This window comes from Microbacterium sp. STRO-2N (assembly GCF_057747775.1).
Window position 1 is genome coordinate 2940710 of the sequence record NZ_CM173223.1, and the last position, 57671, is coordinate 2998380.

The window sequence follows — 57671 nt, forward strand, 5'->3', positions numbered from 1 at the left end:
TCGCGCGCCGACCGCGCACGAGGTTGTCGAGCACGTCGATGTGGGAGACCCCCGCATCGAGCAACTGGTCTACGAGCGTGGAGCCGATCGTGCCGGCGCCGCCGGTGACGAGCACACGGGCGTCCTGGAGCTGACTCATACGACGAGGTCCTCACTGAGTTGAAGGGAAGCTGTAGATTGCGGGGCGCCGGCGTGCTGCAGACTGACGGCGGATGCCTCGAGCACGGAGAGTACGCGCAGTCCCGACTCTCCGCTGGTCCGTGCTGGTCGGCCCTCACGGATCGAGTCCGCGAATTCGCTCGCGACATTGGCGAGGGCCTCGCGCTCGGGCAGCGCCGGCGCCCACGTGTCGCCCAGTCGGTAGGAGATCGTCGCGGCGCGTGTGTCGGCCGTCTCGAGCGACTGCGTTTCGAGGTCGACGCCACGGTCGTACACGCTGACGCGCTGCTGCGGGTTCAGGTCGTCCCACACCAGCGTGCGGCGCGTGCCGCCGATGACCATCTGACGGATCTTGGTAGGGCTCAGCCAGTTCACGTGGACATGCGCCATCGCGCCGCCCGCGAGCGGCATCGCGAGATAGCCGACACAGGACTTCCCCGTCCGCAACGGGTCGGCGCCGTGGGCCGAGACGCTCTCGACGTCGAGGCCGCCGGGAAGGATGAAGTCCATGATGGACAGGTCGTGGGGAGCGAGGTCCCAGAAGACGTCGACGTCGGGCTGGATCAGGCCGAGGTTGATGCGGACGCTGTCGACGAAGAGGATGTCGCCGAGGAAGCCGTCGTCGATGAGCTCGCGGATCTTCAGCACGGCCGGCGTGTAGCAGTACGTGTGGTCGGCCATCAGGGTGAGGCCGCGCTCCCGCGCCTCGCGTACCATCTCGGCGCCGCGATCGCGCGAGTCCGCGAGGGGCTTCTCGACGATCACGTGCTTGCCCGCCCGCAACGCCGCCATCACGATCGGGTGGTGGGTCCGCGCGGGCGTGGCGACCGCCACGGCGTCGATCGTCGAGTCAGTCAGCACCTCGTCGAGGTCGGGTGTGACAGCGACGCCGCCCACTCCGTCGGCGACCCGCTGCGCGCGCTCGATGTCGAGGTCGCAGATCGCAGCGAGCTCCCAGTCCGGACTGGCCCGGAAGTTCCGCGCGAGGTTCGGGCCCCAGTAGCCGGCCCCGATCACGGCGATGCGAAGTCTTTCAGTCACGATTCCCCCATTACGTGAACGTCGATTTTGAGCATGCGGTTGAGATGCTATAGGTTGCCCGCGTCACGAGCGCAGACGTGCGGTTCAGCCGGCGGGTGTGAACAGGACGTCGACCCAGTAGTTGTGAGACGACCACCGCACCGGATACTCCCGCGAGTACGCGTATGCGCTTCCCTCGGCCGGGACCGTGAACGGACCGGAGCTGAGCCCGTTCTGGAACCCGTTGATGTCGACGGCGTATCGCCCGGTCGAGCTGAAGAGACCGACGCGGTACTCGTGGCCCGGCTCGAGAAGGACCGGCGTGGAGAAGTGCGCCGTCTGCCAACCGTCCTCCGTCTCGTCGACGAAGGCGACCTCCGCGAGCTTCGCGCCGTAGTCGCGCCACAGGTATCCCGTGTGCTCACCGGTGTTCGCGCTGCCCTTGTAGAAGCGGATGGCCGTCGCCTGTCCCTCGACGTTCACGGAGAAGCGGGTTGCCACCTGGATCGCGTCGGGATCGTCCCACGCGCCGTTCTGCGGAAGCGCATCGCCCAGGATCGAGACGGCGTCGACGACCGGCGGCTCGGTTCCGGTCGTGAACGTCCATTCGCCGCCGGTGACCTGCTTCCCGGGCACCGTCACGACGGCGCTGTAGCTCGACGACCAGGCCAGCGGTTCGTGGGGGGTGAATGCGACGGTCCGCGTCGCGGCGTCGTAGGCGACCGCGCCGGCGATCGGGCCCGTCGGTCCGCTGAGCGTGACCGCCGCGTCCGGCTCATCCGTGGCGAGCGTCGCCGAGACGATGGTCGTCGGCACGACGTCGCCGGCGCCGGCCGCCGGCCCGGTCGACTCCACCGCCACGGCGGTGGGCGTCGGTGTCGGCGTCGGAGTCGGCGTCGGAGTCGGAGTCGGAGTCGGAGTCGGAGTCGGAGCGGGAGTCGCCCCCGGCGTGGAGGCTTCCGGGAACACGACCTCCGCGTCGACGTAGTACGCGGACGAGCTGTAGCTGCTCGTCGGGAAGCCGCCCCCGGCTCCGTAGAGGAACCGGCCGTTCGCTCCCGACGGCGCCGTGATGCGTCCGCTCACCTTCGGCGTGGCGAAGTAGTTCTCCGCGATCGCGAACCGGCCGTTCGGGGCGAGGTACGACACGATGTAGGTCTCCCCCGGCTGCACCTCCACCGGGTCTTCGAGTTCGACGCGCTGCCATCCGGATGCGGTCTCGCCGGTGAAGATCGCACGGCCCATCACCTCGCCGCTCGAGGACCACAGCGTTCCCCGGTGCTCGCCGGTGTTGGCCGTGCCCTTGTAGAAGCGGATCGCCGTCACCGTTCCCGGATCGGACACGGTGAAGGCCGTCCCGACCTCGACCGGCTCGTTGTCGACCGACATCGCGATCGTCGGCACTTCCGAGCCGAACAGCGTTTCGACGGTGCCGATCACCGGCGTGCGCTCGGTGCGGAACGTCCACGAGTCCAGCGGTGCCCCGTCGAGGGTCACGGTGGCGGTGTACGTCGTGTAGTGCTCGAGCGACGAAGCCGGCTGGAAGGCGGCCAGGCCGGTCGACCGATCGAACGACGATGAGCCTGCGACGGTCCCCGCCGGACCGGTGACCGTCAGCCCGACGGTCGCGTCCGAAGGAGCCCGCTCGACGCGGGCCGACACCGAGGTCCCGACGTCGACGTTCGTGGCTCCTCGCGCGGGCGTCACAGTGCCCACCTCGGGCGGAGCACCCTCACCGCTCTGCTGCGTGACGAACTCGACGTCGACGAAGTAGTTCGTCGAGTTCCAGGTCTCGATCGGCATGACGCCCCCGCTGCCGTAGCGGTACCGGCCGTTCGCCGGCGCCTCCGTGGTCAGCGGGCCGCTCGTCACGGGCGACGCGAGCGCCGCGCTGGTGTACGAGTAGTTGCCCCGCGGTGCCAGGTACGACACCGTGTAGACCTCGCCCGGCACGATGGCGACCGGCGTCGACAGCAGTGCGCGCTGCCATCCGGACGTGGTCTCGTTCTCGAACTGGACCTGTGCGATGCGCTCGCCGTTCGCATCCCACAGCGAGCCCGTGTGGGTGCCTGTGTTGCCGGGTCCCTTGTAGAACCGGATGGCGCGGACCTCACCGGCCACGGCGCTGGTGAACGCCAGGCCGAGCTCCACCGACGCCGTGTCGGTCGTCTCGGCGGCGACCTGCGGGGTCGCATTGCCGAAGATCGTCGTCACCGCCTGCTGGCCGTCGGGGAGGACCGAGAAGGCCCACGAGACGGGCTGACCCGCCACACCGTTCGTACCCACGATGCCCGTGATGGACACGCTCACGGTGGCCCCCGAGGGCAACGGCGCAGCCGGAGTGAACCGCACAGTCTTGCCGTCCGACGTGAGGACCCACGAACCGTCCACCGCGGAGTCGCGCACCGTCACCGTCCCCGTGTACCCGTTGACGATCGGCTCACTGAAAGTCGCCGAGATCGTCGAGCCCGGGGCGACGTCGGACGCGCCGGCGGCCGGGCTCAGCGACGTCGCGACAGGGGCCGGAGTTGCGCCGCCCGAGCGCTCGAAGACCACATCCACGAAGTAGTTCGTCGTCGACGACTGGTTCGGGAAGCCGTTCGCGTACGTGAAGGCACCGCCGTTCGCAGGCACCGACAGCGGGCCTCGGCCGTAGCCCGCTGCACCGAATTGGCCCAGCGTGACCGAGTAGGCGCCTTGGGGTGCCAGATACGACGCCACGTAGGTCTCGCCCGGCACCACCTGGATGGGCTGATCGAGCACGATGGTCTGCCAGCCGTGCGACGACTCCGTCGTGACGGCCTTGCTCGCGAGAGGCGAGCCGTCCGCACGCCACAGGTTCACCGTCCGCGGCCCGACGTTGCGGTCGCCCTTGAAGAACTTCAGCGCGGTGACGGTCCCGGGTGCGTCCACGGTGAACCGCACGCCGAGAGTCACCAGGTCGTCATCGACGTCCGCGTCGATCGTCGGGCGCGAGCTCTCGGGGAACAGCGAGCACGGGCACGTGCCTTCGGGCAGGTCCGTGGCCTGCGTCGTGAACTTCCACGCGGAATCCGCCGCGAGACCCACACCTGCGGTGTCGGTGCCGGACGGGGTGACGGTGTAGGTGGTGGACGCGGTCCACGGGGACGACGGTGCGAACCGGGCGGTCCGGGTCGCGGCGTCGTAGGACAGGGTTCCCGCGACGTCGGTACCCGCAGCATCTTCGATGACGACGCCCACCGTCGCGGGATCGGCGTCACGTGTGAACGAGAACGTGACCGGCGCGTCGAGCGGGACGCTCGAGGAGTCGGCCTGCGGCGAGCGCGACGCGATGCGCAGCGGCGAGGTGTCCGACTTGTCGAAGACGACATCGACGTAGTAGTTGGACTCCTGCCACGTCTCCGTCGGTCGCGTCCCCGCGTTCCCGAACACGCCGGCGGCGTCGGCTCCGACCGCGTCCGAGACGACGAGGGGCGACGTGGTCCGCGAGAGGTACGGCCAGTAAGCACTGGTCATGGCGTAACCGCCCTGCGGTGCGGTGTACGACACCGTGTACTGCGTGCCCGCGAGCACCTGGACCGGAGACGTGAAGAGGGCCGTCTGCCAGCCCGAGCCTGTCTCGTCGGCGAAATTGACCGTCGCCAGGCGCGCGCCGTCGGGACCCCACAGCGTGCCGGTGTGCGTGCCGGTGTTGGCGGGACCCTTGTAGAAGCGGACGCCCAGGATGAACCCGTCGGCCTCGGACGTGAACCTCAGGCCGAGCTCGACCGACCCGGAATCGTTCGCCGAGGCGATCTCGGGAGTCTCGTTGCCGAAGACCGAGTATGGCCCCGTGACCGTGATGTCACGGCTGACCCCCGCGCGAGCGAAGTTCGCCGAGTCGTCGATGGCACGCGCGAGGATCTTCTGTGCACCGCTGCCCTGCTGTACGTAGGTGTAGCTCCAGTTCGTCGTGCCGGTGGCCGGATGCCACGACTCGCCGCCGTCGGTGGACACCTCGACGCCCGCCACGCGGCCGCCAGAGTCCGAAGCGGTCCCGGTCACCGTCACGTTCGTGCCGTGCGCGACCTCGGCGCCGGCGGCCGGCGACGTGATGGTCGTGCTGGGCGGGGTGCTATCGCTGCTGGCGGATGCCCTGTCCAGCCCGCTCATGAGCGTCTGCGGCTGCGCGCCCATGTCGGCGAGCAGGTTCACCTGCGCCTGCTGCATGCGCGGGTCCGCGGGCACCTGCACGCCGTCGTGCTCGCTGTCGAGCCCCCAGCTCCACTGCACGCTGCCCGCCGAGAACACCAGCGCACCGCTGGCCGCCCGGTACAGCGTGACGTGGTGCTCGGTCGTGCCCGGCACGACGACGTTGCCGTAGTCGGTGAGGTACTCGGGCGTGGGCCCCACCGTGGTGGAGAGCCGGATCAGGCCTTCGGGGCGGAAGCCGTTGTCGATGTCCTCATTGGACTCGTAGCCGACCGTCTGGTCGGCGAGTTCGACCGACGTTCCGCTGGAAAGCGAGTCGAGCGGCGTATGACGCCACAGCCGGGTCTTGCCCTCTTCGGAGTTGACCGTCACCGGCAGGTACACGTTGTTGACCATGTACATCGTCCCGGTGAGAGCGTTCTCGGGCGAATGGCCGCCTTGCGACGCATCCGCGAACCGCGGATCGCGCCACGTCCCCGTCCACTCCGGGCTGGACGTGTCGATCTTCGCACCGCCACGGTTGGCGGCGTTGCCCCACGTCTCCTTGTACGACACCAGGGTGCGATAGGGCGTGCTCGAGCCCTCGGTCGAGGGCTCGTAGCGTGTGCGCCAATACCCCTCGTTGCCGGTGAGGAACTGCAGGTTCACGCCGGCGTCGCGCGCGGCCTCGATGTTCGCCCGCTGCGCGCCCGACCAGTACTCGTCGTGGCCTACCGACATGAACACCCTGTGGTTCAGCAGCTCATGTCCTCGGCGGTCGGTGTCGACGCCCGCGATATAACTCACGTCGTAGCCGTTGCGTTCGAGGAAGCGCACCGTGGCGTACTCGGAGCTGAAGTAGAAATCGCGCTTCTCGACGCCCTGGCGCGTGGCGAAGGGGCGGTTGTAGCTGACCTTGTAGGCGCGTCCGTTGGCCGCCCCCTGATAGAAGTCCGAGCCTCCATACGTGTTGTACGCGTGCCACGTGGGGTCGGAGGTCTGGAAGAGCACGTCCGAACTGTTTCCGTCGTTACGGACGATGAAGATGATGTGGCTGTCGCCGCCGTCGTCCTCGCGGATGAGTCGCGCGATGTAGACGCCCGAGACGGCGTCGGCCGGTACGTTCCACGACGCCGAGACGTCCCACGTTCCGCAGTCGTAGAGCTCGGTCACCTCGTCGTCGCGGCACTCGGGCTGGTCTTGGGGCAGCGGCACCGAGGGGTTCACCGTCGTGATGTAGCGCGCACCGAGGCCCTGATACCAGCCGGTGCGGTAGATGCGGATGCTGTACGCCGAGGCATCCGTGTCGATCTTGAAGTCGATCTTCTGGCCGGCGTTCACCGAGATGTCGGTCGCGAAGCCCTGGATGGACGGATCGCCGGCCCCGTCGATGTCCCACTCGTCCGGCGATGTTCCCGGCTTCTGGTTCTCGCACGCGATCGCGTTGACGTCTGGTCCGCACGGGCTCGCGGCGGCAGCCCGCACCGGCGCGTCGAAGGCGATGAAGGCGGTGATGATGAGCGCAGCGATCGCGACCAGTGCCGCCCAGCGCACGGCACGGCGCGACGGTTCGCGCGTTCCCCAGATGACGTTCGTCATGATTCCCCAATTCCCGCCGCATGCAGCGGGTCAGCGTCGGCCGTGAACCCCTCCACGGCCGGAGCTGCGCCTCGCATCGATTCCCCACGACGCAGGACGCAGTGATCCCCGCCCCCGAGTCTAGCGACGCCGGACCGCAGAAGGGAAGCCGAGTTCCTCAGGAATACGCAAGCCGGGATCCCGCCGGCATGCGCGATCGCGTCAGAGCCGCTCGAGAAGGTGCTCGGCGATGGCGATCGACGACGTGGCCGCGGGCGACGGTGCGTTGCGCAGCACCGTCACCGAGTCCACCGTGTCGACCGCGAAGTCATCGAGCAGGGACCCGTCCCGGCCCCATGCCTGGGCCCTGACTCCGGCGGCCGTCTTGCGTGTGAGGTCCCGCAGCTCCAGCTCCGGCACGAAGCGTCGCGCGCGGCGGTAGTACGCCGACTTCGACAGCGATCCCCACGTCTCGGAGACGCCCATGCGCCAGTGCTTCCGCGCGAGCGGCCACGCGCCCGGCCACGTGAGCGAGCCCCAGGTGTCGCGGACCGACACGTCGCGCCATCGGTAGCCCTCACGCGCGAGGGCGGGGACGGCATTGGGCCCCACGTGTACGTGATCGTCGAAGCCTCGCGTGAAGTGCACGCCCAGAAACGGGAACCGCGGGTCGGGAACGGGATAGATCATGCCCCTCACGAGGTCCGCGCGAGCAGGGTCGAGCTCCCAGTACTCCCCACGGAACGGCAGAATCCGCGGGGATGCGTCGGCTCCGATCATCGCCGCGACGACGTCGGACTGCAGGCCGGCGCAGACGACGAGCCGATCCACCCTCCGCTCCCCCGCGGCGGTCTCGACGATCACGCCGCCCGGCTCGCGACGGATGCCTGTCACCTCGGCGTTCAGCAGCACGTCGCCCCCGGCATCCCGTATGTCGTCGGCCATCGCCTCCGCGATCGCGATGTAGTCCACGACCGCGGTATGCGGCGAGTGGAGAGCGCCGACACCGGTCGCGGCCGGCTCGATCTCGCGGATGCGGCCGGCGTCGATCCGCGTGAGCCCGGGAACGCCGTTCGCGGTGGCGCGTTCCTCGAGGGCTGCGAGCGCCGGCCGTTCGGACTCCTCGACCGCGACGACGAGCTTTCCGAGCTCGCGATACGGCAGACCGTGCTCGAGGCAGAATTCGCGGATGGCGATGCGACCGCGCGCGCACAGCCGCGCCTTGAGAGAGCCTGGCGCGTAGTAGATCCCGGCGTGGACGACACCCGAGTTGTGCCCGGTCTGGTGGGCCGCGACACGGTCCTCCTTGTCGAACACGACCACGCCGTCGCCGCGCTGCGCGAGAGCCCGCGCGACGGCGAGTCCCACGATGCCGGCCCCCACAACGCCATACTGAGTCACGTCCCGCGACCTCCCGCAGTCATCATAGAGACACGACCCCGCGGCGCCGCTCGCCCGTTCTTCGAAACCTCGAGGAGGCCACCCATGTCCGACGCCCCCGCCGTCCAGCCCAGCGCAGACGTCGCCGAGTCCGCTGAGCTCGGAGCCCGCACGCGTGTGTGGCACCTCGCGCAAGTGCGCGAGGGAGCGCGGCTCGGCGCAGACTGCAATATCGGCCGCGGCGCTTACATCGGTCCCGATGTCGTGCTCGGCGATGCGTGCAAGGTCCAGAACTACGCGCTGGTGTACGAGCCCGCCAGGCTCGGCGACGGCGTCTTCATCGGACCGGCCGCCGTGCTCACGAACGACGAGTTCCCGCGCGCGGCCAATCCTGATGGCACGCCGAAGGGCGCCGACGACTGGCACGCCGTCGGGGTCACCGTCGGACGTGGCGCATCGATCGGCGCGCGGGCGGTCTGCGTCGCGCCTGTCACGATCGGCGAATGGGCGCTCGTCGCCGCCGGCGCCGTTGTGACCAAGGATGTCCCGCCGTATGCGCTCGTCGTGGGCGTTCCCGCCCGTCGGGTCGGCTGGGTGGGACGGGTCGGCAGACCGCTCACCCACGAGGGCGACGGTGTCTGGGTGTGCCCCGAGTCCGGCGAGCGCTACGTCGAGACCGACGGCGCCCTGCTCCTCGAGACGGCTTGACGCGCGGGCCACGCCCCCGGCACCAGTACGATGAGCGCGGACTCGATGAGTCTGCGCCGGCCTCGGGGAGCCGGCACGAGCAAGGGGGAGCAAGCATGCGGGTCTCTGTGATCGGCTGCGGTTATCTGGGGGCCGTGCACGCAGCGGCGATGGCCGAACTGGGCCACGACGTCATCGGCATCGATGTCGACGCGGACAAGATCGCGGCGCTGACGCGCGGTGAGGCGCCGTTCTTCGAGCCGGGGCTGCCGGAGCTGCTTGAGAGACACGTCGCCTCAGGTCGACTGCGCTTCTCGACCGACATGACGGATGCCGCGGGCAGCAGCGTGCATTTCCTTGCGGTCGGCACGCCACAGGTCCACGGCGGCACCGCCGCGGACCTGAGGTTCGTCGATGCAGCGATCGCCGCCGTGCTGCCCCACACGAGACCCGCCGACGTGATCGTGGGCAAATCGACGGTGCCCGTCGGCACCGCCGCGCGCTTGGCACGCACGATCGCGGCGGCCGGCACCGGCGCGATCCTCGCGTGGAACCCTGAGTTCCTGCGTGAGGGGTGGGCTGTGAAGGACTCGTTGACTCCCGATCGCCTCGTGTTCGGTCTGCCGCCGGAACCCGACGACGCCGCGGTCGCCGAGTCGGCGCTGCACACCGCCTACGCCTCGGTGATCGCGATGGACACGCCGGTGATCACCACGGATTTCGCCACTGCTGAGCTCGTGAAGGTGGCCGCGAACGCCTTCCTCGCCACGAAGATCTCGTTCATCAACGCGATGGCCGAGATCGCCGAGGTCACCGGTGCCGATGTCGTGCAGCTCGCCGACGCGATCGGCCACGACGACCGCATCGGCAGGCGGTTCCTGGGCGCCGGAGTCGGCTTCGGAGGCGGCTGTCTGCCCAAAGACATCCGCGCCTTCACCGCGCGCGCCGAGGAACTGGGCCGCGCCGATTCGGTCGCCTTCCTCAAGGAGGTCGACGCGATCAATCTGCGGCGCCGGCAGAAGGTCGTCGATCACGTGGTCGACGCACTCGGCGGTCATCCCGTGGGAAGAGTCGTCGCCGTGCTGGGCCTGGCCTTCAAGCCGCACTCCGATGACGTCCGCGACTCACCGGCCCTCGACGTCGCCGTACGCCTGAAAGGTCTTGGCGCCGACGTGCGCGTCACCGACCCCGCCGCCATCGAGAACGCGCGGGCGAGGCATCCGCAACTCGATTACCGGGAGTCCCTCGAGGACACCGTGGCCGGTGCGGAGGTCATCGTGCTCGTGACGGAGTGGGACGAGTACCGCTACCTCGATCCCACGGCCGTCCTGCCGCTCGTGGCCTCCCCGAACGTGGTCGATGCGCGCAACTGCTACGACCCGGCGCGGTGGCGCGCGGCCGGCTGGACCTATCGCGGACTGGGCCGGCGCTGACGGGCCCATCGGCCACGCGCGCCCTCAGGAACAGGAGATCGGCGCTTCGGCGATCTCGGGCGCGTTGAGCATCGGGGTGTGGAGGATGACGGGGGCCACGGCGCCCGGAGCCGCGGAGACGAAGCGGAACTCCACAGTGGCGGACGCGCCGGGGGCGATGTCGACGCGTGTCGAGGCCACCGGGAAGCCCGCGTCCGACGCTTCTGCCGCGGCGATCGGCGAGCCCCCCATGGTGACTCCGCCGAAGAACGAGCCCGCCGGCGCCGACACCGAGACGTTCGTCGCGATATCGCCGGCGCGGGCGCCGTACCACCCGCCGCCCGTTATGGTGGCGGGCAGGTCGGCGGCGGTCTCCGGCGACACCATGCTCGTCAGCGTGACCGACACGATGACGTCGCGATGGCCATCCGCGCGGCACTCGGCAACGCCCCATCCGATCCCGACATCGAGGAAGTTGTCCATCTTTCCGGCGGTCGCGTCGTTCAAGTAGACCGCGAACGCGTCGTCTCCCGCGTGAGCCTGGCGCGCCGCCGGGCCGGCGAGCAAGGTGCGCGCGATCACCTCCTGCTCATCCTCGTGGGCGCTCCACATCGATACCCGCCCCTGCTCTACCGGCTCGACGAGCGCGGCCGCCAAGGCCATGAGCTCGACGTCGGTGGACATGACCCGCGCGAAGACCGCCGCGGCAGTGTCTCGGAACAGCGCTGTCTGGTCCTCGGAGTCGAGAGCCAGATAGGGGTCTATCAGAAGACGGGGAACGAGGTCGTCCGCCGTGAGCTCCTGCCCGGCCGCCTGGATCGGCCCCGTGACCCGGAGCACCGCCTGCAGCACGACGGGGTCGACGGCGACCACGACATCGGGAGAACGGCCTGTCAGCGACCGCCACCATTCCGACACCAGATCGGCGGTCAGTCCGAAATCTGCCGTCATCGACGCGTTCTGGACGAACCTGCCGACGCGATCGCCGTAGAGCGCGGCCGTCGCTTCGGGAACGGGCAGGATGCCGGTCTCCCTGGCCGCGAAATGCGATGAGTCGGCCTGCGCGCGGATCGCGACACGACCGCCTTCTGCACTCAGTTCCACGAACGACCCGGTGATCCCGCCCCCGGTGCGCAGTTCCGCATTGTTCTGCAGCGCGACGAGGATCGTGCGCGGGCCGTCGGCGCCGAGCAGGGGCGGCAGCAGCGAGGCGACATCGTCGAGAGCGGCGACCGCAGGCCGCACCTGAGCGAGCACGTCGGAGAACTGGTCCACCCCCTCGCGGACGGGTTCGACCATCGCGCTGTGGTCGATATCCTCGAGGCGCTCAGCGCTGTCGTCCAAGACGGCTGCCGCCTGCGAGATCGACCCCTGCAAACGGCTCAAGGCGTCGACATCGATTGCTCCGTCTGGCGTTCGCCCGCCCGTCGAGACGATGCGCGCCGCCGACATCAGTGGTTCCAGCGCCTCCGTGACGATCTGGTCCATTCCTGTCGAGACCACGCGCACAGCCGCGAGGTTCGCGCCGGCGTACGGGATCGCCTCGGCTGCGCGCCAGATCGGGTCGGTCGTCAGCTCGGCTGCCCGCCGTGCGTGCTGGGCGAGCTCCGCGATCTGCTCTTGGTCGGCGAAGTCGAGCTCGACCGCGGACTGCTGGAGAGAGGCCGCGAGATCCTGTGCAGATTCGAGCTCGTCCTTCGCCATGAGTCCCCGGACACCGACCCATGCCGCAGCCGCCAGCAGCGCAACGAGGACCGCTGCGGCGACGAGGATCGCCGTACGACGCCAGGGAAGAGGTCGACGCGCGACCGTCATCGCACCGTGCGACGCCGGCGGAGAACGATCGCCACGCCACCGACGGCCAGGAGGGCCGCACCCACACCCGCGATGGCCACCGGCACGGTGCTGCCGGTAGCCGGAAGCGTCGCCGCTCCCACGCCTGCGGCCTCGACCGGGTCGGCGCACGCCGCCGTCGCCGGCGGGTACGCGAGCGGCACCGAGAGATCCGGGTTGACTCGGATGACCGCCGAGATCGACCCGCGCGTCCACGCGTAGTTCCCGCTGGTCTCGACCCACTGGCCGTTCTCGAACGCCCAGCCGGGCCATCCTGTCGCGTTGCCGTCGCCGTCCACGGACGCACCCGGCCAGAGGACACGGCCGGACAGTTCACCGTCGACGAGCGTACCCAGCGCGATCTCGGTGGACTCGCCTCCGCCGGAGAGCACGAGCGTTGCCTCGTGCGAGGTCACCTGCCCGTCCGGGTCGTTCAGGACGATGTGGAACCGGACCCACGGCACGTCCTGTTCGCAGTCGGCCACGACCGATGAGCCCGCAAGCGTCGCGGTGCTCGGCGGCGGCGGCGGGTAGTCGTCGACCGCGTACGCCGCGGTGGACGCTCCGAGAGCCAGCATCGCGGCAAGACCGATGCCAGACAGAGTACGGTACAACATTTCGAGCCTCCCCAGTGGCGGCGCACGACCAACGTCCGAAGACGAACGATCGATAATCCCCAGTGTGATGTCCGCTCCACAGCGGACAGACTGCATCCCACATGCAGTTCCTCCACAGAGTAGCGCAGGCGGCGGTGATGTTCTAGCGCGACAGCCGAGCCGTCGCAACGCCCTCGAAACGAAACGGCCCGGGCTTCCACCCCGGGCCGTCGCAGCGCTGTGGCGTGCCTATTCGTTGCCGATGCTCTTGTCGATGTTCTCGCGCACGCCGTCGACGTGCTGGTCGATGCTGTCGGGGGCGACCTTCTTCACGAAGTCCGCAGCGGCGTCCAGCACCTTGTCGCTGACATCCTCCGCCTGGTCGGACTTGATCACGTCGTCGATCTTGTCCTTGTTCTGGTCCAGGAACTCCTTGCCCTGGTTGACGAGGTCGTCGATTCCCATGTCTGCTCCTTCTCGGTCCCCCCGCTGGGGCGCACGGGGACATTCTGTCGTGACGGATGCCGCGGGCAACAGTCCCGGCGGGAACAGGAGGCGGGAACGCCCGACGTGTCGGAGACGGGGCCGGCGGTTCAGCGAGTTTCCGTCAGTGCGCGGTCTCGCCCGGGGCGAGGACGGCCCGGACGGTGCGGAAGAGGATCTGGATGTCCTGCGTGAACGACCAGTTCTCGACGTAGTAGAGGTCGAGGCGGATCGCGTCCTCCCACGACAGCTTGGACCGCCCGCTCACCTGCCACAGGCCGCTCATCCCGGGCTTGACCAGAAGGCGCCGGTGAGCGTCGTCGTCGTACAGGGCGACCTCCGCGGCGCGCTGCGGTCGGGGCCCGACGAGGCTCATCTCGCCGAGGAACACATTGAACAGCTGGGGAAGCTCGTCGATGGAGTACTTGCGGATGACGCGCCCGACCTTGGTGATCCGCGGATCATCGGTGACCTTGAACAGCGGCTTGTCGGTGGTCCCCTGCACGTCCAGGAGGCTCGCGAGCTGATCGTCGGCGTTCGCGACCATGGACCGGAACTTGAGCATTCCGAACTCGCGCCCCCCGCGACCGATCCGTGTCTGCTGGTAAAGGATCGGGCCGGGCCCATCCGCGCGGATAGCGATCGCGGTGGCGACCATCACGGGCGAGAGCAGCAGGATGATGAGCGACGACCCGATGATGTCGAACGTCCGCTTCGCCACGCGCGCGTACCCGTCGAGTGTCGGGAAGTCGACGTGCACGAGCGGGAGCCCCGCGACGGGGCGCGCGTGAATACGCGGCCCCGCGACGTCGGTGAGCGCGGGCGCGACCACCCAGTTCACGTCACGATCCGCCATCTCCCACCCGAGCCGGCGCATGGCGACCGGATCGAGGTGATCCGACCCGGCGACGATCACGGTGTCTGCGCCCATCTGGTCGACGACCTCACCTGCGTCGCTGAAATCGCCCAGCACGGGCACCCCGGCTATGGGGTGCCGATCCCCTGGCGCGAGGGCCGCGACGATGACGAACCCCGAGCCGATGGCTCCGTGGATCTGATCGGTGATGTGGGCGATCTTCGAGCGCTCGCCCACCACGATGGCGCGGTACACGTACTTCTCATCACGCTGGCGCGCGCGCAGCCATTGCCGCCACAGCCACCGCGAGAAGAGCAGGCCCACCAGGCCGACCGGGAGAGCGATGACGAACAACGATCGCGCGATATCGATGCGCAGGAAGAACGCGACGGCGATGAGCATCGCGAACACCATCAGGGTGGCGTTGACGATGCGGCGATACTCGGTGATGCCGTGGCCGACGATGTGCCGGTCCCGCGTGTCGATCGCATCGAGTCCGAGCAGCCAGACGATGCCCAGTGCCAACAGGAACGCCCAATACGGGATCGCCGGCCCGGACGGCCACGACAAGGGCTCTGTGAGAAGGTCGAGTGCCAGCAGGCCATAGAGCGTCAACGTGAAGGCGACGACCGCCGCATCCGAGAAGAACAGTCGACTCGCGTACCGGCGTGGCCAATCCACGTCGCGGGTGTGCCTGGTGGTTTCGGTCATGCTGGGGGGATGTGAGCCGGTCTGTGCGGACGCGTACGGGGCGGGGAGATCGAAGTCGACTCCCCTTCTATGGTCCATCAAAGCAACCGGACACACAGATCCGCATCATTCAGTCGGTGTGAAATGCCGCGCGACGCTCATTCCGCGGCGGGGAAGAGGGCGCCGCACGACGCGTCGATGGTGACCGGAGTCGTCGTCACCGTCGGCGAATGCCGCACCTCGAGGGGTCCGAGGGGCCCTTCGGGCATGGCCGCCGTGAACGAGACGGTCTTGGTCTCGCCCATCGCCAGCAGCATCGTGCGGCTGGCGAGCGGATGCCCCTTCTCGACGCCGTCGCGGTTCCACCGCGCGATGTCGCCATCAGCGGGATCGATCGCCGTGATCGTCGACCCAGGCGGGGCGACCGAGAGCACATCGAGGATCATCGTCGTGCGGGGCAGGTCCATGGACGGGTTCCGCCACGCGAGCGTGTAGCCGCTGAGATCGTTGCCGGGAACCGTGGAGTTCATCGTCAGCGATGTCGTCACCGTGCGTGCAGCCGCGTCGCACGTGAGGTTCATCGAGGTCGAGAGGTAGTACTCGAGCTTGCTGTACGACGCGTTGTTCAGATAGATCCCGATCTGAGTCCGCTCGACGTTGTCGGCCGGAAGCGCCCCGTCGACGTTGAACTGCGCGGCGATCGCATTCTCGTCCTCGCGCGGGAACCAGGCGTAGATGCGCTGCTCCTCGACGGATCGCAGGATCTGATCGATCATCGCCTTGGGATCCCACGAACCGCTCGCGATCTTGTCGAACACGCGTTCCGAGACATCTCCGAAGTAGGCGTCGGCGGCGAGGCCATTGGTTCCGAAGCGCTCGTAGGCGTCGCTCAACAGCAGCTTGACCGCGTTGTCGGCGTTGATCTCGGTGCCGTCTTCGAGTGCCACCGGGCCGGTGGCTGCGAGCATGTACGACAGCGCGACCGGGTCGATCGAGATCACACCGTCCAGTTGCGAATCGTTCGTCTGCGTCCACAGCTCGGACAACATCCACGCCGTGGTCGGGAAGTCCGGTGTGCGCGTGAAGTTCTGAGCGTTCCTCGTGAAGTCGTTCTCGTAGAGGGCAGCCACGTCCTTGGGCATGTCGATGTCGAGCCAGCCGTTGACCCCTGCGATGTGGAAGTCCTCGACGTCGTCGCCCCCGAGCTTCTCGATCTTGCCCTGGTCCGCGTGGATGATGGTGGAGGTCGCGGCATTCCCGCCGGTCGCCCGGATCTCGGCGTTGTTCTGGAAGACGACGAGGTAGTTCCGCGGCCCTTCCGAACCCGCCATACGGAGAGCGACCGGCAACAGCTGCTCCGCGGTGTCCAGGAGCGGCCCCGCCTGATCGACGACGTCGATGAGCTGCCCCACTGCCTCGTCGACCACCGGAAGCAGCGCCGCCCGATCGATCTCGGCGATCTTGGTCTCGGCCTGGGCGAGAACGCCCTTGATCTGCGGAAGCGCCTGCTGAGCCTGCTGGAACGGGGCGAGGTTGATGCCGCCGCCTTCGACCTTCAGCTTGTCGGGCGACATGATTCCCAGTAGCTCGATGCCCTGAGGGAGGGCGTCCCGGACGATGATGTGGGTCGCCTCCGTGGCGCTCTTCACTGCTGCGACGTTGGCGCCGACGACGGGAAGCGCGGATGCCGCGTCCCAGAGAGGCCCCTGCACCGTCGCGTCCGCGCGCGTCGTCAGCGCGAGCACTTCCGTGCCGACTTGCTGAAGCTGAGCGGTGTCCCCGGCCTTGTAGGCCTCGGTCAGTGAGCCGAGCCGGGACTTCGCGGCCATCAGGTCGTCGCGCACCTCGAGCGCCTGGAGCCCGAAGACACCGCCGACAGCGGCAACCCCGCCCAACAGGACGAAGACGCCGAGCACAACCCACGGCCAGCGGCGCCGACGCCGCGGCGCGGGGGCGTGATTGCCGGCGCGACCATGGCGGAAGCGGCCGGCGGAGGACTTCGAGGGCACCACAGGATGGTACCCGGACCGCCCTGGGATCGAGCCGAGAGACGCGCTCGGGAGAGGCAAGTCCACGTGAACCTTAGTCGCGGCCGTAGATGTCGCGGGTGTAGACCTTGTGGACGACGTCGGCAAGCACATCGGTTGCGCGGTTGGTGACGATGACGTCGGCGCGGGCCTTGAAGTCGTCGAGATCGCGGACCACTTCGGAGTGGAAGAAGTCGCTCTCCTCGAGCTCCGGCTCGTAGACGATGACGTTCACCCCCTTGGCCTTGACGCGCTTCATGATCCCTTGGATCGACGAGGACCGGAAGTTGTCGGACCCCGACTTCATGGCGAGGCGGTAGACGCCGACCGTCTCGGGATTGCGGGCGAGGATGTCGGCAGCGACGAAATCCTTGCGCGTCCGATTGGCGTCGACGATCGCCGCGATGAGATTCTGCGGCACTTCGGAGTAGTTCGCGAGCAGCTGCTTCGTGTCCTTCGGGAGGCAGTAGCCCCCGTAGCCGAAGGACGGGTTGTTGTAGTGCATGCCGATACGGGGATCGAGTCCCACGCCCTCGATGATGTGCCGCGTGTCGAGCCCATGCACGGCGGCGTAGCTGTCCAGTTCGTTGAAGTAGGCGACCCGCAAGGCGAGGTAGGTGTTGGCGAAGAGCTTGATGGCCTCGGCCTCCGTGGGGTCGGTCAGGAGCACCGGCACGTCCTCGTCGAGCGCTCCCTCACGCAGGAGCTGGGAGAACCGCCGCCCCGCCGGGCCGCGGCCCCCCACGACGATGCGTGACGGGTGCAGGTTGTCGTACAGCGCCCGGCCTTCGCGCAGGAACTCCGGCGAGAACACGATGGTCGCGCCCGGGTGTTCGGCCATCATGCGGGCCGTGAATCCCACCGGGACCGTGGACTTGATCACGATCGCGGCGTCCGGGTTGACGCTCAGTACGGCGTCGATCACGGACTCGACGGACGATGTGTCGAAGAAGTTGGTCGCATCGTCGTAGTTGGTCGGTGTCGCGACGACGACGAACTCCGCGTCGCGATACGCCGACGCGGCGTCGAGAGTAGCGGTGAGATCGAGCTCTCGCGTGGCGAGGTACTCCTCCAGCTCAGCATCAACGATGGGCGAGAGACGCCGGTTCAGCAGTTCGACCTTGCGCGCATCGATGTCGACGGCGACGACCTGGTGATTCTGGGCGAGGAGCACGGCGTTCGAAAGGCCGACGTAGCCCGTGCCGACGATGGCGATCTTCATGCCGAGAAGCGTATCCCGGCTCTGCAGCGCCCACGCGGCGTCATCGCGCTCCGCCGACGAGGGCCGCGATGAGGTCGGCCTGCATGACCGACCGCGCCTTGACATCCGGAAGATGCGCGTCGAGCTTGGCTTTGACCTCCGCTCGTGCGGCATCCAGCGCGGCGAATCGCTCACTCAGGTTCTCCCGAGTCAGCTGGTCATGCCCGAATGCCCATTGCTCCAGCTCGAACATCTCGAGCACCTCCCGGTACTTGTGGCTCCAGCCGATGACGAGCGTCGGCACGGCCATCGCAAGAGACGACACCATCGCGTGGAACCGGCTCGCCACGAACAACGAGCAGCGGCCGATGACGTACCGGAGCTGCTGAGACGACAGTTCTTGATCGATGAAGAGCAGGTCATCGCCAGGTCGCAGGCGGGAATGGATCTCGCGGCACAGCGGGAGGTCGTTGTTGTGCGTCTTGTCGGTCCCGGTGCGCACGCTGTGCGGTACCAGCAGGACACGCTTACCCTGCGCGCGGAGCGATTCGATGAAGAAGACGAGCTGCCCGATGTAGTCGCCGCTGCGCGCGTCCACCTTCTTCTGCAGTACGACGCTGGGGCACACTCCCACAACATCGCCGTCGAAGAAGGACATGTCGAACTGCTCTCGGACCGCGTCGTGCTCGGTGCCGTCGAGCTCCAGCGAGAAGGCGTAGTCGGCACCGGCCACGATGTTCGTCAACCCGAGTCCCTCTGCGAACTCGTGGGTGATCCGTCCCCGCGTCACGATCGTGCGCACTCTCGGCAGGAAGGTCTTGGACGCCCATCTGTTGACCGGGTTCTTGAAGGGGCCGACGGCCTGCGCGCACTTGAACACCGGCGTGCGGGTGTTCAGCGCGGGAAGGATCGACGCCACGTTGTAGAGCAGGAACTTCTCACGTCCGTCGGTGAACGTGATGCCCCCCTGATCGAGCAGCACGTCGGACTCCACAAGCGCCCGGATGGCGCGCGACCGCGTGCGGAGTACGCGCCGGAGGAACGGCAGGAGTCGATAGGCGAGGGCGAGCGTGTTGATCGTCACGCCGAGCTGGCGCGGCGCGGCTGGGACGATCTCCAGGTTCGGGTACACGTTCTGCGCGGCATCTTCCGCCGGGTACATGCTCAGCAGCACGAACCGCGGGTCGTCCAGTCGCTCACCGAGGGTCTGCATGGCGGCCTCGAGCATCGCCGATGCCCCCTTGTTACCCGACAGGGCGGAACCGACGATCGTGATGCGGGGACCTGTCATGGACGGTACTCCTTGGGGATGGTGCGGCGCAGGCCGACATAGAGGATGGCGACCAGGCCGTCGCCGAGCGTGCTGAGCAGTCGTGCCAGCAGGCTGATGACGATCGCCTCCGGAACGGGGATGTACTGACTCAGGATGAGTACGATGATCGCCTCGCGGACACCCAGACCGCTCGGCACGAAGAAGGCGAGGATGCCGACAGCACCTGCCAGGACGTACGCCGCCGCGAACGGCAGCCAGTGCTCGGGTCCGATGTCGGCCACGGTTGCGGCGAGGATGACGAAGCCGATGCCGTTCAGAATGCGCGGGCCGAGGAACTCGAACGAGAAGCGCACCGCCTGCCACGAGGTGAGGAAATAGTCCGGCGGCACCTCGCTCTTGAGCACCCGCCGCGCGGGGACGTTCACGAGGGCGTGGAAGAACGGCTTGTATCCCACGGCCACCATCGGCACGAGCACGAGCAGGGGAAGGACGAGGAGGGTGGCGTTGTCGCCGAAGATCTGTGGCCCGAGGCTCGCAAGGAGGATCACCACGCTCGGGACGATGGACGCGATCTGCAGGAACACGTTCTCGTAGACGAAGGTGATGGCCACGAGCGAACGGCTCACGCCCTTCTTGCCCGCCCAGACGACCTTGTTGACGACGGAGCCGACTTGGCCCGGGATGTACTTCAGGAGCCAAGAGGCGCACTGCACCACGATCGCCTCGACGCGGGTGACGCGGCCCTCGGCGACCCGATCCAGCAGCCGGACCATCCGTCCCCACAGCAGACCCGTGACGGGGACGGCGATCGCGAACATGATCGTCGCGACAATCCACAGCGGGTCGAACGCAAGGTGCTCGGCGGCGATGCGATCCCAGTTCGCCCACAGCGCGACCGCGAAGAAGTACGCGACCACGCCGAGGATCAGGACGGTGACCGCCCAGCGAATGGCGCGCTTGGCCCAGCGCGGCGACGGTGCTGCCTCGGTCATCTCGGATCGATCAGTTGTAACGCCGGAAGGTGTCGAGTTCCTTCTTCTGGGAGTACGGCACCATACCCTCGGGGTGCGCGTAGCCGATCGCGATGAGCATCACGACGCGGTCGGTGAGCGCCAGCCCCAGCGTCTTCTGCATCTTGCGCTCGAGAGGCTCGAAGTCCGGCCAGTTGATGACGGACGAGCTGAGACCCAGCGTCTCCAGGCCGAGCATGAACTGCATGGCCGCGAGGGAGCTGTCGACGTAGATAGCGTGGCGGTCGCGAGGGCTGAAGTACGACTCCAGCTTCCCGACGACAACGGCGATTGCGGGGATGTTGTGCCCGTAGCCGGCGGTCCCGAACGGAATCGACGAGACGCTTCTGACCTGCTCGGGATCGTCGAAGATGCGAAACTCGTACGGGAGCCGGTTGCAGGCGGTCGGCGCCTGTCGTGCCAGGAGCAGGGCCTTGTCAACGAGGTCGCGCGGGACCTCGCGTTCCTCGAACCATCGCACGCTGCGACGCTGCATCACGAGCGACTCCAGCGACTCGTAGTCGACCTCGGACAGCGGCCGCTTCACATACGGGATCTTGCCGGTGAACTGGCCGGGATATTCAGCCGACTCGAATCGCTCGCGGGCCGCCTGGACGGTGGCATCGGCTCCCACCGCCACGCGGAAGTACTCGGTGAGCACGTCGTGTGCCCAGTCCATCTCGCTCTGCTCCATAGTCCCCGGAGACACCCGGCACTGCGTGACGGCCTCCTCGTAGAACTCGATGGTCTCGGTGATGTAATCGCGCGCGAACACGTCGCGACGGGGACGCATGATGAGTCCCTTCTCGAGCCGGTGAACGTTGCGGCGCAGTTCGACGTGCGTCACACGGTCGCGATGCTTGTTGCGGTAGTAGTCGCGCCTACCGCGCAGGACGGCGGACTGCTCGCGGTTGAACGTGACGAAGCTCACGAGGTACCAGAAGTACGTCAAGAACCGGCTGGAGCCGAAGGTCTCGAGGACGACGCGGTTCACGACTTCGTAGACACGCCGGATCCAGGTGATCGCGAGCAGATTCTTGGCGATGCGCTTGAGCGTGTTCAGCACGCGGGATCTCCCGTGGGTTCGGACAGACGGACGGATGGGCCGGGTCAGCGCGATGCGGATTCGGGGGCGCTGAGACGCGCGTCGTCAGTGCGATCCGCCTCGTACTCGCGTGCGACGACGACGTCGGCCGGATCCTCGACCGGCTCGCGCAGGTCGTTCCGCGTCAAGAGCGCTTCGACCGCATCGGCGCTCACCGGCAGCGAGGGGTGGTGGGAGGCATCCGCCGAGGTCACCGTCGTCGGGTCGACGATGCGATCAGGCGCGTACTGCAGGAGCTTGATGCGCTCGAGTGCGTCTTCGACCAGCGTCCGATTCGTCCGCAGCATGTCGGAGATGACCAGCAGTGCGACGCTGAGCAGCGCGCCCACGAGCATCCCAGAGCCGAAGATGAGCGATTGAATGTGGTCACCGGCGATCCCGAGCCACGAGAGCGCCAGGAACCTTCCGAAGGGGATGACGGCCCCTAGGAAGAAGAGCGCTGCCATCGTGAGGAACACCGCATGCGGCTTGAACATGATGTAGCTGCGCATGATCGCCTGACCGGAACGACCCATGTGCTGGAAGATGTTCTTGAACAGCCTCGACTCGCGCGTCTTGGGGTTGGTCTTGACGGCGACGCTCGCGATACGGAGGCGCTTGTTGCCGGCCTGGATGATCGTCTCCATGCAGTAGCTGAACTGCGTCACGACGTTGAGCCGGATGAGTGACTCGCGGGAGTACGCACGGAACCCGCTCGCGGCGTCGGGGAGGTCGGTCTCTGCGGCGAAATTGACGATCGTGCTGCCGACGTTCTGCATGAGCTTCTTGAACGGCGAGAAGTGTTCGATCGTCTTGGTCTGGCGGTCGCCGACGACGATATCGGCTTCGCCGTTCAGGATGGGTCGTACGAGGTCCGCGATCCGCTCCTGCGGATACTGGTTGTCGCCGTCGGTGTTGACGACGATGTCGGCGCCATGCTGGAGCGCATAGTCCACTCCATCGCGGAATGATCGCGCCAACCCCATGTTGCGCGTGTGGAAGACGAAGTGCTCGACGCCCAGCTCGCGAGCGACCTCCACCGTCCGGTCCGTCGAGCCGTCGTCGACGACGAGGACGTGAACCTCATCGACGCCGACGATCTGCTTCGGGATGCTCTTCAGCACGAGGGGCAGCGTCGCCTCCTCGTTGAGGCACGGCACCTGGACGAAGACTCGCATGTATCACTCTCTTATCCTTGGGGCGGCCCGCCACGCCGACGCCCAAGTCTACCCGCCGTTCGTCGCCGCCCCGACGCCTGGGCGCCGTCGCATCAGGGAGCGGTGAGAATGATGCTGTGCAGCCCGATGCCGAGCTTGCGACCGTCGGTCGAGACTCCGGCCTCCGCCGGCGAGATCGCGTCGGGCAGTTCGAAAGTGAGAGCGACGGCGTCATCGACGACGGCCGATCCGGGCACGGTGACCTGGATCGTCATCTGGTCGCCGACGATCCATTCTCCGAGGGGCGCGTCGCCCGCGCGTATCCGAACCCGCTGTGGATCGTGGCCAGGCGGCACATACGCCTGCACGCTGAGACTCAGATGCACGTCGCCTTGAATATGGTCAGGAAGCCGAAGCGATGCTTCAGCTCGCTCCTGGTCGGTCCACGTGCCCCATTCCTCGGGTTCTGACCACCCTTCGCGGAGCATGGCGGCCGAGAACCGCCCGACTCCGAAGGCGGCTGCTTGACCTGGAACGAGCGCGGTCGCTCCCGCCATGGCGTCGATGTCGTCGAGCGCATAGATGCGAACGGGGTATCGGCCGTCCGCCGCCGGCGCGAGCAGGTTGAGGAGGTGGATCGTGTCGTCGGCGCCGTCCATGTAGTCCATGCGCTGCAGTTGAGCGGAAGTAGCGAAGAGTGGTGTGGCACCCGCGATCTCGTCCTGCGTGATCAGCACGGCGGGGCCGGACTTCTCGAAGTCTCCTGCCGCGAGGACGGACTCGAACGTCGACTGGCGGAAGACGGGGTTCTGTTGCGTGCCCTGAAGGGTGAGACAGAGCGTCTGACACAGTCTGCCGTCCTGCACGACGACCACCGCGTCGTCCGGCAGCCGGTCGACCTCGGCGCGCACCTCCCCGAGAGCCTGGAAGTCCATGTTGATCATGTCGGCGCCACGCACCAGCGCGGGGACGAACGGCACCATTGCCGCAACCGTCAGAACGGCCACGACGGACTGCCACCGCACGCGAAGACGGTTGAGGCAGATCGCCGCGGCGAGCAGCACCACGGGGACGAACGGTGCGAGGTATCTCGCGAAGTAGTAGTAGTACCGGAGCGAAGGCCGCAGGAAGGCTGCGTAGAGCATCACGCAGTAGACGAACGCGATCGCGATCACCCAATAGCGCTGTCGCCGCGCGTCATCGCGGAGCAGCTTCCGGTGCCAGACGGTGAGTCCGACGATCGCAACACCGAGGAGGACGAATCCGACTGAGAAGGCGAAGGCGAACAGCGAGAGCTGGGGTGCAGCCTCAAGCAGACCTCGACCCTTGAACCACGCGTCGCGATCGCCGTCGTCGGGAGCGACGGCAGCGAACCGCCACCATCGGTACGCGATCACGGCGAGGCAGCCGATGATCGCCGTCGGCACGAGCCACGAGGCCCAGCGACGCTGGGTCGCAGTCGCCTCGGCCAATCTTTCGCCAAAGCGACTGCGCACCAGCATCCAGACGAAGACGATGCCCAGGAGAGTCGCGACGACGACGACTGCGATGATGGGGTAGAGCCCCGCAGCGGACGTTTCCCGCCCGAAGATGCCGGTCACGTGGCGATAGTTGTCGAATGAGTACTGGGGCGAGGTACGCGTCATCGCGAGCGCACCGGCGCCGAACGCGAGTACTGCCAGGAGGGCGGAGACCAGCGTGCCGACAGTGCGCGTGGTCACCATCACGTAGATCGCGATGACGACGAAGACCGGCATCAGCGTATAGATGCTGACGTGGAAGAAGGAGAACGCCGCCACGGGCACCCACGTGAGCGCCTTGATCGTCGCGCTCTCGCTCGTCGCGAGATAGAGGAACACCGTCATGATGAGGGCGAGGAAGATCTCGGTGAGCGAGGTCTTCGACACCCACAGCACAAGTGGCGAGAGCGCGAACGCGCCGCATGCGATTCCTGTCGTCAGCTTCGACAGCCGCAGGTTGCGGTCGAGCGTCAGGTAGAGCAGCACGATGGTGAGGATGTACGCCACCGTGAGGATGGCCATCATGCCGGCGGCGCCGAAGATCATCCCTGACAGTGAGAGCAACGCGGGGAAGTTCGGGATCCCGTGGTAGATCCCGCACATCTCGTCGGGGTCGACGCCCGACCATGTGCCGAACCGCAGCTGATTCCAGCCTGAGTAGAATCCGCCGCCGAGCCGCTGATCGGCCAGATCGGCGCGCACGAGATCGTCGGCCAGATCTCCCACCGCAGCGAACTCTTCCGACCAGCACACGAGTGCGTCGTCCACCCCGTTCATGAGCAGCAGTGCGTGCGTCTGGTAGACGCCCTCGTCCTGTCCCATTCCGAAGAAGCCGAACTTGATCGCCGTCAGCCCGAGTGCCACCACGACGATGCCGAGGAGCATCCACGATCCGTGGCGAGAGCGCGCCCGCCACGACCACGCCGAGAAATCCGGCCCACGGCGAATCATGAGGAGCGCGGCCGCGGCCGCGGCTATGAGCGCCACCAGAAGCAGAGTGAGCCCTAGCGAGTAGTCGTTGATCGCAAACAGCGACTCGGCGACCACCATGAATGCGAACAGGAAGAACGAGATCCCCAAGGCTGCGTCGCGTACGAGCATCCAATGGCCGTGAAGGAGCGCGCTGACCCACGCGTAGCCCGCACAGATGGCCACGCATGCCAGCAGCAGGATCAGTCCGAGCATCACGTCGAAGACTCCGGCAGGCCGGCGCGAAGCGGCACCACGAGCTCGTTCCAGAGATCCGTCGCGTAGTCGTCCCAGGTGCGCGGCGGGCGGGCGGCGGCCTCAGCGCGCAGGCGCTGGAGCAGCGCGTCATCCGTCAGCAGCAGGCGCATCTTCTCGCGTATGTCGTCGTCGGAGTAGGCGTCGACCAGGAGGGCGCCGCCGCCCTCGGCGATCTCCTTCATACTGCCGAATCCCGACGTGATGCACGCGGTGCCCGACGCGAGGGACTCCGCCACCGGAAGGCCGAACCCCTCGTAGAAGGAGGGGAACATCGTGAACCGCGCAAGCCGGTAGGCCGCCCAGATGAGCTCGTCCGATGCGCCGGAGACGATCTGCAGCGCCCGTCCCGCGGCGACGAGCTCCTCGGCACGACCCGCGAACTCCGCACCGCCCCATGATCGCCCGCCGATGAAGACGAGCGAGAAGCGCATGCCCTCCCGCCACAGCCGCTCCGCAGCCTCCAGCAGGGGAAGGTGGTTCTTGCGCGGCTCGTGCGATCCGACCACGAGCACCATCGGCAACGATGCGATCGTGAGCGACTGCCGAGCCTCGGCGAGGTCGGCGTCGCTCACCGCACCGGCCACGGCGGGCAAGGGCACCCCGACGATGTCGGGCCCAACGATGCCGACGGCGCGCAACCCCGACTTCCAGCCCTCGTACTCGCCTGCCACCGAGTGAGAGATGGTGGCGATGCGGCGGTTGTAGCGCAACGCCGTGAGGTGGCGGGCGAACACATCCGCCATTCCCGTGGCAGTCGTCTCGGCCGCGACGATGGGCACGAGATCGTAGGCGATCGAGCCCGACGGATTCCCGCTGAAGCGGCTCAGCGCACGCATGCGCGTGCTGCGCTGCGGCTCGGCGGCGAGCTCGGCCGTCGTCATCGTCGCTCGCCATGGCACCACGAGGTCGGCGTCTTCCGCATCGATGGGCAGCGAGGGGTCATCGATCCCGAAAGCGGCTGCTTCGCTCCGGGTGAGCGTGCGCATCGCCTCGAAGTCCGCGGTCCACGCGACGGGCACGATGTCGTCGTGCGCAACCAGCCACCGGCTCACGGTCTCCCGAACGACCCGCTGGATGCCGGTGGTGAAGGTCGCAGCGGCCGTGTTGCCGACATCGACGACGACACCCGACACGACCCGGACGGTGCGCACGGCGTTGCCTGCAGGCAGCTGCGCCACGATCGCCTTCGCAAGTCCCAGCGGCTCGAACTCGGCCTCGCGGGCGAGCCGCGTGACCACCGCCTCGTCGGGAAGGCGGCCCGACAGCACTGCCAGGGCGAGCCACACCTGCGACCAGTCCGCAGGATCGACGAGGGCCGCCACCGCCTCGTCGACGCTGCCCGTCGGCAGTGGCTTTCCGAGTGCGTCGGCGAGCGCCGAAAGCCGAACGGCAGGCAGCTTGACGCCGAGCAGTTCGGTCAGGGACGCTGCAGATCCTGCTCGGCCGCCTGTGGACGGCCGGCGCGCACGACGGATCACCGGGTGCTCACCCCGCTGCCGAAGAAGAACCGCCACAGCTCGCCGGCGTAGTCGTCCCAGTTGCGCTGCGGCCTCGCGGGGATCTCGGCGCGCAGCCGTGCACGCAGCTCCGGCTCGCTCACGAGCCGCCGCAGCCCCTCGGTCATCGACTCATCGTCGCGAGGATCGACCGTCAAGCAGCCGCCGCCGCGGGCGATCTCGCCCTGGCTTCCATAGGACGTCGTCATCACGGGAGTGCCGACCGACAGGGCCTCGACCACGGGGAGCCCGAAGCCTTCCTGCAACGAGGCGAACACCACGGCATCGGCGCGCGCGAGCTCGTCCCAGAGGACACCGTCACTCACCGGCCCCAGCTCGACGATGCGCCGGCCGCGCGTGATGAGGTGGTTCTGCACGCCCAGGAACGACGAGTGGTCGCGCCCCATGCGGCCCATGAAGCGCAACTCGAATTCGAGCCCGTCGCGCCACAGACGCTCCGCCGCCCACAGGATGGCCTCGTGGTTCTTGTGCTTCTCGCGAGTGCCGGGGCACGCGATGACCACATGTCCACCCGTGCCACGCTCAGGGACGCCGACGCGCGTACCGCGTGGCACAGTCACCTCGGGGAGTGGTACGGCGCGAACCTGAGGCCCGTTGAGGCCCTGGGCGGGGAGCGCCTGGACGTACCCGGCGAACTCGGCTGCCGTCGCCTCCGAGATGCATGCCACCGAGTGCGAGTGCTTGATCACCGAGATCAAGGCGGTGGAATCGACCGACTCTCCGTGCTCGCGCAGGTCGGCGCTCGTGAGAGGAATGAGGTCGTAGCCGACGTGGTGCACCCGGTTGCCCGAGAACCGCGCCATCGCTGCCCATCCGTCGGCTTTGCCACCGCGTGGCGCATCGACGAAGACCACGTCGGTGCGATAGGGCACGATCAGCTCAGGTTCTGCGGATGCGGCGTCGGAGCGATCCATCCCGACGGCGCGCGCCGACTCCTGCGCGGTGAGCGACTGGAGCGCGAAGTGCTCGTCGTTCCAACGGGCGAGGACGATCGGGGCTTGGGACGCCCACCGGGGCACCGTCTCGCGCACGACCCGCTGTATACCGCTCACGTAATCGGACGTCGCCGCGGTGTAGACCTCTACGACAGGCTCGTCGGTGACCACGCGCATACCCGCCGCGACGTACGGGCCGGGGGTGCGCAGGCAGCTGAGCAGCAGCGCTTCGATGGAGTCCTCGCGACTCTGGGACTGGAGCGCGCGGGAGAATCTCAGGAACTCGGCCGTGCCTGGATAGCGCGTGTGCACCGCCGTGAACAGCAGCCAGCGTTCGGGCGCCGCGGCCGACGGGACCGCGGCATCGACGAGCGCCGGGAGCAGTGCCGCTGCGGCTCGTGCGGGGTCGGGGTCGTGTGCCGCAGCCGGCAACGCCGACAGCGAATGACGGCCCGCCTCGCGCAGGCGCTCGGCGAGCGCAAGCAGCAGTCTGGCTGCCGGCTCGACTTTCGTGGAAGTCGCGTCTGGTGCGGGCGTCATCGACTCCGCCGTCCGGTGATCGCGAACTGCGCGTTGCGCACGGCGCGCAGGGGCGCCGTGACGCGCCACGAGACCGTTCCCTCCATGACGTGGATATGAGTGAGCAGCCGGTGGATCTCGTCACGGGCCGCAGCGAGTTCGGCGGAGGGCGCGGCCGACGGAGACGCCTCGGCGACCATCGCCTCGGCCCACGAGGTGAGTGCGCGGGCACGCCAGAAGAGAACCTGGTCGGTCAAGTGCGCCAGTTCGGCGTCGAACGCGGCGTCTCGGGCCTCGAGCTCTGCGGTGAAGTGGCTCGTCACCCTCGCCAACTCGTCGGCCAGCCCGTCGGACAGCGCCTTCTCGCGGTAGGCGCGGAAGTCGTCGAGCGCGCACGCGGGATAGGACAGCGCCGGCTTGAGGTCGAGGTGCTCCTTCGCCACATAGAACCGCGAGACCCCGTCGAACAGGCAGAACTCGTAGCCCGCGGCGAGCACGCGAGGCTCCCACTCCTCGGCGGAGGACTCGGTGCTGTTCGGCAGTGTCGCCTCGATCACGAGCACCCACGGCCGCCAGACCGTGAAATCGATCGTCGACAGCACGCGCGCCTCGGCTCCTTCGACGTCCACGACGAGGAACTGGATGTCGCTGCCGCCCCATCCCGTCTGCTGCAGGAGCGTGTCGAGTCGCGCCGTCCGCACGGTGAGCTCATCTGGAGTCCTGCCGTCGTCGACATGGCGCGACTCGATGTCGTCGACGAGCGTCGACAGGCCGGTCCCCGGGAACACGTGCAACGTGACCTCGTCGCCTTCCGCGTCCGTCACCGCGGCCTCGATCTGCCGGTCGCGAGGGCGCTCCTCGCGGTGCAGTGACGCGAACGCGGGAACCGGCTCGATCGTCAGTCCGCTCCAGCCGCGATCGTAGAAGGCACGCGTGATCGAATCGAGCGTCGGGTGGTTCGCTCCTACCTCCACGTAGCGCCCTGCGACAACGTCGCCCACCGCACGCCACAACACGACATCCTCGTGATTCTGGCCGTACGAGATGAAGGAGTCGTCGGTCACCGACGAATCCTATCAAGGGGCAAACCTGGTGAACGCCGGGTGAACGGCCCGCTCAAGCCCGCGGATCGGCCGCCTAGACTTGTGGCGGCGCGCCGGCGGCACCCGCCCCGGCGCAGGGCCTCGTGCGGCCCGGGACGCGACGAGAGGATCCACGTGGAAGACGCCGCGGCCGAGCGGGAGAACCGACTCGCCGACGCTCCTTGGCGCGAGGTCACGCCCACCGTCGGCGTCATGCGCGGCACGTGGGGATCCGTGCGCGAGCTCTTCGCGAACCGGGAGCTCCTCGGCCTCCTCACACGTCGGGAGATCCGGGCCAAGTACAAGGACTCGGTGCTGGGCATGCTGTGGAGCATCGCCCGGCCTCTTGTGCAACTCGGCATGTACTACCTGGTCCTCGGCCAGTTCCTGGGCGCCGCTCGCGGCATCCCCGACTTCGCGGTCTTCATCTTCGCGGGCCTCGCCATCTGGGGCCTGTTCAGCGAGATCGTGGGTCAGGGCACCGGGACGATGGTGGCGAACGCCGCGCTCATCAAGAAGGTGCATCTGCCCCGCGAGATCTTCCCCTTGGCGACGGTCGGCTCGGCACTGTTCAACTTCGCACTGCAGTTCGTCATCCTGCTGGCCGCGACTCTCCTCACCGGTGGTGTGAACCTCGAGAACTTCATCGCATTGCCCCTCGCCATCCTCGTCACGCTGACGTGGGCGCTCGCGCTGGCGTTCGTGCTCAGCGCCGTGAACGTGTATCTGCGCGACATGACCTACCTCGTCGAGCTGGCGCTTATGATCGGTTTCTGGTTCTCGCCCATCGTCTACAGCTTCGCGATGGTGAAGGACGTGATGCCGGAGCTCTTCACCCAGATCTACCTGTTCAACCCGGTCACGCTCGCCGTATTCGGCATTCAGAGCGTCATGTGGAGCAAGGGCGCCGACGAGATGTTCCCCGACGGGCTCAAACTGGCCTTGCTCATCGCCCTCGCCGTGGGTCTGGTGGTGCTGTTCATCTGTCAGCGTGTGTTCGATCGGCTGCAGCGCGATTTCGCCCAGGAGCTCTGAGTGACCAAAGTCATCCGCGTCGAAGACGTCGTCAAGACCTTCACGATCCGCAAGCAGAAGTCGCTGAAAGAGGCGATCGTGAACTCGCGCCAGGGGCGACTGCACACCGAGACCTTCACGGCGCTCGACCACGTGTCGGCCGCGATCTCGTCCGGCGAATCCGTGGGGCTCGTCGGTCCCAACGGCTCCGGCAAGTCGACCCTCCTCAAGCTCATCGGCGGCATCCTCGCTCCCAACGAGGGGCTGGTCGCCACGCGCGGGCGCATCGCCGCCCTGCTCGAACTCGGCGCGGGCTTTCACAACGACCTCTCGGGCCGCGAGAACGTCTTCCTCAACGCGTCGGTGCTGGGGTTGTCGCAAGCCGAGACGAAGCGTTACTTCGAGGAGATCGTCGAATTCTCCGAGATCGGCGAATTCATCGACACTCAAGTGAAGTTCTACTCGTCTGGCATGTACGTGCGGCTCGCGTTCGCCATCGCGGTGCACGTCGACCCCGACATCCTGCTCGTCGACGAAGTGCTCGCGGTCGGCGACGAGCCTTTCCAGGCGAAGTGCATGCAGCGCATCCGCCGCTTCCAGCGGGAGGGCCGCACCATCGTCTTCGTGTCACACGCGCCCGCACAGGTGGCCGACCTGTGCGACCGCGCGATCCTGCTGCAGCACGGTCGCGTCATCGCCGACGACGAGCCCGACGTGGCACTGGCGACACTCCACGACTTCTACCAGCCGGCGATCGACTCGGCACGCCAGGAGTCGGCGGCGCGCTCGCCCCATGCGGCCGGACTCGGTGCCGTGCACGTCTCGGATGCCGTCGGCCAGGCTCTGACGGACGGCGCGAAGCTCACGCCGGGTGGCGGGATCCGCCTCGACTGCGTCGTCGACTTCCCCGAACCCGTGCCCGGCTGGGCGTTCCGCGTAACCATCGAGGACGCCCTCGGAACCGTCTACACCTCGATCGACTCGCGCGAGCACCTCCGACTCGACCTTCCCGTCGAGACCGGCACGCAACGCTTCACCGTCGCGGTGCCGGAGCTCTGGGTGGGCGGCGGGGAGTACCACGTGGCGCTCAGCGTGCGCGATGCCGACGACCTGCCCATCGGCGAGTTGAGCCGCGCCGGCTCCTTCGCTGTGCAAGGCCTGAAGCTCAACGACGGCCCGGTGTACGCCGCCGCCCGGATCGAGCTGCACTGATGCGCATCCTGATCGTCGCCCCGCAGTTCGAAGAGGAGGGTCGCGGAATCGCCGGCATCGTGCGCTCCGTGGTCGCAGGTGCCGCCGCCGCCGGGCACGAGGTCGGCGTGCTCACCGGGTTCGTGCCGGACGGACGCGACCCCTATGAGCAGGCCGTCGAGTATCTCGCCTCCGGGGACTCGACGATCCTCACCCAAGCCGGCGGGCTCAAGAACGGCATGATCCTCGCGTTCTCACAGGGGCTGCGAGGCGCGCCCTTGCGGCGGCAGGTCATCCGGCCGCCCCAGGGTGAGCCGAATCGCCTGTTCGGCGGCGCAGCCTTCGTCCTGAACACTCCCCTGCTCTACCTGTTCTTCCACCTGCGTCGCCTGAGGATCTTCCGCTGGCTCGTGCGCCGTGCCGCGCGCAAAGCGGGCGCCGATCTCGTCATCGCGGGTGCTCCCCTCCCGCTCACGGCGCGGCAGGTGCGACCCGCCAGGCTCGCTCAGGTGATGTACGACTTCATGCCGCTGGAGCTGAGCGAGATCGGGGAAGGCACCCGCGAGCGCTTCCGTCAATCCATCACGACGGCGATCCGCGGCAGCGACTTCCTTCTCTCGATCTCGCGCGATACGTCCGCCAAGGTGCAAGAGCGTCGACCGGATGCGCGCGTGTACGAGGTCTACGGCGTCGCACACCCCGTCGGCGCTCCCGTGCCCGAGTCCGAACAGGCAGCGATCCTCGACAACGAACTGCTCGAACCCGGGCGCTACCTGCTCTTCATCTCGGCGCTGGAAACGCGAAAGAACCTCGTGCGTCTGATCGACGCCTTCCGTATCGCGCATCCCCGCATCGCCATGCCGCTCGTCATCGTCGGGTCACCCGGCGAGAGCTTCGCCGAGATCGATGAGCACTACCGCGCGCTGCGCCGCGACGTGCGGCAGGACATCGTCTTCACCGGGCGGGTGAGCGAGGCCAAGAAGCATGTGCTGCTCGCGAACTGCAACGCCGTCGTCTTCCCGTCCCTGTACGAGGGCCTGGGACTGCCGGTGCTCGAAGGACTCGCCTACGGCAAGCCCGTCGTGACGAGCCGGGTCGGTGCTCTGCCAGAGGCCGGCGGCGAAGCCGCCCTCTACGTGACCGACCCGAGGGACACCGACGAGATCGCCGATGCGCTGGTGCGGATCGTGACGGATGCCGAGCTTCGCGCCTCGCTCGCCGAGCACGCGGCCGACCAGGTCGCCTTCTTCACGCAGGAGCGCTTCACCGAGCGAGTGGCGGCGGCCCTGGAGGCCGAGTCGGGCGACGCGCGGCGCACATCCTAGGATTGACGAGGCGAAGCGTCCTGTCTCGCCGGTACTCAACAGGAGACGAACAGGTGACGGCACAGCGACGACGGGCCCTCGTGACGGGCATCACTGGCCAGGACGGTGGGCACCTGGCCCAGCTGCTGAGCGAGAAGGACTATGAGGTCTTCGGCCTCGTCCGTGGGCAGAACAATCCGCGCAAGGCTTCGGTGGAGGCGGAGTTCCCCGACGTCACGCTCATCGAGGGCGACCTCGCGGATCCCACGTCGCTCGTGCGCGCCATCGAGATCAGCGACCCCGACGAGGTGTACAACCTCGCCGCTGTCAGCCACGTGGGCTTCTCGTTCACGAACCCGACGCTGACGCTCGACGTGACAGGCAAGGGCGTGCTCAACCTGCTCGAAGCGGTCCGGCTGACGGGGCGTGCTGAGCGCACGCGCTTCTACCAGGCCTCGACGAGTGAGATGTTCGGTGGCCTCGACTACAACCGGCCCGGCGCGGGATACGACGAAGACTCGCTCTTCCACCCTCGCAGCCCTTACGGCGTCGCCAAGCTCTACGGGCACTGGATCGCGAAGAACTATCGCGAGAGCTACGGGATGTTCGTGTCCTGCGGCATCCTGTTCAACCACGAGGGTGAACGGCGCGGCCGCGAGTTCGTCACCCGCAAGATCACGGACGCCGTCGCCCGCATCCACCTCGGCCTGCAGTCCCACATCGAGCTCGGCGACCTCTGGCCCAAGCGCGACTGGGGCTACGCGGGCGACTACACGCGCGGGATGTGGCAGATGCTTCAGCACGACACCCCCGACGACTTCGTGCTCGCGACCGGTCAAACGCAGTCGATCGAGGACTTCCTCACCCTTGCATTCGCGGAGATCGGGATCGAGGACTGGCGGCCGCTCGTGAGGCAGAACCCTGCATTCCTGCGCCCCGCCGAGGTCGACATCCTGCTCGGCAACCCCGCCAAGGCGGAGAGCGTGCTCGGCTGGACACGCGAAGTGAGCTTCGAGCAGATGGTGAAGCTCATGGTCGCCCACGACATCGCGCTCAACACTCCCGCGGCGTAGTCTCGTGGCACAGCGCACCCTCGCTGTCACCGGCGTCGACGGATTCGTCGGCCGACACCTCGCCCGACTCGCCGTCGAGGGCGGGTGGCGCGTCGTAGGCCTGTCGCGCGCTGCGGAGCCCGGCTCCGAGCTCTCGCCTCTCCTCTCCGAGTACTACGCGGGGGACTTGGCCGAGCAGTGGCCGGCGTCGCTGCGCGCCGATGCTGTGATCCACCTGGCCGGACTTGCGGCCGTCGCGCCGTCGTTCGACCGTCCACAGGAGTACCTCGAGACCAACAGCGCCATGGTCACACTCATGTGCGAGGCCATGCTCGGCTGGGATGCGCCGCCGCGGCTGGTCGGCGTGAGCTCGGGTGCCGTCTACGGTTCGGGCATGCCGTCTCAGGCGGTCGATGAGAGCACCCCGACGGCTCCCACCTCGCCCTATGTCGTGAGCAAGCTGCTCGTCGAGCAGCAGCTGGGCTACTACGCGCGACGTGGCATCGACACCGTCATCGCACGACCCTTCAACCACATCGGACCCGGCCAGCATCAGGGCTTCATTGTGCCTGACCTCGCCACGGCTCTGCGGGAGCTCGCGCCCGGAGAACCGGTGACCGTGGGCAACCTCGCGACTGAGCGCGACTACACCGACGTGCGCGACGTCGCGGCCGCATATCTGATTCTCGCCGGGGCGCCGTCCCACGATCACGCGGTCTACAACGTGTGCTCCGGCATGGCCCGCTCGGGGAACGAACTTCTGGAACTCGTTGCCTCGGCCCTAGAGATCCCTGTTCCCCAGACCGTCGTCGACCCGGCACGCCTGCGTGCGATCGACAATCCGCGCATCACGGGATCCGCGGCCAGGCTGCGCGAGGAATACGGATGGGCGCCGCGGATCGACGTTGCGCAGTCGATCGCCGATTTCGTCCGCGGCGCAGGCGCCTGATGCGGAGCCGCACCCGCTGACAGGCGGACCGCTCCACTGCTCGCGTGAGAGACGTCAGCCGAGCAGTTGTTCCAGCACATCCGAGACGACGCCGGCCGTACGGTCCCAGTCGTATGCGCCCGGTGGCGGCGGATCGACGCGGCGCCGCTCCCCTGCGGCGGCGACCAGCGCGGCTGCCCACTCCTCGGCATCTCGTGACGTCTCGAGCGTGCGACCACGGTCGCCGACGATCTCGGCCACGGCCGCGCAGCCGCGCCACAAGATCACGGGCGTGCCGCACGCGATCGACTCGAGGGCGGGGAGTCCGAAACCTTCGAGCGTCGATGGCATCACGGTCGCGACCGCGCCGCGATAGAGCTCCGCGAGGCGTGCGTCGTCCACGCCGTGCAGCGATGTGACCCGGTCGCCTACCCCGAGCAGAGACGCGCGCGACGTTACCGCGGCCGTCTCAGCGGCCGGAACGACCGTGACAAGTCGCACTCCCGGTGCGATCGCCAGTGCCCGCAGCACGACCTCAAGGTTCTTGTGCCTTCTGGTATTCCCGACGAACAGGACGTAGGGCTCCGCCACTGCCTCCACCGGTCCGATCGGTCGGAATGCGGCGGAGCACCCGTTGCCGGCATTGACGACACGCACCGCGTCGTCCCTCACCCATTCGCGGATGTCTCGCGCCGACGTCTCCGACACGGTGAGCACGAGCCCCGACTTGCGCACGGCGTGGCGGACCGGCCCGGCGTAGTACGCCTCGAACTTGGCCCGCCCGGGCCAGGGGGTCCGCAGGTGGATGAGATCGTGGATCGTCAGCACGTGGCGCGGTGCACGCACGAGCGCGCCGTAGCCGGGCGAGTACACGAGGGAATCGTGCCCGAGCCTCGGCAGCGGCCGGAACGCGTCGAACGGCGAGTGGGGGCTGCCACTGAGGCCGAGCGACCGCCATTCGGGCCGCAGGCGAGGCAGGACCTCCCGCGCGTAGCGGCCGATGCCGTGCGCGCCGCGGTAGCGGTCGTCGACGTGGAGTGCGGTCACGGCCGCCGCCCGCGGGGCGCGACAGGGGCGGGCGCGACGTCCGTCCCGGTCTGCGTCGCGACCCAACTCGTGATGCGATCGACGAAGACCGACGTGTCGAAGTCCCACGCGCGCGTGACGCAGGCCTCGGGCTCGGCTCCGACAGCGCGTTCGACGGCTCGCCGGAGCTCGCCGCGCGTCCACTCGTGTACGAGGGCGCCGGTCACGCCGTCGACGACGGTCTCGGCGGTGCCTCCTCTGGCGCTGGCGACGACGGGGGTTCCGGTCGCCATCGCTTCGACCGGCAGGATGCCAAAGTCCTCGATCGCGGGGAACACCAGCGCCGACGAGCGTCGGCAGAGTTCCGCGACGAGTTCCCGCGACGGGTCGCGAACGAATGCCACCCGGCCGCCTCGATCGGCGGCGAGCGTACGAAGCCGTTCCTCGTCGGGGCCGCCGCCCGCCAGCACCACAGGCAGCCCGGCGGCGGCTCCCGCCTCGATGACGTGGTCGAGGCGCTTGTACGGCACGAACCGCGAGACGCCGAGCAGGAAGTCCGCGGGCAGCGCGGCGAGCGTCGCGAGCTCTGCGGGCGTGAGCTCCGGCTGCGCGACGGCGAAGGCCGCGACGTCTACGGGCGGATGGATGACGGTCGCCTCTCGCTCCCACGAGTCGGCGATGCGCTGGGCGATGAACGCGCTGTTGGCGGCGATCGCGACGGGCTCCGCCGCACGTCGGCGGTCGAGAGGCTTCAGCTTCGTCGAGACCGCCCGCGCCACCGGTCCCCTCCCTCGGCCGTCGAGGTCAGGAGCCCAGATGTATCTCGCGGGCGTGTGGGCGTACACGAGCTTCGGAGCCTCGCGCGCCGGACCGGCGAAGCGGGCGTGATGGGCGAACAGGTGGCTGCTGCAGAGCACCCACTCGGCATCTCGCTTCGGCAGATGGCGCCACACCACAGGCATGAACGGGAGGGCCGCTGCCTTGCTCCTGCGCAGCGGAGTCCGCGCGAGCACCGTCTCGTGCACGCCCTGGAACCGGCCGTGGCTTTCATTCCAGAGGCAGAATCGCTCGGCGTCGGGGAAGGTGTTCGAAAGCACTTCGAACACGTTCTCCGAGCCGCCGTGGCGCGCGAGCCACTCGTGGACCAGGATTCCTGTCACGCTCACTCCCTCGGCGTCGCTCGGTGGGCCTGCATGCACGAAGGGCCGGACCCTTGCGGATCCGGCCCCCGTGACAGCAGTCCGAAGAAGTTACTTCAGGATCTTCGTGACCGTGCCGGCGCCGACGGTGCGGCCACCCTCACGGATAGCGAAGCCGAGGCCCTCCTCCATGGCGATCGGCTGGATGAGCTCGACCGTCATGTCGGTGGTGTCGCCGGGCATGACCATCTCGGTGCCCTCGGGCAGCGTGATGACGCCGGTGACGTCGGTGGTGCGGAAGTAGAACTGCGGACGGTAGTTCGTGAAGAACGGGTTGTGACGGCCGCCCTCCTCCTTGGACAGGATGTACGCCGTGCCCTCGAAGTTAGTGTGCGGGGTGACCGAACCGGGCTTCACGACGACCTGGCCGCGCTCGACGTCGTCACGCTTGGTGCCGCGCAGGAGCAGACCACAGTTCTCGCCGGCCCATGCCTCGTCGAGCTGCTTGTGGAACATCTCGATACCGGTGACGATCGTCTTCTGCGTCGGGCGCAGACCCACGATCTCGACCTCGGAGTTGATCGCGAGGGTACCGCGCTCGGCGCGACCGGTGACGACCGTGCCACGGCCGGTGATGGTGAAGACGTCCTCGATGGGCATGAGGAACGGCTTGTCCTTGTCACGCACCGGGTCGGGGATCGACTCGTCGACGGCGTCCATGAGCTCGACGATCTTCTCGACCCACTCGGCGTCGCCCTCGAGAGCCTTCAGGCCCGAGACGCGCACGACCGGAGCGTTGTCACCGTCGAAGTCCTGCGACGACAGCAGCTCGCGGACCTCGAGCTCGACGAGCTCCAGGATCTCCTCGTCGTCGACCATGTCGGACTTGTTCAGCGCGACGAGCAGGTAGGGAACGCCGACCTGCTTGGCGAGCAGAACGTGCTCACGCGTCTGCGCCATCGGGCCGTCGGTGGCCGCGACGACGAGAATCGCGCCGTCCATCTGGGCGGCACCGGTGATCATGTTCTTGATGTAGTCGGCGTGACCCGGGGCGTCGACGTGAGCGTAGTGACGCTTCGGCGTCTCGTACTCGACGTGCGAGATGTTGATCGTGATGCCGCGCTGACGCTCCTCGGGAGCGGAGTCGATCGACGCGAAGTCGCGCTGCACGTTGGTGGCCGACGGGTACTTGTCGGCGAGCACCTTCGAGATCGCTGCGGTGAGCGTGGTCTTGCCGTGGTCGACGTGACCGATCGTTCCGATGTTCACGTGCGGCTTGGTGCGCTCGAACTTGGCCTTAGCCACTGGGTCCTCCTCAGGACGTTCGTGTAGAAGCTCCGGGCACTGGTTTGCGACCGGTCGTCTACGGGGATTTCTCTACCTTAGTAGAGGGGTTCTGTTGAAGCTGTGTGAAGTTGTGGAATCCCGGATGCCGCGATCCGCGGCATCCGGGAGGGCTCATTCGCCCTTGTTCTTCTGGATGATCTCGTCGGCCACGGCACGAGGAACCTCGGCGTAGCTGTCGAACTCCATCGAGTACACGGCGCGGCCCGAGGTCTTCGAGCGGAGGTCGCCGATGTAGCCGAACATCTCGGAGAGCGGCACCAGAGCGCGGACGACCTTGACGCCCTGGGCGTCCTCCATCGACTGGATCTGGCCACGACGCGAGTTCAGGTCGCCGATGACATCGCCCATGTACTCCTCGGGAGTACGCACCTCGACGGCCATGAGCGGCTCGAGGAGGACGGGGTTCGCCTTGCGGACGGCCTCCTTGAAGCCCATCGAACCGGCGATCTTGAACGCCATCTCGGACGAGTCGACGTCGTGCGACGCGCCGTCGATGAGGGTCGCCTTCACGCCCACCATGGGGTAGCCGGCGAGCACGCCGACCGCCATCGCGTCCTGGAAGCCGGCGTTGGTCGGCTCGATGTACTCGCGCGGGATGCGGCCACCGGTGACCTTGTTCTCGAACTCGTACGTCTTGTCGGCCGTGACCTCGAGCGGCTCGAGCGCGAACTGGATCTTCGCGAACTGACCCGAGCCACCGGTCTGCTTCTTGTGCGTGTAGTCGTGACGCTCGACGGTCTTGCGGATCGTCTCGCGGTACGCGACCTGCGGCTTGCCGACGTTCGCCTCGACCTTGAACTCGCGCTTCATGCGGTCCACGAGGATGTCGAGGTGCAGCTCGCCCATGCCCTTGATGACGGTCTGACCGGTCTCGGAGTTCTGCTCGACGCGGAACGTCGGGTCCTCTTCGGCGAGCTTCTGGATCGCCAGACCCAGCTTCTCCTGGTCGGCCTTCGTCTTGGGCTCGATGGCGACCTCGATGACGGGCTCGGGGAACGTCATCGACTCGAGGACCACCTGATTGTTCGAGTCCGACAGCGTGTCGCCGGTCGTGGTGTCCTTGAGTCCGATGACCGCGTAGATGTGACCCGCGGTGACCGAGTCGACCGGGTTCTCCTTGTTGGCGTGCATCTGGAAGATCTTCCCGATGCGCTCCTTCTTGCCCTTGGTCGCGTTGACGACCTGGGCACCGGAGTCGAGGTGACCCGAGTACACGCGGATGTACGTGAGGCGGCCGAAGAACGGGTGCGTCACGATCTTGAACGCGAGCGCCGCGAACGGCTCGTCACGGTCGGCGTGACGCTCGATGATCTTCTCTTCGTCCTTCGGGTCGTGCGCCTCGATGGCGGGCACGTCGAGGGGCGACGGAAGGTAGTCCACGACGGCGTCGAGCATCGGCTGGACGCCGCGGTTCTTGAACGCCGAGCCGCAGAGCACCGGGTACAGCTCGCCCGCAACGGTGAGCTTGCGGATGGCGCCCTTGATCTCGGCGACGGTGAGCTCCTCGCCGCCGAAGTACTTCTCGAGCAGGGCCTCGTCGGACTCGGCGACCGTCTCCATGAGCTTCTCGCGGTACTCCGCCGCCTTGTCGGCGAGGTCGGCCGGGATCTCCTGGATCTCGTACTTGGCGCCCATCGTCACGTCGCCCTTGGCGTCGCCGGGCCACACCAGCGCGCGCATCTCGACGAGGTCGACGACGCCGACGAAGTCGCTCTCGGAGCCGATCGGCAGCTGCAGCACGAGCGGCTTGGCCTTCAGGCGGTTGATGATGGTGTCGACGGTGAAGTAGAAGTCGGCGCCCAGCTTGTCCATCTTGTTGACGAAGCAGATGCGGGGCACGTCGTACTTGTCGGCCTGACGCCACACGGTCTCGGACTGGGGCTCGACGCCCTCCTTGCCGTCGAACACCGCGACGGCGCCGTCGAGGACGCGGAGCGAGCGCTCCACCTCGACGGTGAAGTCGACGTGACCGGGCGTGTCGATGATGTTGATCTGGTTCTTGTCCCAGAAGCACGTCACAGCGGCCGACGTGATCGTGATGCCGCGCTCCTGCTCCTGCTCCATCCAGTCGGTGGTGGCAGCGCCGTCGTGCGTCTCGCCGATCTTGTGGTTGACGCCCGTGTAGAAGAGGATGCGCTCGGTCGTCGTCGTCTTGCCGGCATCGATGTGCGCCATGATGCCGATGTTGCGGACCTTGTTGAGGTCGGTGAGCACTTCTTGTGCCACGGGGTTTCCTTACGTGTGGTGACGGATGTCGCGGGCCCGCCGCTCCCGTGGGTCACGGGAGCGGCGGGGATGCTGTTACCAGCGGTAGTGCGCGAAGGCGCGGTTCGACTCGGCCATCTTGTGGGTGTCCTCGCGGCGCTTGACCGCGGCACCCAGGCCGTTCGAGGCGTCCAGGATCTCGTTCTGGAGGCGCTCGGTCATGGTCTTCTCACGACGGCCCTTCGCGTAGCTCACGAGCCAGCGGAGAGCGAGCGTGTTGGCACGGTGAGGCTTGACCTCGACCGGCACCTGGTAGGTCGAGCCGCCGACGCGGCGCGACTTGACCTCGAGGGTGGGGCGCACGTTGTCGAGCGCCTTCTTGAGGGTGGCGACGGCGTCCTGGCCGTTCTTGGCCTCGACGCCGCGGAGGGCGCCGTAGACGATCGACTCGGCGAGCGACTTCTTGCCGTCGACGAGGATCTTGTTCACGAGCTGCGTGACGACGGGTGCGCCGTAGACCGGGTCGTTGACGACGGGGCGCTTGGGGGCGGGTCCCTTACGAGGCATCTTTCTCAGCCCTTCTTCGCGCCGTAGCGGCTGCGGGCCTGCTTACGGTTCTTGACAGCCTGGGTGTCGAGTGCACCGCGGATGATCTTGTAGCGGACACCCGGGAGGTCCTTCACACGACCGCCGCGCACGAGCACGAGCGAGTGCTCCTGCAGGTTGTGGCCCTCGCCGGGGATGTAGGCGGTGACCTCGGTGCCGTTGCGGAGCTTGACACGGGCGACCTTGCGCATCGCCGAGTTCGGCTTCTTGGGCGTGGTCGTGTACACGCGGGTGCAGACACCCGCCTGCTGCGGGTTCGCCTTGAGCGCCGGCGCCTTGGTCTTCGCGACCTTGGGCGAGCGGCCCTTGCGAACCAACTGCTGAATGGTTGGCACGTTCTCTCCTTGTTGTGCTGCACGGTGACAGCGTCGTGGTCTCACCCGCGACATCCGGATCTTGCGATTCGTGACGTGGCGGGCTCACGTGGATCCACCCGCGGGGCATGATGGTGCCGAGCGTCTCGTGGTGGATATGCCGTGGGGGTGGCCTGTTCGCAGGCCGTTCCCTGAGAGTGGGCGGCCCCGCGACCGAACCCCGTTCTCGGCATTGCACCGGGCACGGCGGACGGCGCGCGTGAGCGCACACCCGATCAATGATACGCGGGATGCCGGAGCCCGGTCAAACGCGGGCGATCCGAGGGCCGAAGCGCCCCGCTGCGTGCGGGGCGGGCGTCGATCCGATCAGGTCGGAAGCAGCGTGAGCGCGACCACCGTGAGGGTGGCGACGACGAGCAGGGCACCGGCGATGATCAGCAGCCGGCCGAGGGCACCGAGGCGCCGCGGTGCCCGTGCCGCCGAGGCCGATGCCTCGCCCGGGGCGCCGAGCGACCGCGGCGACGGCGTGTGCGCCCGCGTCGCGACGGAGACCTCGGGAGGGCGCGGCGAGCGGCGATCGGCGAGGTCCTCGGCGGTGGGGACGTAGGCAGCGCGGTGCGGCTGGGCTGCGTCGAAGGCCGGCTCGCCGGCGCTGGCGGGGTGAGCTGCCGCAGGGCGCAGCGGACGGAGGATCGTGTCGTCTGCGAGGGTCTCGGGCTCGGCGGGCGACGTGATGGAACCCTGGATGCCGCCGCCGTGCTCCGGCGACGGCGACCGGCGCGGTCCGACGGTGCTCGGGCCGCTCGGCCCGCCGCGCCGGACCGACAGGACCGTCGCGTCGTCGACGAGCCCCGCGTTCCCCCCGTCCGTCGGCGCGACGACTTCGGGCCAGGGCCGGCGCGTCGACACGTGGGTCTCGTCGTCCACCGGCTCGCCGCGCCGCGTCGACAGCCGGGTCGCGTCCAGCTCCGGCTCCGCCCGCCGGGTGGAGATGGCGGTGGCGTCGTCGATCGGCTCGTCGTCGGCCACGGTGCGGTGCGTGGCGCGACGCACCGGAGGCGTCGCCTCCGGCGTCGCCCCGTCGCCGGCCTCGGTCACTCTTCGCTCCGCACGAGGCGGATCTCGGCATCCCCCATCAGGAAGCGGTCACCGGCCTCGACCTCCTCGCCGGGAGTCGCCTCGACCTCGGTGCCCATGAGCGTGGCGAACAGCACGCCGTTCGTCGAGTCGAGATCGGTGACGTACCACCGGTCACCGCGCAGCTGGAGGCGCGCGTGCGTCTTCGAGACCGTGCCGTCCTGGATCGCCACGAGCTGGGCCGACGGGAAGTCGGGGTCTGTGGCGGGACGGCGGCCGAGGATGACGACGTCCGACACGAGCGGGATCGGGTCGCCCGTCGGGGGTACCAGCGACCAGTCGGTGCGCTTGCGACGAGCGATGATGGTGTGGTCGAGGGCTTCGTCCTCGTCGGGGATCTCCGGCTTCGCGTGGAACGCCGACACCGACGATCGCGCGGCGCGGGGGGACCCGGCATCCGGCGCCCCGGCGACAGCCGACACGGGCCCGGAGCTCTCGGGGAAGGCGTCGGCGTCGTTCATCGGCGAGCGCGCGGGCACCCACGGCTCACGGTCGTCGGTGGCACGCGGAGCGGGGACGCGGGTCACGGGCGGCCTCGTGATGCCGTCGCCCGTCGTGGCCGGCTCGGGACCGGCGAACGCGTCGGGCGTGAAGGGGATCGGCTCGGCAGCCGACGCGGGAACCGCCGAGATCGGCGCCGGAGCACCGGGGACGGCTCCGGTCACCTCGGCGCTCAGGTCGGTCGAGTCGAGGGCGAAGCCCTGCCACGCATCGGCGGGATCATCCGCGGACTCGGGCTCGGAGAGTCCGGCTGCCGCGACGGGCCGCCCAGGGAGCGGCGGCGGCGTCCAGCCGCCGGCGGGAGGCGCCCAGCCCCCGGCCGGCGGCGCCACCTCCGTCGCGGGGACGGGCGTCGGTTCGGTGGGAGGCACCGGGCGGGCCGGCGCCGCCTCGGCGTGAGGGTCCGCGGCGGCATGCGCATCGGCGAGCCCCGACGTGGACGCCGGGGGCGGCGGGAACGCGGGCGGCGGCGCGAAGCCCGAGAACGGCGCAGGGGTCGCGCCATCGCCCGGGTAGGACGGGGCGGGCGGCGCACCGGCATGCGATGCGGCCGACGGGAACGGCGGCAGCGGCGGCAGGGTGGCGACCCCGTCGGCCGTGCGGCGCGCGCCGGTCGCCGGCACGGAGGCGCGAGTGCCGCGTGCCGCGTGCGCCCCCTGAGCGCCGACCTCACGGCCGACCCACCGGGCGCTCCCCCACCCGACGACCGACGCCCACACGGGGAAGAGCAGGACGCCGAGCACCGTCATCCCGGCGCCGTAGCCGAACGCGACGTTGATGCGGTACAGGGCGATCGCGAACACCACGACGGCCGCGATGTTGAGGATGGGGACGAACGAGAGGAGGACGAGCCGCGGCGAGAGTCCGGCCAGCTGCAGCAGCACGATGCTGTTGAGGATGGGCACCCACGCCTTCCAGCCCTCCTCCCCCGACTTGCGGAAGACGGCCGAGAGCGCGAGCGCGATCCAGATGTAGAGGGCGGCGGTCACGAGCAGGGCGAACAGAACCCCGAAGAGCACGCCCGACAGATCGGCGGCGGAGGCAGCGGTGGGAGTCATGGCATCGGACGCGCGGGCTCGGCCCGTCGTCTCCCCCTTTCGGCGGTTCGCATGCGGGCACCCGGTGCGGGAGCCAGCGGTCGGAGCAACGATCTCAACGATACGGTCGAGACGAGTCCGCGCCATACGCCGCGCTCACGCCGCAGGCCGCGGCGCTCGGCGTCGACGGCGCTCCAGTACGCGCGCGCGTCGTCGTCGGCGACGGCCGCGTGCGAGAACACGGCGCGATCCGCGTCCCGCGCGAGGTCGGCGCCGGAGGGCGTGGCGAAGGACGCCGCGAGCTCGCTGCGCGTGAGCGTCCGGGGCGCGTCGCGGCCTGCGTCGACGGCCGCGTCGACGTACTCGTCCCAGCCGCCCGAGATCCGCGCGGCGGGAGTGTCCGCCTTGCGGCGGCCGCGACGGCGGGCGCTCTTCACCGCGATCACGATGAGGAACGGACCGAACGCGAGGGTGAGCACGAGCAGGACGACGCCCGCGGTGCGGAGCACGGGCCACAGCCACGCGAGGTCGATGCCCGCGTCCTCCTCCGCGGGACGGTCCGACGCGGAGTCCTCCTGCGCCGGGTCCGGCGGGACGACCTCCTCGACCGAATCGGGACGCACCTCGGTGACGTTCTCGGGGTCGCGCTGCTCGGTGACGTCGAGGCTCGGCGACTGCTCGTACTGGGGCGTGACGTCGACCGGCACCCAGTGCCCGTCCGCGGACTGCACCTCGGTCCACACCGTGAGGTCCTGCGCGCGGCACACGCCCTCGTCGCACGCGGCGAGACCGGGCTCGGCCGCCGACAGGCGTGCGCCGAGCACCACGCGCGACGGGAAGCCGAGCTCCCGCGCCATGAGCGCCGTCGCGACCGCGAACTGCTCGTCGTCGCCGACGGCCGCGACGTAGTTGCCGGATGCCTCGGCGCGCGGATCCGCCTCGCGCTCGAGCAGTCGCGAGAACATCGTGTCGACGCGCGCCAGCGAGTGGCCCGAGGCGCTCGGCTGGGGCGAGTAGTCGGGGAGGGCCTGCGCCCACGCCGGGACCTGCTCGCCCTCGGTGAGCCCGTGGCTGAGGTACCCGCGCTCGCGCAGGAGCGTCACGAGCCCGTCGAGCGCCGCGCCGCCGGTGCCGGCGACATGCTCGTCCATCCAGGCGCGCAGGCTGTCGGGGGCCTCGACGCCCTCCGGAGCGCCTCCGGGCGCTTCGAGCCGCGTCAGATCCGTGGCCTCAGGCTCCACGCCGCGCACGAGGTAGCGGTCACCCTCCCGCAGGCCGCCTCCCGCGGTCTGCACGCCCGCCCAGGCCGTCGCGTTGTAGTAGAACCTGTCCGCCAGGGACGGGGCACGGTCTCCGGCGAACTCGACGGTCTCGAGGCGGCCGGCGGTCGGCATCCAGATCCCGTCCCAGCCCTCGATCGCGACGCGTGCGACGACCGGGGTGCCTGCGCCCGCGTCGAGCGAGGACGGCACGCGCACGAAGCGCCCGGCGTCGGCGGCGCCCTCGCCGCCGGAGCGGAAGACCTCGCCGTCGTACGCGTCCAGCGTCGCGACGCGGAGGCGCTCGGGCAGCGATCCCGCCGCCGACTCGACCGTGAACAGCACCTCGTCGGCGCGCTCGTCGGCGTACAGGGCGCGGTATTGCGAGAGCGGGCTCACCTCGGCCGACAGATCGATGTCGGGCCCGACCGCCGACCGCAGCACCTCGCGCTCGGCGCCGCGCGCGGCGAAGGGGACGACCGCCACTGCGAGCGCGAGCGCCGCGGCCAGCATGCCCGCCCCGAGCGCAGTGCGACGACGATCGGCGCGCGAGGGGCGCCGAGAGACGCGTACGCCGCTGGATGCCGCGGCACGCTGCAGCGCGTGGACGCGCTCGTCGTGCGTGCGCCACGCCAGCCACAGCAGACTCGTCGCGAGCGCGGTGACGCCGATCGCGGTCTCGACGGGGGCGTACAGGACGACGGGACCGAGGCTGAGCGGAGCACTCACGGTCGTGCGGCCGAAGAACAGCCCGAACGACACCATCGCCAACGCGACCGGCACCGCAGCGTACGCGGCGCGGTCCTGCCGCCAGGCGAGCAGCAGCACCGCGCATGTGCCGACCAGGAACACCACGAGTGCGGGCACGAGGAGGTTGCGGTAGGAGCCCACCGGGAGGTCGACGGTGACGAGGTCCTTCCATCCGAGCACGAGGCCGCTCGCGAGCTCGCCCAGTCCGCGTACCAGCTGATCGGGCGCGCCGAGCCGCGACGGCACCGCGAGCGGGACGCCGATCACGAGGAGCGCTGCGGCGAGCACGCCGGCGACCAGCCAGCCGTTCCACCGGCGCAGCCACGCGACCGCGGCGACGGATGCCGCGACCGCCGTCGCGACCGTGACGAGGAGCAGGAAGCTGCCGGCGCGATAGATGGGCCACGCCGCGACGGCCGCGATCGCGACGATGACGGCCGCGTACGCCGTGCCCGCCGCGATGCGGGGCACGAAACGCACGCGCCCGGCACCACGGGTGCCGCGAGTCGGCCGGGCCGGGCCATCCGCGATCTGATCATTCACGTTCGCCGCGCTCACGAGGTGGCCCCTCGCAGGAGGAGCCCAGACAGGTCGTCCAGCGTGCCGACGGTGAGCACGGTCATGCCCGACACCGCCTGCATGCGCGGGTGCGCGCGCTCGTCGCACATCACGCCGACGACGGCCGTGTCGCCGGGGAACGCGAGCGCCGCCTGCTGCAGCCGGGTGAGGGGCACGCGCGAGCCGACGACCACGAACGCGATCGACAGCCGGTCGCCGGACTCGGCGGTGAGCCGGCACACGTCGCCGACGGGCATCGTGCTGTCGAGGAGCTCCACGCCGCTGAAGCCGTCGAGCATCGGGCGCGCCGCGGTCGAGGGGATGTGGCGGATCGCCCGGAGGCGACCCCGCACGACGCGCGGGATCTCGGTGCCGCTCACGATCTGCACGTCGCGCGCGTCGTGGACGGCCCGCAGCCCGAGTGAGGCGGCGCACGACACGGCGAGCTCGAACTCGTCGGCGTCGGCGTACTCGGCCTGCGCGACCGCGAGCACGACCGCCATGCGCGAGCGGCGCGACTCCTCGTATTGGCGCACCATGAGGCGCCCGGTCTTCGCGGTCGAGCGCCAGTGGATCTGCCGGCGCGAGTCGCCCGGGGCGTACTCCCTGATCGCGTGGAACGACATGTCGGCGTCGACGAGCCGCCGGGTGGGGCTGCCCTCGAGGTCGCGGATGAGCCCTGCGCTCGTCGACGGCAGACCGACGGTGCGCGGGTGGACGTAGACGTCGTGCACGTCGTCGAACGCGTGCTCGCGCCGCAGCAGGCCGATCGGGTCGCTGCGGACGGTCGTCGCCGGGCCCACGGTCACGATCCCGCGGCGAAGGCCCGGGATCTCGAGCGGCTGCGACACGGTGTGCCCCGGGCGAAGCAGCGGCACGCCGAACTCCACGAGCCCCGCGCCGACCGGGATGTCGATGCGTCCCGGCAGCGCGATGCGGTGTCCGTCGTTGCGGACCACGATCTCGCCCTCGACCCCGTCGCCCGCCACGACCCGTTCGTGCGTGAGCGCCAGGTCCACCTCGTATGAGCGCGCCCCGAACAGGAACGGCACGGCGGCGACGACGAGGAGGACGGATGCCGCGCCCGCGACCATCAGCTCCACCCAGCCGAAGACGAGTCCGAGCACCATGCCCGCGGTCGCCGCGAGCGCCACGAGAGCGCCGGCCGGGCGGATCGTGCTCGCCGCCCAGTCGGCCGCGGCGGCGATCCCCGAGCCCGCCTTCCGCAGCGCATTCGCCCACCACACGGCGGCGCGCACGAGCGCGCGGGTGCGACGCGACGAAGGAACGCTCGTCGCGGTGGCGTGCGTGCGGCCCTCCGTCCCGGTGGAGTGGACGGTGCGGGTCAGACGGGACTCGGTGAGGCTCATACGGCTTCTCGGCGGGCGGGCGGCGCCACGTCGAGCAGCACCTGCCCCACCACGGTCTCCTGGGTGACGCCGTCGAACTCCGCCTCGGGGTGCAGGATGAGGCGGTGCGACAGCACGGGCACCGCGAGCGCCTTGACGTCGTCGGGCGTCGCGTAGGTGCGGCCCTGTGACGCGGCGCGCGAACGGGTGGCTCGCGCGAGGGCGAGGGCACCTCGGATGCTGACGCCCAGGCGCACCTCGTCGGCCGTGCGCGTGGCATCCACGAGCCGCGCGATGTAGTCGAGGACGAGCGCGTCGACGTAGACCTGCCCGGCGAGGTCGGCCATGCCGACGAGGGCCTGCGGGGTGATGATCGGAGCCAGCTCGGCGGTCGCGACGGCGGCGCCGTCGAGGATCCGCACGGTCGCGGCGTGATCGGGGTAGCCGAGCGACGTGCGCATCATGAAGCGGTCGAGCTGCGCTTCGGGCAGCCGGTACGTGCCGGCCTGCTCGACCGGGTTCTGCGTCGCCAGCACAAGGAACGGCACACCCACGGGACGCGAGACCCCGTCGATCGTGACACGGCCCTCCTCCATGACCTCGAGCAGGGCCGACTGCGTCTTCGGGCTCGCGCGGTTGATCTCGTCGGCGAGCACGATGTTCGCGAAGATCGGGCCGGCGTGGAACTCGAACACGCCCTCCTTCTGGTCGTAGACGCTGAGGCCGGTGATGTCGCTCGGGAGCAGGTCGGGTGTGAACTGGATGCGGGTGTTCGTGCCGTGGACCGACTGCGCCATGGCGCGCGCGAGCGAGGTCTTGCCCGTGCCCGGGACATCCTCGAGGAGCACGTGACCGTCGCTCAGCATGGCTGTCAGCACGAGCTCGACGACGTGACGCTTGCCGAGCACCGCGCGCTCGACGTTGTCGGCGATCTGGCCGAACGTCTGCGCGAACCAGTCGGCCTGCTCCTGCGTGATGGTCATGTCGTGTCCTTGAGGTCGGGGAGGGAGAGTGGATGCCCGCGCCCGGCGCGGGGCGGCGGTCTGGGTTCAAGGGTCGGCGGCGGCCCGATGGCTAGGGGGCTCGGTCGCTCATCCACATGGCGCCGTTCCAGTGCGCCTCGGAGGAGTCCCCGAGCACGACGTGCTGCCCCGAGGTCCAGGCGGTCGTCTGGCCGAGGGCGCCGAGTGAGCGCAGTTCGCTGAGGTTTCCGGGGACCCGTGCGTAATCCGGGGTGAAATAGCCCGGGGAACCGGCGACGACACCGGACGGCAACGGCTCGTTGGGGGTGCAGTTGGAGATGTTGAACGTTCTGGTCGCGCTGTCGAGGCCGAACGCACCCCACGACGCGGTCCACTTCAGGCCTTCGATGCTCGCGGTGCCCTGCGGCACCTTCCAGCCGCCCTCGTAGGCGAGCTGGCGGCCGTTCCTCGCCCGGAAGACCACGCTCGCATCGCTCCACGTGATCGTCGCCTTCGTCCCGTTGGCCGTCGACGAGTTTCCGCCGAGCGACAGCGTCTGGCCGCCCGTGCAGGCACCGATGCTCCAGTTCGCCCACACCTGGAACGGGGCGCTGCCCGGGGCAGGCGTCACGGTCGCGCGGGCGGAATCGGTCTGCCAGAACCGATGGCGATACCAGACCTGGATACCCGGGTCGTTGTCGAAGATCGTGTTGTCGGGGAAGTTCGAGAACATGGCGTCGTTGTTCCGCGGCAGCCGCTCCGGCGACTCGGGGGTGTCGGTGATGACCCATTCCATGCGGCTGCCGGTGTCGCGCGGCTGAGCCCCGACGACGAACGTGTAGCCCTGCGGGGCCTTGCCGGACTGCTGCGCGCGCGTGCTCGCGGTGGCCTCGGCTCGGCCGTACGAGCGGCCGCCCCAGTACGACTCCACGCACACGCGGTAGGTGTACTCGTCGCCGTCGCTCACGGTGAAGGCGGTCTCGAACGACGTGTCGGTGCTGCCGTTCGCCGCCTGGTCGGCGACGCAGCGCTCGCCGTCCCGGACGACGCTGAACCGCAGCGTCGATCCGTCTCCGTTGCGGCTCGCCGATGCCGCCGCGGCGATCCGGGAGGTGCCATCGCCGTTGGACACCGAGGTGAGTGTGAGGAGCGGCGACTGCGGGCTTCCGACGCCGTTCGTCAGGACGGTCGCGGCACCGCCCGACGCACTGCCGCCGAGTCCCGGCGGGAGATCGAACTTCGAGTAGGGCGTGACCGTCACGATCGTGCCCTGGTTCGTGCCCACGCGGTACCGCGGCACCTCGACCGTCTGACGGTTGCCGATCACGGGCACGCGCACCGTCTCGCCGGTGTCGCTCCTGATCTCGAGGCTGCCGGTCGAGCTCGTGTCGACGCCGTCGATCACGAGCGAGACGATGCCGCCCTCGCCGTTGGTCTGGACGGGCTCGGCCACGACGCTGCGGGGTGCCGGCGGCACGTCGTACGCCCAGGCCACCGTGCGCACGCTGCCCTTCGACTCTCCGACGGAGTTGACCGCCCACGCCTCGTAGGTGCGCTGCTCGCCGTTGGGTGCGGGGATGTCGGGGCACACGCCGGCGGCCGAGCACCGTGCGACCTCCTGCCCGCCGGAGCGGACGACGAAGCCCGAGAGGCCCGGATACGCGAGCCGCGCCTCGCCCGGATCGACGCGCAATGTCACGGCGCCGTTCTTGTACGCCGTCTGCGCGATGCTCGACGGTGCCTTCGGGAAGCCGAGCAGGTCGAGCATGATGCGACCGTCGCGCTCCGAGTTGGTGATGCGGCCCTGCGCGTCGCGCACCGAGAACGTGGCCGTGCACGTCGCGCCCGGGGCATCCTGCGTCCACGTCGCGAGGACCGACGACGCCGAGGCGACCTCGAACGCCACGCCGATGCACGCGCCGGTCGCGCGCACGTCGACCAGCTCGAGCGGGGTGCGCGGCAGCGGATTGACCTCGCCGCCCGCGCCGATGACGGGGACCGTGCACGACGAGCCCGACGCCTGCGAGCACTGCCGCACGACCGAGCCGCCCTGCGGGAGCGTCGACGGGGCGGCGCCGACCCGCAGGATCAGGCGTGCCGGCGTGACCGACGGGTGGCTCGTGACCCCGACCAGCGCGGCCTCCTCCGACCCGGGCACCGCGCGGTCGGCACCGGTCACGGTGAGCACCGAGCCCTGCTGGGTCACCTCGAACGCCGCGCCGGAATGGTCCACCTGGTACTGGATCCCCGCCCAGTCCTCGCGCAGCTGCCACGTCGTCATGTCGCGGAGGTCGTAGGTGGCCGTCTCACCCGGCCCGACGGTGATCGAGGCCGGGCGCAGCTCGGGCTGCGGGTCGCGCGGCTGCACGATGATCGGCACCGACAGGTAGGTCCAGTCGTCCTGGCCCGACAGCCGCACCGGAACCTGGCACGCGTCGACCCAGGGAGCCCCCGCGCCTGCGTCGTAGCGCACGACGGTGCCCGACTCGACGCGGCACGCGGCCTCTGGCCGCGCTCCGGATGCCTGCACCTCGGTGCCCACGTCGACGCGTGCGCCGCGCGGCCGGGCCACGAGGTCGGCCATGTCGAAGGTCGTCGACTCCAGCTCGGGGACCTCCGGCGAGGCGGCGCCCGCACGAAGCGTGAGCGCGAGGTCGTCGTCGCCGGGGACGCGCAGGAAGCCGTACGACGTGACCTCGCCGGACGCGCCCTCGCCTGTCACCGCGAACGGGATGAGGCGCGTCTTCTCGGGCAGCTCGCCGCGCAGGCGCGCGCCCGCGACCTCCACGCCCTCCGGCTCGCCCCACAGCGACAGCTCGAGGTCCGACACCTCGCCGCCCGACCAGGCCACCTTGCCGTCGAGCACGTCGACGCCGCTCGGGAAGTCCTCGCGCGTCTCGACCGTGAGGATCGTGTCCGACACGACGGGGTAGTCCGGCACGCTCTCGCGCACGACCCTGACCACGATGAGCCCGCGCCCGGTGTTGCCCGACGTGGACTCCACGTCGTACAGGAATGACATCGTCGCAGGCTCGTCGCCCGCAGCGATCACCACGGTCGCGTCGTCGACGTCGACCACGTGCTCGTCGAGCCGCGTGTACTCCGGGTTCTCGCTTCCGTCCACGAGCGTCTCGGGGGCGTCGGGGCGGATGTCGGTGACGCTCAGCGTGCCGAGGGTCGGGTCGATGTCGTTCGAGAGCGGGCTGACCCGGATCGTGTTGCCCTCGCCCGCCTGCACCTGCACGTAGTCGGTGAAGGTCACCGGGCTCGGATTGGCCTCGCTGTCGAGGACGCCCACGCGCACGGTGCCCTCGGCCGTCTCGCCGAACGCGTCGACGACGCGGTACCGGAATGACACCTGGCCGCTGTCGCCGGGCACGCTCGTGTAGAGAATCGATGCACCGTCGGCCGAGATGGTCGCGGCGCCTCGCTCGGGCTGATCGACGATGCGGTCGAGGGTCACGACGTCGCCGTCGGGATCCATGCCGAAGCCGTCGAACTCGACGAGCGCGGACTGGCCGCTGAGCACGCGCCCTTCCAGCGTGTCGGCCGTCGGCGCACGGTTGGCGTCGTCGTCGATGACGCGGATGCGGACGCTCGCGGTGTCGGCGAGCGCCGGGGCTCCCGTGGTGAACACCGAGTACTCCACGCCGTATTCGCCGGGCTCCTCCGGCGCCAGGTAGCGGAGGATGTCGTCCGAGGCGAACGCGAGTGCGGCATCCGTCGACGACATCACCGTCGACGGGTCGATCGTCGGCCGGCCGCCCGCCGGCGAGATGTCGTTGTCGAGCACGGGGATGTCGATCTGCGCGCCCGCGCGCACGACCACGGTGTCGTCGACCGCGATGGGCGCGAGCTCGGGAGCCGGCGGCAGGAGGTACACGGTCGCCTGACCCTCGACGCTGGCTCCCGCGTCCTCGGTGCCGTCGCTGACGATGTACGAGACGGTCCCGAGCCGCCCCGGGCTGCCGTCGGCGGTCGTGCCCGACACCCGGAGGTGGTTCTGCCCGACCGCGTCGACGGACAGCGTGGATCCGGCATCCGCCCTCGCGACGACGTCGCTCAGCAGCAGCACGCGCCGAGTCGGGTTCGAGACCGCGTCGAAGACCTCGAGCGTCGCATCCTCCTGCGGGTGCACGAATGCCACCACGGGCGCGGTCGCGAGCTGCGCGGGCGCGTCGGCGGGCAGCACCGTGATGCGGGCGGTGCCGGTGGCCTCGCTCACGCCGTCGGTGACGGTGAAGTCGACGCGGTACGTGCCCGGGTTCTGCGCCGAGAAGTCGAACGAGGTCGATCCGCCGACGACCGTCGCCGTCGCTGCGGCGTCGTCGAGCACGCGCACCGAGTCGAGCGACAGCGTCCCTGCGGTGCCGGTGACATGCTCGGCGACGTCGACGGTGATGCCCGACGCGACGGTGTCGACGACCGCGAACGACTGCACCGCCAGCTGCGGCTGAGGCGACACCTTCACCACGAGCGATCGGACGGATGCCTGCCCCTGCGTGTCGGCGACGGTCACGGCGAGCTCGACGAGCTGCTCGCCGCCCTCGCCCGCGTCGCTGTGCTGGTAGACGACCTCGCCGGCAGGCGTCGAGGCGACGCTGCCGATGCCGCTCTTGTTCTCGACCGACAGCAGCAGCAGAGGGTCGCCCTCCGGGTCGACCCACCCGGGCAGCACCGGAACGGTCACGGTGCCGCCGCGCGCGACCTCCGGCTGCGGCCACTCGACGAGACACCGGTCGACGCCGCACCACTCGGGCGCGGATTCGGCCGCCGGCGCGGCCACGTTCAGCGTGACGGTCGTCGGCTCGGAGCGCAGCCCGTCGGCGGCGGTGCCGTCGGTCACCGCGTACGAGAATGTGGCCGAACCGCTCGCGGCGGGATCGACGCGCACCGCGAAGCGCTGCCCGTCGTCGGTGACCGAGACGCTCCCGAAATCGGGATCGAGGCCCGTGACCGACGAGGGGTCGATCGCGAGGACGTCCTCGTTCGGGTCGTGGTCGTTCATGAGCACCGGCAGCGAGGCGAGGGCTCCCGCCCGCACCCCGAACGAATCGGGCTCGGCGATCGGCGGCTTGGGGTCGAGGACCACCTGCAGCTGGTCCTCGCTGGGGACCGCGTCGGGGTCGGTCTCGTCATCGAGCGACCAGTCCTGGCTCGACGCGATGAGGGCTCCGTCGGGCACCGACCACGCCCATCCCGACCGGGTCTCGTTCAGGATCACCGCGGATCCGTTCGCGACGAAGACCGGCCGGCGGTCGTCGGGCATGGTCTCGTCGCCGTAGTCGAGCGTGACGGAGTCTCCCTCCGATCGCCACAGCCTCCCGCCCGTGTCTCCCTGCGACAGCCACGCCGCGAACGTCTCGCCGTCGTGCGTGATCGGCTGCGCAGGCGTGCCGGGCACCGTGCCGGGGCCGCCGAACACCACGGCGGCACCGGAGCCGTCCACTGCCACCCGCACCAGCGACGTCTCATCGGCCAGGAAGACCGCGCCGCCCGTGGCGTCCGGGGTGCCGACGACGACCGGACCCGTCGTCGGAGCCGAGGTCACGGCATCCGTCCCGCGAAGCCACACGTCGCCGTCCTCGGTGTCGACGACGGCCCACGTGTCGCCCGCCGCCGAGATCGCGGGCGCCGCGAGGCCCTCGGCGTCGAGCGCGTCGCGCCCCAGCACCTCGCCCTCGGCGATGTCGAAGCGGAGCACGGACCCGTCGGCGCGCGAGTAGGCGAACAGCACGCCGCGCTCGTCTACCGCGATCGCGTCGGCGGCGTACTGCGGGGCGTCCTCATCGTCGGAGGGGAACGGGTCGAGCTGCGGCGGCGTCCCGGCCGACAGCAGGCCGGCGAAGACCGCGCCGGAGTCGGTGAGGTACGCGACGTAGTCGTCGGCGGTGGCGACGTCGGTGGTCCCCGGCGGAGTCGCCTCGGACGCCTGGAGGGCCTCTTCGTCGAGGTCGGTGGGCATCGCCTCGTCGATGCGCGTGACCTTGCTGAAGCTGTCGCTGAACAGGTACGCGGCATCCGTCGTCTGCACGACCTGGTCGGGATTGCTGATGCTGCGCACGGTGTCGAGCTCGCCGACCGACGTGTTGACCCGCGCATAGCGCCGGCCCTCGCCGGTCTGCAGCGCCCACACCGACGCATCGACCTCGGGCGTCTCCTGCGCATCGAGGCCCGGCCACACCACGCTCACGCCGATGACGACGACGATCGCCGCGCCGGCCGCCACGAGCCCGGCGAGCGTGCTCCGCCGCATCACAGCACCCCCGTGGCGAAGAGGGCTGCCACCACGACTCCGGCGCCCACCACGACGCCCGCCCCGATGCCGGCGAGCCACGGCAGGGCGCCGCGCGCGCCGCGCCGCACCGGCGACGAGAGCTCGGTGTCCTCATCGCGCGCGAGCGCCGCGACACCGGTGCTGTTGCGGGCCTTGCGCGTCACGTCGCGCTCCACGCGCGAACGCGCGGGACCTCGCAGGGCGGAGTCGCCGAAGTCGACGGGGGCGGATGCCGGAGACCAGTCCGAATCGGGGACCTCGAGCGGCGTCGGCGACAGGCCGAGCTCGGCCTGCACCCCGCGCAGCGCCTCGGCGAACGCGCGTGCCGACGGGTACCGCCGGGCGGGGTCGCGGCTCATCGCTGCCGCGAGGACGCTCTGGAGCGACACCGGCACATCGTGACGCGGGATCTCGACATATGTCGCCCGAGCGATACGGCGGCGCAGCAGGTCCTTGGTGTTCTGCCCGCGCTCACGTCGCTCGAACGGGCTGTGACCGGCGAGCAGCGAGTACACCGTCGCGCCGAGGCTCCACACCTCGCTTTCGACCGTGCCCGTGGTCTGCTCCGCGATCACCTCGGGGGCGCTCCACGGGATCGACATCGCGAGCACCTCCTCGCCGGTGCTCTTGCGCTGCAGCGACGCCGAGATGCCGAAGTCGGCCAAGACCGGAGTGCCGAAGGTCGTCACGAGGATGTTGCTCGGCTTGACGTCACGGTGGATGAGGCCCGCACGGTGCGCGGACTCGAGCGCGCTCGCCATCCGCACGCCGGTCGCGAGCACCTCGTCGACCGGGATGCGCTCCACGCGGTAACGCTGCGCGAGCGAGCCCGGGCAGTACTCCATGACGATGTACGGCCGGCCGTCGGCCGAGATGCTCGCCTGGTAGACCGTGACGATCGAGGGGTGCGCGGACAGGTGCGCGAGCACGTCGGCCTCGGCGTTGAACATGCGCCGCAGCTCCGGATCGCGCACGTCGCTGGGCATGACCTTGACCGCGACGTTGCGGCGGGGCATGTCCTGCTCGTACAGGAAGACGTCGGCGAAGCCGCCGGAGCCGAGGGGACGGATGTAGGCGAGCCCGGGCAGGATCGGAGGCGCCGACGGAAGCCGTGTGGCCACCTCACCTCCCCGCGGGCTGGAATGCCATGGACGACGCATGCCGCGGAGCGGCAGCAAACCTCGCCATGCTAACAAAGCCACCTGCGAGTCCCCGCCAGCGCCCCCTCTGTTGCGAAAACACCAGTCCGTCACGGCAACGCGCCGTGCCGAGGCATCCGTCACCGGCGCGTCACCGTCGTCGACTGGTGTTTTCGCGCCCGGGACGCCGGAGGCGGGTGAGGGATGCCGGGCCCCCGAGTCCGAGCAGCGTCGGGCGACGGTGCGAACGGGGGCGCCCCGCTGCAGTCACGTCACCAGGTGAGACCAGCGATGCTCCGGTGAAGACCGCGGCGCACGGCGGCGAGGATCGCGTCCTCGACGAGATCCCAGTCGTGGATGATCAGCGCATAGTCCAGCCGAAGCGTCACGAACCCCAGGGCCATGGCAACGGCGTCCCGCACACGATCGCGGTGTCGCGCAGGTCCGTCGTGAGAGTCGCCATCGGCCTCGATGATCAGGCAGTCGCCGAGGACGAAGTCCACCCTGCCGACACCCGGGATCCTGACCTGGCTCGCGAGCGCGATGCCATGCCGATGGAGGCGGAGGCGGAGCAAGGACTCGAGACCGCTGTCGGCGTCGGTGCGCGCGAAGTCGACCAGCCAGCGCGAGTCCACGGGCACGAGGCGGCGGAGCCACTCCCGGGAGGAGGGGACGACGAGCCGGTGCCGGAGGGCGGACTCAAGCGCGGCGAAGAAGACCTCATGGCCTTTGCACCGAAGGATCTGGAGCACGCACTGGATGACGCCCACCCGATCCAGAGTGGGATCGTCCACGGGAATGTCGCGGTGGAACACGCAGCACGAGTCGTCTTCGATGTCGGGATCGATCAGCAGGCGCGTCGGATGGTGCCCCGGGCGCACCCAGGTGTGCACCCGCTCATCCGAGTTCGCGTCGAGGATCCACAGCCCCATCTCGCGCCCCGCGCTCACACACGCCGCCCGCCCCCGATGACTCAGAGCCTCGACGACCGCGCGCGAGGTTTCGGGAAGCGCGTAAACGCCCTTGCGCGGTCGAAGCATCCGCCCCTCGCGAACAGCATGGGTGAGATCGGTGCGGCTCACGCCTCGCGTGACCAGCTGCGACGTCCGCGCCGTGCCGCCCAGGCGGCGGACGGCGTCGACCGCGGATTCGACAGACATGGCCACGAGCCTGCTCGC

General features: G+C 69.2%; 39 protein-coding genes (1 of these 39 cut by a window edge). 7 read left to right on the forward strand and 32 right to left on the reverse strand.

The features are described 5' to 3' along the window. The 4 genes from AC3ANN_RS13740 to lhgO form a co-directional block, all read right to left on the reverse strand. A protein-coding gene (locus AC3ANN_RS13740; RefSeq protein WP_488337942.1) for an NAD-dependent epimerase/dehydratase family protein crosses the window boundary here: on the reverse strand, window positions 1–139 show its beginning. 857 nt of this gene lie to the left of the window's left edge; only the first 139 of its 996 coding nucleotides appear in the window; its start codon is at window positions 137–139; its stop codon lies off the left edge, out of view. Continuing rightward, window positions 136–1200 (reverse strand): Gfo/Idh/MocA family protein, encoded by a 1065-nt coding sequence (locus AC3ANN_RS13745; RefSeq protein WP_488337943.1) that lies wholly within the window; start codon window positions 1198–1200, stop codon window positions 136–138. Before AC3ANN_RS13745 ends, AC3ANN_RS13740 begins: the two co-directional genes overlap by 4 nt. 84 nt (window positions 1201–1284) lie before the next feature. Continuing rightward, window positions 1285–6930: a DUF4082 domain-containing protein gene (locus tag AC3ANN_RS13750; RefSeq protein ID WP_488337944.1), complete on the reverse strand. Its 5646-nt coding sequence runs from the start codon at window positions 6928–6930 to the stop codon at window positions 1285–1287. 201 nt (window positions 6931–7131) lie between these two features. Next, window positions 7132–8292 carry an L-2-hydroxyglutarate oxidase gene (gene lhgO / locus AC3ANN_RS13755; protein ID WP_488337945.1) on the reverse strand — a complete coding sequence of 387 codons (1161 nt, stop codon included), beginning with the start codon at window positions 8290–8292 and terminating at the stop codon, window positions 7132–7134. A gap of 102 nt (window positions 8293–8394) precedes the next feature. Here lhgO and AC3ANN_RS13760 point away from each other — a divergent pair, with 102 nt between their 5' ends. Both AC3ANN_RS13760 and AC3ANN_RS13765 read left to right on the forward strand, forming a co-directional pair. Continuing rightward, window positions 8395–8997, forward strand: a complete 603-nt coding sequence (locus AC3ANN_RS13760; RefSeq protein ID WP_488337946.1) for an acyltransferase — start codon at window positions 8395–8397, stop codon at window positions 8995–8997. 95 nt (window positions 8998–9092) lie between these two features. Continuing rightward, window positions 9093–10409 carry a UDP-glucose dehydrogenase family protein gene (locus AC3ANN_RS13765; RefSeq protein ID WP_488337947.1) on the forward strand — a complete coding sequence of 439 codons (1317 nt, stop codon included), beginning with the start codon at window positions 9093–9095 and terminating at the stop codon, window positions 10407–10409. A 24-nt stretch (window positions 10410–10433) separates the two neighbouring features. Here the strand turns inward: AC3ANN_RS13765 and AC3ANN_RS13770 are convergent, their stop codons facing one another. The 14 genes from AC3ANN_RS13770 to AC3ANN_RS13835 form a co-directional block, all read right to left on the reverse strand. Next, window positions 10434–12203 (reverse strand): DUF4012 domain-containing protein, encoded by a 1770-nt coding sequence (locus tag AC3ANN_RS13770; protein ID WP_488337948.1) that lies wholly within the window; start codon window positions 12201–12203, stop codon window positions 10434–10436. Then, window positions 12200–12838, reverse strand: a complete 639-nt coding sequence (locus AC3ANN_RS13775) for an LPXTG cell wall anchor domain-containing protein (protein ID WP_488337949.1) — start codon at window positions 12836–12838, stop codon at window positions 12200–12202. The genes AC3ANN_RS13770 and AC3ANN_RS13775 overlap by 4 nt, the downstream gene beginning before the upstream one ends. A gap of 228 nt (window positions 12839–13066) precedes the next feature. After that, window positions 13067–13282: an Rv0909 family putative TA system antitoxin gene (locus AC3ANN_RS13780; protein WP_488337950.1), complete on the reverse strand. Its 216-nt coding sequence runs from the start codon at window positions 13280–13282 to the stop codon at window positions 13067–13069. A gap of 142 nt (window positions 13283–13424) precedes the next feature. After that, entirely contained in the window at window positions 13425–14867 is a 1443-nt protein-coding gene (locus AC3ANN_RS13785; protein ID WP_488337951.1) for a sugar transferase, read from the reverse strand. A 137-nt stretch (window positions 14868–15004) separates the two neighbouring features. Then, complete coding sequence (locus tag AC3ANN_RS13790) at window positions 15005–16855, reverse strand: DUF4012 domain-containing protein (protein WP_488337952.1); 1851 nt, start codon at window positions 16853–16855, stop codon at window positions 15005–15007. A 73-nt stretch (window positions 16856–16928) separates the two neighbouring features. Continuing rightward, window positions 16929–18095, reverse strand: coding sequence for a nucleotide sugar dehydrogenase (locus AC3ANN_RS13795; RefSeq protein ID WP_488337953.1), 1167 nt, complete (start codon window positions 18093–18095; stop codon window positions 16929–16931). A 40-nt stretch (window positions 18096–18135) separates the two neighbouring features. Next, window positions 18136–19365 (reverse strand): polysaccharide pyruvyl transferase family protein, encoded by a 1230-nt coding sequence (locus tag AC3ANN_RS13800; protein ID WP_488337954.1) that lies wholly within the window; start codon window positions 19363–19365, stop codon window positions 18136–18138. Beyond that, window positions 19362–20339, reverse strand: a complete 978-nt coding sequence (locus tag AC3ANN_RS13805) for a lysylphosphatidylglycerol synthase domain-containing protein (RefSeq protein WP_488337955.1) — start codon at window positions 20337–20339, stop codon at window positions 19362–19364. The genes AC3ANN_RS13800 and AC3ANN_RS13805 overlap by 4 nt, the downstream gene beginning before the upstream one ends. Before the next feature lie 10 nt (window positions 20340–20349). Then, window positions 20350–21423 carry a nitroreductase family protein gene (locus AC3ANN_RS13810; protein WP_488337956.1) on the reverse strand — a complete coding sequence of 358 codons (1074 nt, stop codon included), beginning with the start codon at window positions 21421–21423 and terminating at the stop codon, window positions 20350–20352. A 44-nt stretch (window positions 21424–21467) separates the two neighbouring features. Further along, window positions 21468–22619, reverse strand: a complete 1152-nt coding sequence (locus tag AC3ANN_RS13815; protein ID WP_488337957.1) for a glycosyltransferase family 2 protein — start codon at window positions 22617–22619, stop codon at window positions 21468–21470. A gap of 92 nt (window positions 22620–22711) precedes the next feature. After that, window positions 22712–25303, reverse strand: coding sequence for a DUF7024 domain-containing protein (locus AC3ANN_RS13820; RefSeq protein ID WP_488337958.1), 2592 nt, complete (start codon window positions 25301–25303; stop codon window positions 22712–22714). Then, on the reverse strand, window positions 25303–26823 hold the full coding sequence (locus AC3ANN_RS13825) for a glycosyltransferase family 4 protein (protein ID WP_488337959.1): 1521 nt from the start codon (window positions 26821–26823) through the stop codon (window positions 25303–25305). The genes AC3ANN_RS13820 and AC3ANN_RS13825 overlap by 1 nt, the downstream gene beginning before the upstream one ends. After that, window positions 26820–28337 carry a glycosyltransferase gene (locus AC3ANN_RS13830; RefSeq protein WP_488337960.1) on the reverse strand — a complete coding sequence of 506 codons (1518 nt, stop codon included), beginning with the start codon at window positions 28335–28337 and terminating at the stop codon, window positions 26820–26822. The genes AC3ANN_RS13825 and AC3ANN_RS13830 overlap by 4 nt, the downstream gene beginning before the upstream one ends. Next, a complete protein-coding gene (locus AC3ANN_RS13835; RefSeq protein WP_488337961.1) occupies window positions 28334–29380 on the reverse strand; it encodes an FkbM family methyltransferase in 1047 nt (348 codons plus the stop codon). The genes AC3ANN_RS13830 and AC3ANN_RS13835 overlap by 4 nt, the downstream gene beginning before the upstream one ends. Before the next feature lie 153 nt (window positions 29381–29533). On the opposite strand from AC3ANN_RS13835, the gene AC3ANN_RS13840 reads away from it, so the two are divergent. From AC3ANN_RS13840 to AC3ANN_RS13860, 5 genes are all read left to right on the forward strand, one after another. Continuing rightward, window positions 29534–30433: an ABC transporter permease gene (locus AC3ANN_RS13840; protein WP_488337962.1), complete on the forward strand. Its 900-nt coding sequence runs from the start codon at window positions 29534–29536 to the stop codon at window positions 30431–30433. Next, window positions 30434–31624 carry an ABC transporter ATP-binding protein gene (locus AC3ANN_RS13845; protein ID WP_488337963.1) on the forward strand — a complete coding sequence of 397 codons (1191 nt, stop codon included), beginning with the start codon at window positions 30434–30436 and terminating at the stop codon, window positions 31622–31624. Continuing rightward, entirely contained in the window at window positions 31624–32928 is a 1305-nt protein-coding gene (locus tag AC3ANN_RS13850) for a glycosyltransferase family 4 protein (RefSeq protein WP_488337964.1), read from the forward strand. Before AC3ANN_RS13845 ends, AC3ANN_RS13850 begins: the two co-directional genes overlap by 1 nt. Window positions 32929–33008: 80 nt before the next feature. Then, window positions 33009–33980, forward strand: a complete 972-nt coding sequence (locus AC3ANN_RS13855; RefSeq protein ID WP_488337965.1) for a GDP-mannose 4,6-dehydratase — start codon at window positions 33009–33011, stop codon at window positions 33978–33980. 4 nt (window positions 33981–33984) lie between these two features. Then, window positions 33985–34908, forward strand: coding sequence for an NAD-dependent epimerase/dehydratase family protein (locus AC3ANN_RS13860; protein WP_488337966.1), 924 nt, complete (start codon window positions 33985–33987; stop codon window positions 34906–34908). 54 nt (window positions 34909–34962) lie between these two features. Here AC3ANN_RS13860 and AC3ANN_RS13865 read toward each other — a convergent pair whose 3' ends face one another. From AC3ANN_RS13865 to AC3ANN_RS13930, 14 genes are all read right to left on the reverse strand, one after another. After that, a complete protein-coding gene (locus AC3ANN_RS13865) occupies window positions 34963–35934 on the reverse strand; it encodes a glycosyltransferase family 4 protein (RefSeq protein WP_488337967.1) in 972 nt (323 codons plus the stop codon). Beyond that, window positions 35931–37073, reverse strand: a complete 1143-nt coding sequence (locus AC3ANN_RS13870) for a glycosyltransferase (RefSeq protein ID WP_488337968.1) — start codon at window positions 37071–37073, stop codon at window positions 35931–35933. The genes AC3ANN_RS13865 and AC3ANN_RS13870 overlap by 4 nt, the downstream gene beginning before the upstream one ends. 90 nt (window positions 37074–37163) lie before the next feature. After that, window positions 37164–38357 (reverse strand): elongation factor Tu, encoded by a 1194-nt coding sequence (gene tuf, locus AC3ANN_RS13875; protein ID WP_127818193.1) that lies wholly within the window; start codon window positions 38355–38357, stop codon window positions 37164–37166. 153 nt (window positions 38358–38510) lie between these two features. Continuing rightward, window positions 38511–40625 (reverse strand): elongation factor G, encoded by a 2115-nt coding sequence (gene fusA, locus AC3ANN_RS13880; RefSeq protein WP_488337969.1) that lies wholly within the window; start codon window positions 40623–40625, stop codon window positions 38511–38513. A 75-nt stretch (window positions 40626–40700) separates the two neighbouring features. Further along, complete coding sequence (gene rpsG / locus AC3ANN_RS13885) at window positions 40701–41171, reverse strand: 30S ribosomal protein S7 (protein ID WP_106816549.1); 471 nt, start codon at window positions 41169–41171, stop codon at window positions 40701–40703. Window positions 41172–41176: 5 nt separating this feature from the next. Then, window positions 41177–41545, reverse strand: coding sequence for a 30S ribosomal protein S12 (rpsL, locus tag AC3ANN_RS13890; protein ID WP_106816548.1), 369 nt, complete (start codon window positions 41543–41545; stop codon window positions 41177–41179). A 345-nt stretch (window positions 41546–41890) separates the two neighbouring features. Continuing rightward, on the reverse strand, window positions 41891–42622 hold the full coding sequence (locus tag AC3ANN_RS13895; RefSeq protein ID WP_488337970.1) for a hypothetical protein: 732 nt from the start codon (window positions 42620–42622) through the stop codon (window positions 41891–41893). Then, entirely contained in the window at window positions 42619–44220 is a 1602-nt protein-coding gene (locus AC3ANN_RS13900) for a DUF5684 domain-containing protein (protein ID WP_488337971.1), read from the reverse strand. Before AC3ANN_RS13900 ends, AC3ANN_RS13895 begins: the two co-directional genes overlap by 4 nt. Then, window positions 44217–46679 carry a transglutaminase-like domain-containing protein gene (locus tag AC3ANN_RS13905; protein ID WP_488337972.1) on the reverse strand — a complete coding sequence of 821 codons (2463 nt, stop codon included), beginning with the start codon at window positions 46677–46679 and terminating at the stop codon, window positions 44217–44219. The genes AC3ANN_RS13900 and AC3ANN_RS13905 overlap by 4 nt, the downstream gene beginning before the upstream one ends. A gap of 83 nt (window positions 46680–46762) precedes the next feature. Then, window positions 46763–48136: a DUF58 domain-containing protein gene (locus AC3ANN_RS13910; protein ID WP_488337973.1), complete on the reverse strand. Its 1374-nt coding sequence runs from the start codon at window positions 48134–48136 to the stop codon at window positions 46763–46765. Further along, window positions 48133–49098, reverse strand: a complete 966-nt coding sequence (locus AC3ANN_RS13915; RefSeq protein ID WP_488337974.1) for an AAA family ATPase — start codon at window positions 49096–49098, stop codon at window positions 48133–48135. The genes AC3ANN_RS13910 and AC3ANN_RS13915 overlap by 4 nt, the downstream gene beginning before the upstream one ends. Window positions 49099–49189: 91 nt before the next feature. Beyond that, window positions 49190–55333: an Ig-like domain-containing protein gene (locus AC3ANN_RS13920; RefSeq protein WP_488337975.1), complete on the reverse strand. Its 6144-nt coding sequence runs from the start codon at window positions 55331–55333 to the stop codon at window positions 49190–49192. Further along, the gene (locus tag AC3ANN_RS13925; protein ID WP_488337976.1) at window positions 55333–56475 is read right to left on the reverse strand and encodes a serine/threonine-protein kinase; all 1143 of its coding nucleotides are present in this window, start codon (window positions 56473–56475) and stop codon (window positions 55333–55335) included. The genes AC3ANN_RS13920 and AC3ANN_RS13925 overlap by 1 nt, the downstream gene beginning before the upstream one ends. A 290-nt stretch (window positions 56476–56765) precedes the next feature. Continuing rightward, window positions 56766–57653 (reverse strand): type IV toxin-antitoxin system AbiEi family antitoxin domain-containing protein, encoded by an 888-nt coding sequence (locus tag AC3ANN_RS13930; RefSeq protein WP_488337977.1) that lies wholly within the window; start codon window positions 57651–57653, stop codon window positions 56766–56768. Between the last annotated feature and the right edge of the window lie 18 nt (window positions 57654–57671).

Coding starts and splice junctions, on each gene's coding strand:
- AC3ANN_RS13920 (WP_488337975.1), bottom strand. CDS start 55,333: ATGCGGCGGAGCACGCTCGCCGGGCTCGTGGCGGCCGGCGCGGCGATC.
- AC3ANN_RS13780 (WP_488337950.1), bottom strand. CDS start 13,282: ATGGGAATCGACGACCTCGTCAACCAGGGCAAGGAGTTCCTGGACCAG.
- AC3ANN_RS13820 (WP_488337958.1), bottom strand. CDS start 25,303: ATGCTCGGACTGATCCTGCTGCTGGCATGCGTGGCCATCTGTGCGGGC.
- AC3ANN_RS13830 (WP_488337960.1), bottom strand. CDS start 28,337: ATGACGCCCGCACCAGACGCGACTTCCACGAAAGTCGAGCCGGCAGCC.
- AC3ANN_RS13760 (WP_488337946.1), top strand. CDS start 8,395: ATGTCCGACGCCCCCGCCGTCCAGCCCAGCGCAGACGTCGCCGAGTCC.
- AC3ANN_RS13815 (WP_488337957.1), bottom strand. CDS start 22,619: ATGCGAGTCTTCGTCCAGGTGCCGTGCCTCAACGAGGAGGCGACGCTG.
- AC3ANN_RS13795 (WP_488337953.1), bottom strand. CDS start 18,095: ATGAAGATCGCCATCGTCGGCACGGGCTACGTCGGCCTTTCGAACGCC.
- AC3ANN_RS13800 (WP_488337954.1), bottom strand. CDS start 19,365: ATGACAGGTCCCCGCATCACGATCGTCGGTTCCGCCCTGTCGGGTAAC.
- AC3ANN_RS13915 (WP_488337974.1), bottom strand. CDS start 49,098: ATGACCATCACGCAGGAGCAGGCCGACTGGTTCGCGCAGACGTTCGGC.
- AC3ANN_RS13930 (WP_488337977.1), bottom strand. CDS start 57,653: ATGTCTGTCGAATCCGCGGTCGACGCCGTCCGCCGCCTGGGCGGCACG.
- AC3ANN_RS13785 (WP_488337951.1), bottom strand. CDS start 14,867: ATGACCGAAACCACCAGGCACACCCGCGACGTGGATTGGCCACGCCGG.
- AC3ANN_RS13770 (WP_488337948.1), bottom strand. CDS start 12,203: ATGACGGTCGCGCGTCGACCTCTTCCCTGGCGTCGTACGGCGATCCTC.
- AC3ANN_RS13775 (WP_488337949.1), bottom strand. CDS start 12,838: ATGTTGTACCGTACTCTGTCTGGCATCGGTCTTGCCGCGATGCTGGCT.
- AC3ANN_RS13805 (WP_488337955.1), bottom strand. CDS start 20,339: ATGACCGAGGCAGCACCGTCGCCGCGCTGGGCCAAGCGCGCCATTCGC.
- AC3ANN_RS13910 (WP_488337973.1), bottom strand. CDS start 48,136: ATGAGCCTCACCGAGTCCCGTCTGACCCGCACCGTCCACTCCACCGGG.
- AC3ANN_RS13900 (WP_488337971.1), bottom strand. CDS start 44,220: ATGACTCCCACCGCTGCCTCCGCCGCCGATCTGTCGGGCGTGCTCTTC.
- AC3ANN_RS13750 (WP_488337944.1), bottom strand. CDS start 6,930: ATGACGAACGTCATCTGGGGAACGCGCGAACCGTCGCGCCGTGCCGTG.
- rpsG (WP_106816549.1), bottom strand. CDS start 41,171: ATGCCTCGTAAGGGACCCGCCCCCAAGCGCCCCGTCGTCAACGACCCG.
- AC3ANN_RS13850 (WP_488337964.1), top strand. CDS start 31,624: ATGCGCATCCTGATCGTCGCCCCGCAGTTCGAAGAGGAGGGTCGCGGA.
- AC3ANN_RS13765 (WP_488337947.1), top strand. CDS start 9,093: ATGCGGGTCTCTGTGATCGGCTGCGGTTATCTGGGGGCCGTGCACGCA.